The 53893-nt window shown below is 63.5% G+C and carries 62 protein-coding genes, 1 tRNA gene and 1 pseudogene (2 of these 64 only partly in view); 29 read left to right on the top strand and 35 right to left on the bottom strand.

Translation table 11 applies throughout. From position 1 onward, the window contains the following. The 3 genes in view from EPJ54_RS19385 to EPJ54_RS19375 are tightly spaced (each overlapping or abutting the next) and all read left to right on the top strand, a layout consistent with a single transcriptional unit that may run on beyond the window. A protein-coding gene (locus EPJ54_RS19385; RefSeq protein WP_135213417.1) for a hypothetical protein crosses the window boundary here: on the top strand, positions 1-146 show its 3' end. Its footprint begins 412 nt before the window's first position; only the last 146 of its 558 coding nucleotides appear in the window; its start codon lies off the left edge, out of view; its stop codon occupies positions 144-146. Next, a complete protein-coding gene (locus EPJ54_RS19380) occupies positions 143-667 on the top strand; it encodes a hypothetical protein (RefSeq protein WP_135213416.1) in 525 nt (174 codons plus the stop codon). The genes EPJ54_RS19385 and EPJ54_RS19380 overlap by 4 nt, the downstream gene beginning before the upstream one ends. Beyond that, positions 664-1248: a hypothetical protein gene (locus EPJ54_RS19375; RefSeq protein ID WP_135213415.1), complete on the top strand. Its 585-nt coding sequence runs from the start codon at positions 664-666 to the stop codon at positions 1246-1248. The genes EPJ54_RS19380 and EPJ54_RS19375 overlap by 4 nt, the downstream gene beginning before the upstream one ends. Here the strand turns inward: EPJ54_RS19375 and EPJ54_RS19370 are convergent. From EPJ54_RS19370 to EPJ54_RS19355, 4 genes and pseudogenes are all read right to left on the bottom strand, one after another. After that, positions 1245-1706 carry a lysozyme inhibitor LprI family protein gene (locus EPJ54_RS19370; RefSeq protein ID WP_167755857.1) on the bottom strand — a complete coding sequence of 154 codons (462 nt, stop codon included), beginning with the start codon at positions 1704-1706 and terminating at the stop codon, positions 1245-1247. The two genes, EPJ54_RS19375 and EPJ54_RS19370, sit on opposite strands and share 4 nt — an antisense overlap. A 439-nt stretch (positions 1707-2145) precedes the next feature. Beyond that, positions 2146-2322 (bottom strand): annotated as a pseudogene (locus tag EPJ54_RS20490) (DUF3008 family protein); the annotation flags it as partial. Between the two features lie 116 nt (positions 2323-2438). After that, a complete protein-coding gene (locus EPJ54_RS19360) occupies positions 2439-3593 on the bottom strand; it encodes a lysozyme (protein WP_167755856.1) in 1155 nt (384 codons plus the stop codon). Between the two features lie 144 nt (positions 3594-3737). Further along, complete coding sequence (locus tag EPJ54_RS19355; RefSeq protein ID WP_135213411.1) at positions 3738-4079, bottom strand: hypothetical protein; 342 nt, start codon at positions 4077-4079, stop codon at positions 3738-3740. A gap of 112 nt (positions 4080-4191) precedes the next feature. On the opposite strand from EPJ54_RS19355, the gene EPJ54_RS19350 reads away from it, so the two are divergent. After that, positions 4192-5037 carry a hypothetical protein gene (locus tag EPJ54_RS19350; protein WP_135213410.1) on the top strand — a complete coding sequence of 282 codons (846 nt, stop codon included), beginning with the start codon at positions 4192-4194 and terminating at the stop codon, positions 5035-5037. On the opposite strand, the gene mgtE is transcribed toward EPJ54_RS19350, so the two are convergent. Continuing rightward, entirely contained in the window at positions 5038-6432 is a 1395-nt protein-coding gene (mgtE, locus tag EPJ54_RS19345; protein WP_167755855.1) for a magnesium transporter, read from the bottom strand. Positions 6433-6585: 153 nt separating this feature from the next. Here mgtE and EPJ54_RS19340 point away from each other — a divergent pair, with 153 nt between their 5' ends. Beyond that, entirely contained in the window at positions 6586-6978 is a 393-nt protein-coding gene (locus EPJ54_RS19340) for a DoxX family protein (RefSeq protein WP_135213408.1), read from the top strand. Between the two features lie 32 nt (positions 6979-7010). Further along, positions 7011-8096: an alpha/beta fold hydrolase gene (locus EPJ54_RS19335; RefSeq protein ID WP_239591039.1), complete on the top strand. Its 1086-nt coding sequence runs from the start codon at positions 7011-7013 to the stop codon at positions 8094-8096. Positions 8097-8158: 62 nt separating this feature from the next. On the opposite strand, the gene EPJ54_RS19330 is transcribed toward EPJ54_RS19335, so the two are convergent. The 4 genes from EPJ54_RS19330 to EPJ54_RS19315 all read right to left on the bottom strand — a co-directional run bounded on the left by EPJ54_RS19330 (position 8159) and on the right by EPJ54_RS19315 (position 9767). Then, positions 8159-8243, bottom strand: a tRNA-Leu gene (locus EPJ54_RS19330). A gap of 125 nt (positions 8244-8368) precedes the next feature. Next, the gene (locus tag EPJ54_RS19325) at positions 8369-8842 is read right to left on the bottom strand and encodes a peptidase S1 (protein WP_239591038.1); all 474 of its coding nucleotides are present in this window, start codon (positions 8840-8842) and stop codon (positions 8369-8371) included. A 135-nt stretch (positions 8843-8977) separates the two neighbouring features. Beyond that, the gene (locus EPJ54_RS19320) at positions 8978-9442 is read right to left on the bottom strand and encodes a peptidase S1 (RefSeq protein ID WP_239591037.1); all 465 of its coding nucleotides are present in this window, start codon (positions 9440-9442) and stop codon (positions 8978-8980) included. A 67-nt stretch (positions 9443-9509) separates the two neighbouring features. Further along, positions 9510-9767 carry a FliM/FliN family flagellar motor switch protein gene (locus EPJ54_RS19315; RefSeq protein ID WP_135213407.1) on the bottom strand — a complete coding sequence of 86 codons (258 nt, stop codon included), beginning with the start codon at positions 9765-9767 and terminating at the stop codon, positions 9510-9512. Positions 9768-9814: 47 nt separating this feature from the next. Between EPJ54_RS19315 and lipB the strand changes: the two genes are divergently transcribed. The 3 genes from lipB to EPJ54_RS19305 all read left to right on the top strand — a co-directional run bounded on the left by lipB (position 9815) and on the right by EPJ54_RS19305 (position 11404). Next, positions 9815-10507: a lipoyl(octanoyl) transferase LipB gene (lipB, locus tag EPJ54_RS19310; RefSeq protein ID WP_167755854.1), complete on the top strand. Its 693-nt coding sequence runs from the start codon at positions 9815-9817 to the stop codon at positions 10505-10507. Positions 10508-10575: 68 nt separating this feature from the next. Beyond that, positions 10576-10725 (top strand): hypothetical protein, encoded by a 150-nt coding sequence (locus EPJ54_RS19980; RefSeq protein WP_167755853.1) that lies wholly within the window; start codon positions 10576-10578, stop codon positions 10723-10725. Between the two features lie 280 nt (positions 10726-11005). Further along, a complete protein-coding gene (locus EPJ54_RS19305; protein WP_135213405.1) occupies positions 11006-11404 on the top strand; it encodes a hypothetical protein in 399 nt (132 codons plus the stop codon). A gap of 64 nt (positions 11405-11468) precedes the next feature. On the opposite strand, the gene EPJ54_RS19300 is transcribed toward EPJ54_RS19305, so the two are convergent. From EPJ54_RS19300 to purL, 8 genes are all read right to left on the bottom strand, one after another. Further along, positions 11469-11831: a DUF805 domain-containing protein gene (locus EPJ54_RS19300; protein ID WP_239591040.1), complete on the bottom strand. Its 363-nt coding sequence runs from the start codon at positions 11829-11831 to the stop codon at positions 11469-11471. A 110-nt stretch (positions 11832-11941) separates the two neighbouring features. Then, positions 11942-13870: an acetyl-CoA carboxylase biotin carboxylase subunit gene (locus EPJ54_RS19295; RefSeq protein WP_135213403.1), complete on the bottom strand. Its 1929-nt coding sequence runs from the start codon at positions 13868-13870 to the stop codon at positions 11942-11944. A gap of 240 nt (positions 13871-14110) precedes the next feature. Next, complete coding sequence (locus EPJ54_RS19290) at positions 14111-14626, bottom strand: hypothetical protein (protein WP_135213402.1); 516 nt, start codon at positions 14624-14626, stop codon at positions 14111-14113. Next, entirely contained in the window at positions 14623-15495 is an 873-nt protein-coding gene (locus EPJ54_RS19285) for a ParA family protein (RefSeq protein ID WP_135213401.1), read from the bottom strand. The genes EPJ54_RS19290 and EPJ54_RS19285 overlap by 4 nt, the downstream gene beginning before the upstream one ends. Continuing rightward, positions 15419-15928, bottom strand: a complete 510-nt coding sequence (locus tag EPJ54_RS19280; protein WP_135213400.1) for a hypothetical protein — start codon at positions 15926-15928, stop codon at positions 15419-15421. Before EPJ54_RS19280 ends, EPJ54_RS19285 begins: the two co-directional genes overlap by 77 nt. Positions 15929-16094: 166 nt before the next feature. Beyond that, a complete protein-coding gene (gene gor / locus EPJ54_RS19275) occupies positions 16095-17480 on the bottom strand; it encodes a glutathione-disulfide reductase (RefSeq protein ID WP_135213399.1) in 1386 nt (461 codons plus the stop codon). A 59-nt stretch (positions 17481-17539) separates the two neighbouring features. Continuing rightward, on the bottom strand, positions 17540-17896 hold the full coding sequence (locus tag EPJ54_RS19270; RefSeq protein WP_135213398.1) for a hypothetical protein: 357 nt from the start codon (positions 17894-17896) through the stop codon (positions 17540-17542). A gap of 42 nt (positions 17897-17938) precedes the next feature. Continuing rightward, positions 17939-20170, bottom strand: a complete 2232-nt coding sequence (purL, locus tag EPJ54_RS19265; protein ID WP_135213397.1) for a phosphoribosylformylglycinamidine synthase subunit PurL — start codon at positions 20168-20170, stop codon at positions 17939-17941. Between the two features lie 168 nt (positions 20171-20338). Between purL and EPJ54_RS19260 the strand changes: the two genes are divergently transcribed. From EPJ54_RS19260 to EPJ54_RS19250, 3 genes are read left to right on the top strand one after another with little or no spacing between them, the layout of a single operon-like run. Next, positions 20339-20788 (top strand): MaoC family dehydratase, encoded by a 450-nt coding sequence (locus tag EPJ54_RS19260; RefSeq protein ID WP_135213396.1) that lies wholly within the window; start codon positions 20339-20341, stop codon positions 20786-20788. Further along, a complete protein-coding gene (locus EPJ54_RS19255; RefSeq protein WP_135213395.1) occupies positions 20788-21618 on the top strand; it encodes a protein phosphatase 2C domain-containing protein in 831 nt (276 codons plus the stop codon). The genes EPJ54_RS19260 and EPJ54_RS19255 overlap by 1 nt, the downstream gene beginning before the upstream one ends. A 41-nt stretch (positions 21619-21659) precedes the next feature. Next, on the top strand, positions 21660-23861 hold the full coding sequence (locus EPJ54_RS19250; protein WP_135213394.1) for a S9 family peptidase: 2202 nt from the start codon (positions 21660-21662) through the stop codon (positions 23859-23861). A 37-nt stretch (positions 23862-23898) separates the two neighbouring features. On the opposite strand, the gene EPJ54_RS19245 is transcribed toward EPJ54_RS19250, so the two are convergent. Genes EPJ54_RS19245 through EPJ54_RS19235 form a run of 3 tightly spaced genes read right to left on the bottom strand, consistent with a single transcriptional unit; the run spans position 23899 to position 27363 of the window. Further along, positions 23899-25533: an ABC transporter substrate-binding protein gene (locus EPJ54_RS19245; RefSeq protein WP_135213393.1), complete on the bottom strand. Its 1635-nt coding sequence runs from the start codon at positions 25531-25533 to the stop codon at positions 23899-23901. A 1-nt stretch (position 25534) separates the two neighbouring features. After that, positions 25535-26440, bottom strand: a complete 906-nt coding sequence (locus EPJ54_RS19240; protein WP_135213392.1) for an ABC transporter permease — start codon at positions 26438-26440, stop codon at positions 25535-25537. Next, positions 26437-27363 carry an ABC transporter permease gene (locus tag EPJ54_RS19235; RefSeq protein WP_135213391.1) on the bottom strand — a complete coding sequence of 309 codons (927 nt, stop codon included), beginning with the start codon at positions 27361-27363 and terminating at the stop codon, positions 26437-26439. The genes EPJ54_RS19240 and EPJ54_RS19235 overlap by 4 nt, the downstream gene beginning before the upstream one ends. A gap of 88 nt (positions 27364-27451) precedes the next feature. Between EPJ54_RS19235 and EPJ54_RS19230 the strand changes: the two genes are divergently transcribed. Continuing rightward, complete coding sequence (locus EPJ54_RS19230) at positions 27452-27886, top strand: protein tyrosine phosphatase family protein (RefSeq protein ID WP_135213390.1); 435 nt, start codon at positions 27452-27454, stop codon at positions 27884-27886. Here the strand turns inward: EPJ54_RS19230 and EPJ54_RS20300 are convergent. Next, positions 27883-28005, bottom strand: a complete 123-nt coding sequence (locus EPJ54_RS20300) for a hypothetical protein (protein WP_275574770.1) — start codon at positions 28003-28005, stop codon at positions 27883-27885. The genes EPJ54_RS19230 and EPJ54_RS20300 overlap by 4 nt on opposite strands. A gap of 33 nt (positions 28006-28038) precedes the next feature. Here EPJ54_RS20300 and EPJ54_RS19225 point away from each other — a divergent pair, with 33 nt between their 5' ends. Together EPJ54_RS19225 and EPJ54_RS19220 are read left to right on the top strand one after the other, a co-directional pair. Next, on the top strand, positions 28039-28998 hold the full coding sequence (locus EPJ54_RS19225; RefSeq protein WP_135213389.1) for a hypothetical protein: 960 nt from the start codon (positions 28039-28041) through the stop codon (positions 28996-28998). Positions 28999-29010: 12 nt separating this feature from the next. Continuing rightward, entirely contained in the window at positions 29011-29919 is a 909-nt protein-coding gene (locus EPJ54_RS19220; protein WP_135213388.1) for an MBL fold metallo-hydrolase, read from the top strand. On the opposite strand, the gene EPJ54_RS19215 is transcribed toward EPJ54_RS19220, so the two are convergent. From EPJ54_RS19215 to pdxH, 4 genes are all read right to left on the bottom strand, one after another. Continuing rightward, a complete protein-coding gene (locus tag EPJ54_RS19215; protein WP_135213387.1) occupies positions 29916-30146 on the bottom strand; it encodes a hypothetical protein in 231 nt (76 codons plus the stop codon). The two genes, EPJ54_RS19220 and EPJ54_RS19215, sit on opposite strands and share 4 nt — an antisense overlap. Positions 30147-30536: 390 nt before the next feature. Further along, on the bottom strand, positions 30537-32192 hold the full coding sequence (locus tag EPJ54_RS19210) for a long-chain-fatty-acid--CoA ligase (protein WP_135213386.1): 1656 nt from the start codon (positions 32190-32192) through the stop codon (positions 30537-30539). A 72-nt stretch (positions 32193-32264) separates the two neighbouring features. After that, positions 32265-32633 carry a hypothetical protein gene (locus tag EPJ54_RS19205; protein ID WP_135213385.1) on the bottom strand — a complete coding sequence of 123 codons (369 nt, stop codon included), beginning with the start codon at positions 32631-32633 and terminating at the stop codon, positions 32265-32267. A gap of 60 nt (positions 32634-32693) precedes the next feature. Further along, entirely contained in the window at positions 32694-33356 is a 663-nt protein-coding gene (gene pdxH, locus EPJ54_RS19200; RefSeq protein ID WP_135213384.1) for a pyridoxamine 5'-phosphate oxidase, read from the bottom strand. An 87-nt stretch (positions 33357-33443) separates the two neighbouring features. On the opposite strand from pdxH, the gene EPJ54_RS19195 reads away from it, so the two are divergent. From EPJ54_RS19195 to EPJ54_RS19165, 7 genes are all read left to right on the top strand, one after another. Beyond that, positions 33444-34379, top strand: coding sequence for a DUF2268 domain-containing putative Zn-dependent protease (locus tag EPJ54_RS19195; protein ID WP_135213383.1), 936 nt, complete (start codon positions 33444-33446; stop codon positions 34377-34379). Continuing rightward, the gene (locus EPJ54_RS19190; protein WP_135213382.1) at positions 34376-34741 is read left to right on the top strand and encodes a DUF4180 domain-containing protein; all 366 of its coding nucleotides are present in this window, start codon (positions 34376-34378) and stop codon (positions 34739-34741) included. The genes EPJ54_RS19195 and EPJ54_RS19190 overlap by 4 nt, the downstream gene beginning before the upstream one ends. A gap of 44 nt (positions 34742-34785) precedes the next feature. Then, positions 34786-35880, top strand: coding sequence for a chorismate synthase (gene aroC, locus EPJ54_RS19185; protein ID WP_135213381.1), 1095 nt, complete (start codon positions 34786-34788; stop codon positions 35878-35880). 13 nt (positions 35881-35893) lie between these two features. After that, positions 35894-37504 carry an amidase gene (locus EPJ54_RS19180; RefSeq protein WP_135213380.1) on the top strand — a complete coding sequence of 537 codons (1611 nt, stop codon included), beginning with the start codon at positions 35894-35896 and terminating at the stop codon, positions 37502-37504. A 90-nt stretch (positions 37505-37594) separates the two neighbouring features. Further along, a complete protein-coding gene (locus EPJ54_RS19175) occupies positions 37595-39178 on the top strand; it encodes an AbgT family transporter (RefSeq protein WP_135213379.1) in 1584 nt (527 codons plus the stop codon). Between the two features lie 152 nt (positions 39179-39330). Then, positions 39331-39816: a hypothetical protein gene (locus tag EPJ54_RS19170; protein WP_135213378.1), complete on the top strand. Its 486-nt coding sequence runs from the start codon at positions 39331-39333 to the stop codon at positions 39814-39816. A gap of 60 nt (positions 39817-39876) precedes the next feature. Beyond that, a complete protein-coding gene (locus EPJ54_RS19165) occupies positions 39877-40392 on the top strand; it encodes a hypothetical protein (RefSeq protein WP_135213377.1) in 516 nt (171 codons plus the stop codon). Here the strand turns inward: EPJ54_RS19165 and EPJ54_RS19160 are convergent. From EPJ54_RS19160 to EPJ54_RS19150, 3 genes are read right to left on the bottom strand one after another with little or no spacing between them, the layout of a single operon-like run. Next, positions 40361-41416: a class I SAM-dependent methyltransferase gene (locus tag EPJ54_RS19160; protein ID WP_135213376.1), complete on the bottom strand. Its 1056-nt coding sequence runs from the start codon at positions 41414-41416 to the stop codon at positions 40361-40363. The two genes, EPJ54_RS19165 and EPJ54_RS19160, sit on opposite strands and share 32 nt — an antisense overlap. Positions 41417-41426: 10 nt before the next feature. Then, complete coding sequence (locus EPJ54_RS19155; RefSeq protein ID WP_135213375.1) at positions 41427-41990, bottom strand: YcgN family cysteine cluster protein; 564 nt, start codon at positions 41988-41990, stop codon at positions 41427-41429. Continuing rightward, complete coding sequence (locus tag EPJ54_RS19150) at positions 41987-43279, bottom strand: class I SAM-dependent RNA methyltransferase (protein ID WP_167755852.1); 1293 nt, start codon at positions 43277-43279, stop codon at positions 41987-41989. The genes EPJ54_RS19155 and EPJ54_RS19150 overlap by 4 nt, the downstream gene beginning before the upstream one ends. Positions 43280-43350: 71 nt before the next feature. Here EPJ54_RS19150 and EPJ54_RS19145 point away from each other — a divergent pair, with 71 nt between their 5' ends. Next, the gene (locus EPJ54_RS19145) at positions 43351-43896 is read left to right on the top strand and encodes a YMGG-like glycine zipper-containing protein (protein WP_167755851.1); all 546 of its coding nucleotides are present in this window, start codon (positions 43351-43353) and stop codon (positions 43894-43896) included. A 206-nt stretch (positions 43897-44102) separates the two neighbouring features. Here EPJ54_RS19145 and EPJ54_RS19140 read toward each other — a convergent pair whose 3' ends face one another. Further along, on the bottom strand, positions 44103-44822 hold the full coding sequence (locus EPJ54_RS19140; protein WP_135213373.1) for a TlyA family RNA methyltransferase: 720 nt from the start codon (positions 44820-44822) through the stop codon (positions 44103-44105). A 114-nt stretch (positions 44823-44936) separates the two neighbouring features. Between EPJ54_RS19140 and EPJ54_RS19135 the strand changes: the two genes are divergently transcribed. Genes EPJ54_RS19135 through EPJ54_RS19125 form a run of 3 tightly spaced genes read left to right on the top strand, consistent with a single transcriptional unit; the run spans position 44937 to position 47111 of the window. After that, a complete protein-coding gene (locus EPJ54_RS19135; protein ID WP_135213372.1) occupies positions 44937-46433 on the top strand; it encodes an amidase in 1497 nt (498 codons plus the stop codon). A 46-nt stretch (positions 46434-46479) separates the two neighbouring features. Next, on the top strand, positions 46480-46884 hold the full coding sequence (locus EPJ54_RS19130) for a TIGR02301 family protein (RefSeq protein ID WP_135213371.1): 405 nt from the start codon (positions 46480-46482) through the stop codon (positions 46882-46884). Beyond that, positions 46884-47111 carry a hypothetical protein gene (locus tag EPJ54_RS19125; RefSeq protein WP_135213370.1) on the top strand — a complete coding sequence of 76 codons (228 nt, stop codon included), beginning with the start codon at positions 46884-46886 and terminating at the stop codon, positions 47109-47111. Before EPJ54_RS19130 ends, EPJ54_RS19125 begins: the two co-directional genes overlap by 1 nt. Here EPJ54_RS19125 and EPJ54_RS19120 read toward each other — a convergent pair. Both EPJ54_RS19120 and EPJ54_RS19115 read right to left on the bottom strand, forming a co-directional pair. Beyond that, complete coding sequence (locus EPJ54_RS19120; protein ID WP_135213369.1) at positions 47092-47556, bottom strand: vgr related protein; 465 nt, start codon at positions 47554-47556, stop codon at positions 47092-47094. The two genes, EPJ54_RS19125 and EPJ54_RS19120, sit on opposite strands and share 20 nt — an antisense overlap. A gap of 120 nt (positions 47557-47676) precedes the next feature. Next, entirely contained in the window at positions 47677-48516 is an 840-nt protein-coding gene (locus EPJ54_RS19115) for a hypothetical protein (RefSeq protein WP_135213368.1), read from the bottom strand. A gap of 100 nt (positions 48517-48616) precedes the next feature. Here EPJ54_RS19115 and EPJ54_RS19110 point away from each other — a divergent pair, with 100 nt between their 5' ends. Further along, the gene (locus EPJ54_RS19110; protein ID WP_135213367.1) at positions 48617-49132 is read left to right on the top strand and encodes a macro domain-containing protein; all 516 of its coding nucleotides are present in this window, start codon (positions 48617-48619) and stop codon (positions 49130-49132) included. Here the strand turns inward: EPJ54_RS19110 and pyrC are convergent. Further along, on the bottom strand, positions 49108-50157 hold the full coding sequence (gene pyrC / locus EPJ54_RS19105; protein WP_135213366.1) for a dihydroorotase: 1050 nt from the start codon (positions 50155-50157) through the stop codon (positions 49108-49110). The two genes, EPJ54_RS19110 and pyrC, sit on opposite strands and share 25 nt — an antisense overlap. Continuing rightward, entirely contained in the window at positions 50154-51077 is a 924-nt protein-coding gene (locus EPJ54_RS19100) for a glycosyltransferase family 9 protein (protein ID WP_167755850.1), read from the bottom strand. Before EPJ54_RS19100 ends, pyrC begins: the two co-directional genes overlap by 4 nt. A gap of 91 nt (positions 51078-51168) precedes the next feature. Here EPJ54_RS19100 and ygfZ point away from each other — a divergent pair, with 91 nt between their 5' ends. Then, positions 51169-51990, top strand: a complete 822-nt coding sequence (ygfZ, locus tag EPJ54_RS19095; RefSeq protein ID WP_167755849.1) for a CAF17-like 4Fe-4S cluster assembly/insertion protein YgfZ — start codon at positions 51169-51171, stop codon at positions 51988-51990. Between the two features lie 71 nt (positions 51991-52061). Then, the gene (locus EPJ54_RS19090; protein WP_135213363.1) at positions 52062-53180 is read left to right on the top strand and encodes a beta-ketoacyl-ACP synthase III; all 1119 of its coding nucleotides are present in this window, start codon (positions 52062-52064) and stop codon (positions 53178-53180) included. Here EPJ54_RS19090 and EPJ54_RS19085 read toward each other — a convergent pair. Both EPJ54_RS19085 and EPJ54_RS19080 read right to left on the bottom strand, forming a co-directional pair. Next, the gene (locus EPJ54_RS19085; RefSeq protein WP_135213362.1) at positions 53177-53551 is read right to left on the bottom strand and encodes a hypothetical protein; all 375 of its coding nucleotides are present in this window, start codon (positions 53549-53551) and stop codon (positions 53177-53179) included. The genes EPJ54_RS19090 and EPJ54_RS19085 overlap by 4 nt on opposite strands. Before the next feature lie 50 nt (positions 53552-53601). Then, on the bottom strand, positions 53602-53893 hold the end of the coding sequence (locus tag EPJ54_RS19080) for a M2 family metallopeptidase (protein WP_135213361.1). The gene runs 1547 nt beyond the window's last position; 292 of the gene's 1839 nt are visible here — the last part of the coding sequence; the start codon falls outside the window, past its right edge; its stop codon occupies positions 53602-53604.

Raw genomic sequence — 53893 nt, 5'->3', positions numbered from 1 at the left:
CGCCGTTTGATCGCGAGACTTATGAAATGCTGCGTGCGCGGAACTTGGCTATGATTTGCTACGCGGCGTCGGTTGAAGCGTCGCAATGCTTGATCATCGATCCGGCATCGCATGCGCCGACGATGATTGTGGCGTACGGACCGTGATGCGTTTTCTCGTTGTTGCGTGCGCCTTGTTTGCGGCCGCGTGCGTGCCGCGCGGCGATGCTGCGCGCTGCGATCTCTTGGCCACGCACGAGGTCGCGTTCACGGCGCCGGATGCGACGGACACGATCACAGCGCAAACCATCGGCCCCTCCTGCGACAGAGCGATCGGGCTCTATGTCATTCGCGATAGCCAAGGCTTTCCGATCTGGTCCTGGAGCGCACCGCTGACGCATCGCTTCGGAGAAGTGTTCGGGGCGGAAGACACTGAGCACGTGCAGAATTTCGTGGATCGCTGGGCGCAAGCAAGCCTCTCCACAACGCAAGCGGCGCCCGCGTTCGACGCCTTGGCGCAAGGCGCCAGCACGCTAGATCAACTCACATACGGGGACATACGCGCGCGCGACTTGCCGATGTTGTGCCATTATTCGGGCACAGGAACCGAGGTTTGCATTTTCTGGGAACCTGCGGCCGGCGGCGCCGGACTTCTGTTGGAACGAGACGTGGTCGAGGAGGCTCAATGATCAAGCGTGCTGGCTTTGCGGTATTGGCTTTGGCGCTCGCGGCGTGCTCGCCGCCACAAGCGCCCGCTGAAACGGCCGAGGCGCCAGCCGCAACATTGCCGCCGCCGGTTACGGGCTGCAACGCCAACACCTCGCGCGATTGGTCGGCGGTCGGCAGTCAATATTATATCATTGAAGCCGAGCTCGTGGGCGATGCCTGCCAGGATGCTGTGGCGACGATCCGCATCAAGGCGCGCGAAGGCGATGCTGTGTTGCTGGAGCAAAGCTATCCGATCGCGCAGGTGCCGCTGGCGTTCAATCCGAACGGCGATCGCGTGAGTTTGAGCAGCGATCTCGAAGCGTGGATCCAAAACACAGCGGAAGTGCAGACTGCGGATTGGCTGCCGGCTTGGCCGTCGGGCGCGCAACGCCCGCCGGGTTTTCAGCCGGCGGCTGGGATTACGCGTCAGCGCTATGAGGGCGTGCGCGGCGCGCAAGGGCCGCTCTTCTGCTATCCGGATGGCGGCGAGAGCAATTCGTGCATTGCGATGGCCGGCGACACGGCGACGTTGCTCGGTTCGCTGACGCCAGAACGCCCCTAACGAGGCGCGAGCATAAGCTCGATCGTGCGCTGCGCGCGGAGGCGTGCGGCGCACATGACGCGTTCGACTTGCTCGCCTGAGCCGCCGCCCTCTTCCCAGGCCCAGTACTCACATTCGGCGTCAGCCCATGCCGCCCATGTCGTGTTGGCGCGCTTCAGGCGGCTGGGATCGCGATAGGGTGCGCGCTCGGTGAGCGCTGTGGTCGCTTCATTGATCAGCGCGTCCCAGGTCTCCGCTTCGGCGTTCCAGCACAGCGCTTCGGACATCGTGCCGGGGCCTTCGGCAATGATGCAGGGCCGCGCTTCAGCGCCGATGCATTGCGCTAACGCTTCGCGTGTCGCGTCTGGCGCAGCAACGCAGGCGCGCAACACTTCCGGATGCGTTTCCATTGTGTCCGCCGCCACTGGTGTGGTGCTCGCTGCGATGATCAGCGCAAGCGCACCAAGCCATTGCCGCATTTTCGCCTCCCCGCGTTGTTGCGCACGCACATTACGCCAGATGCAGCGCGTTTGAGCCATGACGCTTTTCACGGGCCGTTGCGGCGCCTATCTTACTGGCTCCGGCGCTTCGCCGGGGTGTTTAGGAAAGGAGGTGATCCATGTCTCATTGTCACTCTGTAGGGGCATTGTCGCAGGCTTGGACCACCTCGAGCGCAGGCTCGATTGGGGGACGCGCCTAATCTTTGCCCCGCTCTAGGGACAGACAATGGACGGGCCGCATCGGGAACCGATGCGGCCCGTTTTGCGTCTAGCGCGCCTTTGATTTCCTGGCGGCTCGCGTCTTGGCCGCCTTCTTGGCGGCGGTCTTGCGCTTGGCGGTGTTCTTGGCGCGGCTCGCAGCGGCCTTCTTCGCAGCCTTCTTGCGCGCGGCTTTCTTGGCCGGGATCGGGCTGCCTTCGACGTAGTTCGGTTTGCCTTTCCGCTTGGCGGACGCGAATTCGTCGAGCTGCTTTTCGCTCATGGACTCGTACATCTGCTTTGACGCGCCTTTGAGGTCGCTCTTCTTGGCGTCGCCGCGTTTGGCCGCGAGGGCGGCGCCGGCGGCTTTCTGTTGAGCTTTCGACTTGGCGGGCATGGGACTTCCTCTCTCGCCCCTTCTCCACAATGCGAAAGCCGCGCGGCGCGTTCCACACAAAGAAAAGGGCGGGATTGCTCCCGCCCTTTGAGTGTCACCAGCGTAAACAAAAATGATCAGACTTCGACGGCCTGCGGCTTCGGCGAACGCCAGATGGCGTAGGCGGCGAGAAGCGTTGCGGCGAGGCCGGGCGTCGCAAGCGCGATGGCGCCAGCAACGTCAACGAAATCGGCAGGGCCGTTGAAGAGCATCGTGCTCGAAATGGCGATGAGGCCCAGACCAACCAGCAACAACGCGGCGAGCGCGAAGCTGTCGGCTGTGCGCGTGAGATCCGGCCACGCGAATTTGAAGCTGCGGGCAAACCCGATCTGACGCGCGACCGGCTTGGCGTGCGCGGTGACGATCTCGGCTTCGTCGTCGGCGAAATCTTCGACGACAACTTGCGTCAGCAACAAAACATCGGCGGTGGCGGGTTCGGACATAAGGATCCTCGTGATGACTTGGCCGTCATTGGGTTTCTGCTGCAGCGCCAATTGGGCGTCGGCAAAGGCGATGGCGCGCGCTTGTGCCTCCGCTTCAGCGCGGGCCGCGGCTTCGGCGCGTTCTTGCGCATCGATGAGCGCTTGGGCTTCGGCCGCGCGCGCCGCTTCAGCAGCGGCGACTTCGGCGGCGACCTTGGCTTCGATGGCTTCCAGATCAATCACAGGCGTGACAATCGCACTCTCAAGCTTCGGCGCTTCGGTGTATTCGAGCGGGGCGCCGAGGACGGCGGCGGCGTAATCGAGTTGCGGGCGCAGCAAGGCTGACGGCGCCGCCTCGACAGGCAATTCCTTCAAGAAGAGCGCCTTCTCGGCGGCGCGGCGGCGCACCAGAGCTTGGCTGACGACGATGTCGCCATTCACTTCAGATTTGCGCCAAGCTTCCATCGCGGACGCCGCCGCGAGGAACGCGCCTTGATTGACGCGGCGCAGCACTTGGCTTTTCGCGAACGCTTCGGCGCCAATCGAGAAAGCGAAAGAAACCAGCGCATCGAATTGGGATTGCGTGATCGGCGTGGTGACTTCCTTGTTCACCATCTGAATGAGCGGCACGAGATCGCGCGCCAGAAGATCAACGGCGTCGCCTTGGCTCACTTTGGCGCCCGGATGGCGCTCGCGCACATGATTATAGCCAACGACCCACTTGCCATCCGGCAAAGCGGCGGGATCGGCGCGGAAGCCTTCAAATTCCTGGATCAGCGCCAGGCCGGCGAGAGAAATGGACGTGGTCACGGGGCTGGTCTTTCGCGTTTTTCTTGGCCGCGCGTGCCGTTCTGATGCGAACGGACGCGAGCTTTCGCCAAAAGACGCAAACACGGCGCCACGCGCGCACGTACTGGGTGAATTTTCGTTAGGTATGTCGGGTGGCGCGCGCGCTCAGAGTCGCAGCACCAGGCCTTTCCAGTCCTGCGGCTCGGGCGTCGCGCGCAGCGCGATGCTAACGCCTTCCTTCGTGTGCTCGATGTGAGCGACATCCGCCAAGGCGTGAGAAGGCGAAAGCCAGCCGGTGTGCAACCTGCCGCGCCAAACTCCGCGCCCTGGAACCACGATGGCAAACACAACGAGCGCGACGGTGAACGCCATTATTGCGGCGAGCACTTTTGCGAATGCGTTCGACGCCACGACAGCGCCAAGCGCCAGCGGACCAATCGCGAGCATCCCGGCGAGCACGGCGCCGAGAATGGTCGCCAGCGGCGCAAACATCATCCAGGCCTTCATGCACTCACCCTGCCGGCCCCTAATACGACGGGCGGAGGGGCAAATCAAAATTCGAGCGCTCCGCCGCTCACGCGCCCATGACGAGCTGCTGCTTCTCTGCTCTACTCCGGGGATGGATTTCACGTATATCCCAGCAGCTGCGCTGGCGCTTTGTTTTGGCGCGCCGCACTCGGTGCAGGTCGAGGACTACCGCGGACACGCGATGGAGCCGTTCATTTCGCGCGACGGCGAGACGCTCTTCTTCAACAATCGCAACGGCCCGAATGATCAGACCGATATGTTCTGGGCGAGCCGCGTGGACGCGACGCACTTTCGCTTTCGTGGGCCGATCGAAGGCGCCAATTCCGCCGAGCTCGATGGCGTGCCTTCGCTCGCGCGCGACGGGACGTTCGCTTACATCTCGCCACGTGTCGCAGATGGCCGTGCGGCGACGATTTGGACCGGGCATTGGACCGGAAGCTCTGTCGCGGCCCCTATGCTTAATCCCGCTCTGACGCCGGGGCGCTGGCCGTTGTTCAATATGGATGCCGAAATCAGCGCCGATGGCGCACGGCTCTATATAGCTGACACGCGCTGGGCCGCCCCTATTCCGCGCGCGTCAGATTTACGCTTGGCTGTGCTGACCGCGAATGGCTGGCGGCGCGCACCGCGCTTCGACCACTGGTTCGCGAACGTCAACACGCAACGATCCCTGGAATACGCGCCAGCGACGTCCGAGAATGAGTTGGAGCTTTATTTCACGCGACTGACGACGCATTTCTTCGCGCCGCCGACGCTTGAGATTTTGGTAGCGACCCGGCGAAGCCCAACGGAGGCCTTCAGCGCGCCCGCGCGCATCGCCGCGATCAATGGCTTCGTGGAAGGGCCGACCGTCGCGCCCGATGGCGCGCTCTACTATCACCAAAAGATCAATGAGATGCATGTGCTCATGCGCACACCGCGCACGTGCGGGACGTGATCAGCCACCCAACAGCACGATCGTCGCCAAGCCCAGGAACGCCATAAAACCGATGATATCGGTGACGAAGGTGACGAACACGCTGGAGGACACAGCCGGGTCGGCGCCGATGCGGCGGAGCGTCAGCGGCACGAGAATGCCGGCAAGGCCCGCGCAGAGGAAATTGATCAGCACGGCTGCGCCGATAACGAGCGCAAGCTGGGTATTGTGGAACCAGATGCCGACGACGAGCGCCAGCACCACGGCGAAGATGAGGCCGTTGGAGAGCGCCGTCATTGCTTCGCGCAAGATGTAGCGCGGCGCGCTGCTTTCGGTGAGATCGCGTGAGGCGATGGCGCGCACGGCGACCGCCAGCGCTTGCGTGCCGGCGTTGCCGCCCATCGAGGCGACGATTGGCATCAGCACGGCGAGCGCGACGAGTTGCGTGATCGATCCTTGGAATTGGCTAATGACGTTGGAAGCGACCACAGCCGTGGCAAGGTTCACCAGCAGCCAAGGCGCACGCGCGCGCACGGTTTTGGAGACGGAGTCGGTTTGCGCCGCTTCGCTCACGCCGGCGAGCTTGAGCAAGTCTTCCTCACCCTCTTCGCTGATGACGTCGATGATGTCGTCAACGGTCATCGTGCCGGTGAGACGGCCGGCGTCGTCCACGACAGGCGCGGAGGCCAAGTGATACTTCTGGAAGGTGTGCGCGACCTCTTCCTGGTCCATCTCGGTGCGGATGATGGCTTTGATCGGCGCCATGATCGAGGCGATCGGCGTCTCGCGCGTTTCGCGCATCAGCTTTGAGACGTGCACGGCGCCGACCGGGCGCATGGCCGGATCGACGACGTAAATCTCGAAGAACACGTCCGGCAGTTCGGCGGATTCCACGCGCATGCGATCGATGACGTCGCCCACCATCGCCCCTTCAGGTGCGGCGACGTATTCGCGCTGCATGAGACGGCCGGCGGTCTCTTCATCGAACGAGAGCGCTTCTTCGACCGCAAGACGCGTGTCTTCGTCGGCGGCGGCGAGCACGCGGCCGAGTTGCTTCTCGTCAATGTCGGCGGCGACGGCGGCGGCGTCGTCGGTGTCGAGCTGGCCGAGCGCTTGGCCGACATAATCGGCCGGCAGTTCGGGCAGGATTTCCTCGCGCCGCTCCCAGGAGAGTTCGGGCAGGAATTCGGGCGGCAAATGCCGGCCGATCATTTTCGCGATGGTGCGCGCTGTCTCGAGCGGCACGTGCTCGATCACGTCGGCGATGTCGGCCGGGTCCAGCGCGCTCAGCTGGCGACGCAGCGCCGGCCAATCGTGATCGCCAGCGGCGGCGATGACGCCGACGATGAATTGGGCGTCCTCGGAAGGTGGCTGGCGCACCCGCTCGGCGGCCGCCGTGTCGTTTTCGGTGCTCATCGGCCGTCGCTTCGCGTTGGGAGGTGGGCGTGTCGCCTCCCCCAAACGCCGCGTCGCGCCGAAGGTCAACCCATGAAGCCAAGATTTCTGTGTTTCGATGTCGGCGCCGGCCATAAGGCTTCGTCCTTGGAGCGGAACCAGGGAGCCGCCCCGATGAAAGCAAGTGCGAGTGTTTGGGTGGGCCGCGTGCTGAGCGGCTTGTTCGTGCTGTTCATGCTGGGCGCGTCGGTGACGCCGAAGCTGATGGGCATGCCGATCGCCGGCGATATTCTCGAAGGATTGGGCTGGCGACGCGAGTATGTGTTGCCCATCGGCATCCTCGAATTGGTCCTGACGCTGCTTTACGCGTACCGGCCGACGAGCGTGTTGGGCGCCGTTCTGTTCATGGGCTTGCTGGGCGGCGCGATGGCGACGAATTTGCGCGCGGACCAGCCGCTCTTCAGCCACACGCTGTTCAGCATCTATCTGGCGCTCTTCATGTGGGGCGGCCTGTGGCTGCGCGACGAGAGGCTGTGCGCGCTTTTTCCGTGGCGGCGGGCGAGCTAGACGCGGTTTCGCGCGGCGCCTAGGCTTGGCGCATGATGAAGCACCTCTTCCTTGCGTTGGTCTTGTTACTTGGCGCGCCCGCCCTCGCACACGCGCAGAGTGCGCCGCGTTGGCAGCCTGCTGAGCACGATTTTGTTGCGCACAATGTGACGTTCCGCTCGGGCGAGCGGATGGACGCGGTGCGCATTCATTATGCGACGCTGGGCACGCCGCATCGCAATCGGCGTGGGCAGATCGACAATGCGGTGCTGCTGTTGCACGGCACCGGCGGTTCGGGGCGGCAATTTCTGGCGCCGCAATTCGCAGATGAGCTTTTTGGTCCGGGCCAGCCGCTCGATATCAATCGCTATTGGATCATCATGCCCGACAATATCGGGCATGGGCGATCGTCAAAGCCGTCCGACGGCTTGCGCATGCGCTTTCCGAATTATGATTACGACGACATGGTCGCGTTGCAGCACCGTTTGCTGACGGAAGGCCTGCGCGTGCGCTACGCGCGGCTGATCCTCGGCACCTCGATGGGTTGCATGCATGGCTTCGTGTGGGCCGAGACCTATCCCGATTTTGCGCAGGCTCTGATGCCGCTGGCGTGCGAGCCGATCGAGATCGCGGGCCTGAACCGGATGTGGCGCCAGGCGATCATTGACGGCATCCGCAGCGATCCGGCGTGGGCGAACGGCGAGTACCAAACGCAACCGACGCAAGGTTTGCGCACGGCGGCGTCAATCCTGACGATTGCGGGCGCCGCGCCGCTCTATTTCCAAGAGCAATGGCCGACGCGCGATGCGGCCACGACCGAGATTCGCGCGCGCATCGAGCGCAGCATGGCCAGCGCCGACGCCAACGACATGCTCTACCAGTTCGAAAGCTCGCGGACCTACAATCCGTGGCCCAATCTGGAGCGCATCATTGCGCACATGATGTGGGTGAATTCGGCGGACGATTTCATCAATCCGCGCAATTTCGATTACCCGCAGCAAGCGCTCGCGCGCATGGGCCCGAACGTGCGGTTTCGGATGATCGAGGAGACCAGCGAGACGCGCGGACACGGCACTCACACCTGGGCGGTGCATTGGAAGCGCGATCTGGAGGAGCTGCTGGCGCGCAGCGGCGGTTAAGTCGGTCCGCCTTCGCCCTGCGGGCTTCGGCCAGACATTTTTGATCGCTTGGCGATCAAAAATGGTGCGCTCGAGAGGACTCGAACCTCCACGATGTTACTCGCTGCCACCTCAAGGCAGTGCGTCTACCAATTCCGCCACGAGCGCATCTTTAGGCGTCGCCCCGAGGGGCTATCGCCGTGAGGGCGTGGCCGTAGCAGACCCATCGCCAACGAACAAGGGCCGGAGCGTGGCTCCGGCCCTTGGCTTTCACACCCCTTTGGGGAGGTGGATTATTGGGTGTAGAGCTCAGAGATGTGGAGCTGGGCCGCGTTGTTGCCGCCGCCGTAATCACCCACCCAGATGTCGTACTGGCCGGATTGCGGCGAACCGAAGCGGAGCGACGGGTTCAAGCCCACGTTGCCGCTGTCATCGTCGCAATACCAGGAGCCATCCGGGCCGTTCACGACCAGGGTCGTATCGGCGCTGGAATTGACCGAGATGATGAGCGGGAATGAACCCGCTTGATAGTTCAGCCGGAAATCTGGCGCCTCGGCGATTGAACCGCGGCAGGAGGGGCTGATATTGGCGGCGTTGCGCTGGCCGCCCGAGGTCACGTTGACCACGTACGGATCGGGCGTGAAGCCGGCCGTCAGGTTTACCGTACCGTAGAGTGGGTTCAGGCTGTAGTTCTGAGCGAAGGCGGCGCCGCTGGCGACGGCGACCAGAGCCGCACCTGCGGCGAACATACGAGCGATTGGCGACATGATGGATTTCCCCGGAAGATGAGCGTGTCAGGCTCTGACGCGCCCTAGAACAATTGGACTATGGCGTCCCGCGCCTGAAGCGTACATGAACACGTTCGTAAGAATTCGAACACCCCCGAATGTTGGGGCGCGCGACTAATTGGGGCTGTTTTCGCTGACCTCCAGCCGCGTGGGCCAACCGACCCCAGTCGCCTTGGCGCCCACCCAGATGTCATATTGCCCAGATAGCGGCTGCACGAACTCAAGCGCGGGGTTGTGGCCGCCGGCGCCGTCCGCGCTGCAATGCCAGCTGCCATCCGGAGCATTCACCACCAGGATTGTATCGGCGTCGGAGGTTGCGCGTAGCGCGAGCGTCAGGTCCGAGGCCGAATAAAGGATGCGCAGGTCTGGCGCCTCGGAGATCAAATCGCGGCAATTTGGGCCCAGACCCGCCGCGTCCACCGCACCGCCGGCGATGATTTCGACGACATAGGGATAAGGCGCCGATCCGCCTGGCACACGGATCGTGCCGTAGTTCGGCGAAGCCGCGAAATCTTGGGCCCCCGCCAGACCCGCCGCCAAAATTGCGATGATGAACGTCGCAACGCCAATTCTGTTCATACGGCTGCCGCTCCGAATACCACCCCGATAGCTATGCCCAAGAGGCGGCGATCGAGCTAGCCTCAGATCAAGCCGCCGCGTTGAACTCGTGCACGTCGGCGGGTTCGGTCACAGTGATGCAGAGACGCTCGCCCTGGATGGTGATTTCGCCCCGGGCGATCGGATGTCCATTGGCCAGGATCCACAGCTGGTCCGATTCCTTGGTGTCGAGCGGGATCACGGCGCCCCGGCCCATCTTCAGGAGATGGTGCATCGGCATCTTGGAGCGGCCGAGCACGACCGACAGCTCGACTTCGACTCGATGGACCTGGGTTCTATCTGACACGCGCGCTTCCCATTTGATTCTGCTCTAGTCGAACCTGAAAGGGTTGCTTGGACGTGAACGACACGGCAGCGAAACGCATTGGCTGGGCGGTATCGCCGGGGCTCGTGGACTACGAGGCCGCGGTCGCGGCTATGGAAGCGCGCGCGGCGGCGATCGCGGCCGGCGAAGCGGGTGAGTTGGTGTGGCTGCTGGAACACCCCCCACTCTATACTGCTGGCGTGAGCGCCAAGGCCGATGATCTCTTGGCGCCGGATCGTTTCCCGGTGTTCAAGACGGGACGTGGCGGGCAATTCACTTATCACGGACCCGGTCAGCGTGTTGGGTACGTGATGCTCGACCTGCGCGAGCGTGGGCGCGACGTGACCCGATTCGTCGCTGACCTTGAGCGCTGGATCATCGGCGCACTCGATCGCTTTAATGTCAAAGGCGAGATTCGCGAGGGCCGCGTCGGTGTGTGGGTGGAGCGCAAAGGTCCGGGTTGGCAGCGCGAGGACAAGATTGCTGCAATCGGCGTGCGCCTGCGCAAATGGATCAGTTTTCACGGCATCGCGTTGAACGTGGAACCCAACCTCGAACATTTCTCCGGCATCACGCCGTGTGGAATCAGCGCACCGCAATTTGGTGTGACAAGTTTGGTTGATCTTGGTTTGCCCATTTCAATGCACGATGCGGACGCGGCGTTGCGCGCATCATTCGAGAATGTGTTCGGGCAAACAGAACACACTCCTCCTCCGATCTAGTGCGCGAGTGCTAATTGCGCGTGCGTGCGATGTGAGAGAGCGTTACGCATCACATCGGAGACAACGCGATGACGAAGCAGCCCGCAGACAAAACCGCCAAGCGCTTGAGCGCGGACGAATGGTTTGCGCGCTACGACGGCGTCGTGGTGCCGATGCCCAAGCGCGCGCCGGCGCCGAAGCAGCGCCCGCCAGGCGATCGCGTGGCGATCCGCGCATAGGTTTTCTTACCCCTGTAAAGCTCACTCCAGGCGCGCTCTCGGGCGCGCCTTTTTGTTTGCGCGCGGCGTAAGTGCTCACCCGTTTACGGGGGAGCTGTCAGCGCGAAGCGCGATGACTGAGGGGGTGTTGGCGGCACGTCCCCCTCCCCTCGCTACGCTGGGACCTCCCCCGCTCGCGGGGGAGGAGTTGGTATTTTTCCAGCGCCCTGCGTCCAAAGCCGGAGACGCCCGCATCTATGTCAGCAATGGGGCGGCAGTCCCCGCTTATGGAGATGCGACGATGGATGCGGATATCTTTGTGCCGTTTGTGTTTTTCGGGTTCTTGGCGGCGATCATTCTGGTGCCGACTTTGGCCAAGGAGCGCACCAAACGCTCGGCCCACGAACTTGTTTCACGCGCGATGGAGCGCGGCCAATCCCTCGACCCGGCGCTTGTATCGCAGCTCACGCAGAACATGCTCGAAGAAGGCAATCGCGCCCGCAAGAGCCTGGGCAACGCGGTCGTCCTGCTGGCGCTCGCCGGCGGCTTCCTCGGCGCAGGCTTTGTGATCGAAGGCTACGAGCATGACGGCGACGTGGTGCGCGGCATGGCCGTGCCGGCGATCATCCTCGCCTCTGTCGGCCTCGCTTATCTGGCGCTCGCCATCATCGACTATTCGACAAAAAAGAAGACGGCCTAACGCCGCTCACCCTCAACACCTAGAAGGCCGCGCTGCAAAGCGCGGCCTTTGTATTTAGTGCTACTCACAGCCCAGGCGACGGCTGCTCTCCATAGCGATTTGTCTCTTTCTGGCCGGGTGTGGCGGCCAGCGTGAACAAGGCAACCCAAAAGTAAATCGCACGTTGAACGTCGAGCAGCATAAGCTCCGCAAAGGCGCGCAGTCTCCCGCCCGAAATGCCGAACCGTTCATCCATCTGAATAAGAAGCGTTGGGAACGGCGACATATAGAGCGCCACAAATGGCCAACCGGGCCAGCCAAGATCGTGCGCTCTGCCAGCCAACAGCGCCCACACCAAAGGGATGAAGAGCGCGAACAGCGCAAAGGTCCACTGCGGGTTGTTGAACACAACTTCAATGCCGCCCACCAAGCTGGCGAGTCCAAACATAATCAATTAACAACGCGCCTCCACCGCACAGGGCGGCGAAGCCAACGCCGAATTGCGTGCGGTTGAGTCGCATGCGCCAGGTGATGAAGCGCGCGAACGCTGTGCGGAGCCTAGCCCAACTCAATCATCACCTCGTCCGCAGCGACGGACGCGCCGGCGGCGACGTTGACTTTGGCGATCACGCCGTCGCGTTCGGCGCGGATGATGTTTTGCATCTTCATGGCTTCGACGATGGCCACGCCCTCGCCCGCCTTCACCTCTTGGCCGGGCTTCACGTCGATCGAGATGACGAGGCCGGGCATGGGCGAGACGATGAGCTTTGAGGTGTCGGCCTTCTGCTTTTCCGGGATCTTCTTGTAGAGCTCGGCGGCGCGGGGGCTGGCGACAATGGCGCGCGCGGTGATGCCGCGGTGGCGCAATTGATAGCCCTGCGGCTCCGACTTGATCTTCACGGCGAAGGGCTTGCCGTCGAGTGTGATGGTCGCGCCCTTCTCGTCGAGCGCGACGTCGGCGGCGTGGTGTTGCTTGTCGAGGATCACGACCCAATCGCGACGACCGTGCGCGCCATTGGCTTGGCCGCTGATTTGGGCGGCGCGCTTGGCGGTGAAGGCGCGCGCGTAGGCGGCGACGCTGAGCAGGAGCTTTTCCTGATCCTTCGTCGGCGGCACGCCTTCGAAGCCTTCGGGGAAATGCTTCTTGATGTAGGCGGTGGTGATGTCGCCGGAGCGGAATTCCGCCTCCTCCATCACAGCGCCTAGGAATGGGATGTTGTCGGCGATGCCTTCGATCAGGAATTGATCGAGCGCGCGGGCTTGGGCGTCGATCGCGGCGATGCGTGTGGGGCCGTGCGTGACGAGCTTGGCGATCATCGGATCGTAGAACATCGAAATCTCGTCGCCCTCGCGGACGCCAGTTTCGTTGCGGAGCGTAAGATCGCCCTCTTTGCCTTCCGCGGGTGTGCGATAGGTGCGCAGGCGCCCGATCGACGGCAGGAAGTTGCGATAGGGATCTTCGGCGTAAATGCGGCTTTCGATCGCCCAGCCTTTGATCTTCAGATCCTTCTGCTTGATCTTGAGCGGTTCGCCGGCGGCGACGCGGATCATTTGCTCGACCAGATCAAGCCCGGTGATCATTTCCGAGACCGGATGCTCCACTTGGAGACGCGTGTTCATCTCGAGAAAATAGAAGCTCTTGTCGGCGCCTGAGGCTACGAACTCGACCGTGCCGGCGCTGTCGTAATTCACGGCTTTCGCGAGTGCGACCGCCTGCTCGCCCATCGCGTTGCGGGTCTTTTCATCGAGCAGCGGCGACGGCGCTTCTTCGATGACCTTCTGATTGCGGCGCTGGATCGAGCATTCGCGCTCGAACAGATGGATGACGTTGCCGTGCTTGTCGCCCATCACTTGGATCTCGATGTGGCGCGGCGCGGTCACGAATTTTTCGATGAAGATACGGTCGTCGCCAAAGGCGCCTTTCGCTTCGGCGCGCACGGCCGGAAAGCCCTCTTCGACCTCTTTGCGATTGTAAGCGACGCGGATGCCTTTGCCGCCGCCGCCGGCGCTCGCCTTGATCATCACCGGATAGCCGATCTCTTCGGAGATCTGCACGGCGTGATCGACGCCTTCGATTTCGCCGATGAAGCCGGGCACGCAACTGACGCCCGCGGCCTGTGCGCTCTTCTTCGATTCAATCTTGTCGCCCATCGCGCGGATGGCGTTCGCGTTCGGACCGATGAAAGTGATCTTCTCCGCCAGCAGACGATCGGCGAATTCGGCTTTCTCGGAGAGGAAGCCGAAGCCTGGGTGGATCGCTTGCGCGCCGGTTTGTTTGGCGGCGTCGACGATCTTGTCGATGACCAGATAGGATTGCGCAGCGGGCGCGGGGCCGATGAACACGGTCTCGTCAGCCATATCGACGGCGAGGCTGTCGCGGTCGGCCTCGGAATAGACCACGACCGTTTTGATGCCCATGCGGCGGGCGGTGCGGATGATGCGGACGGCGACTTCGCCGCGATTGGCGATCAGGATTTTATCGAACATGGCGGGGGTTGTTACCGAGGATTTACGCGCGCGTCACCCTGTCCCCATGCGGCAGGATGGACAAGACACTTGGCCGCGGCGGGCTGACCGAGCAGTCGGCTTAGCTTGCTCAACTGCTCACCCGTTTACGGGGGAGCTGTCAGCGCGCGACGCGCGATGACTGAGGGGGTGTTGGCGGACTTACCCCCTCCGGCTCGCGTTGCTCGCCTCCTCCCCCGCACGCGGGGAAGGAGTTCGCACTCAGTAGTCGAACATTTTCTCGTCGCGTTCGGCGCGGCGTTTGGCTTGGGCGAGGATGTGGGTGGCGAGCTCGTCGCGGGTGAGCGAGGGCGTGACGCCGCTGGGGTCGAGATTGTGCTCGGCGACGAGGGCGCGGAGCGCGGTGAGTTCTTGGCCGTCGAGCGCTTTGCGGAGCGCGTCTTCGCCTTCGCGTTTGTAGAGGCCGGCCGGGTTGATGGCCGGGGCTGGCTTCTTGGCGGCTGGCGCGGGCGCTGCGGGTTTGGCTGTGGGCGCTGGCTTCTTTGCGGGGGCTGGAGCTGGCGGCATTTCCCCCTCCCCTCGCTTCGCTCGGACCTCCCCCGCTTGCGGGGGAGGAGCTTCGTCGCGCGCTACGTCTTCGAGCACCTCGTCGGGCACGTCGCGGCGCGAGTCGTGGCGTTGGAGGACCGCGTCTAGGCGGTTGGCGAAATCGGGATTGCGCTTCGCCTCGCGGCGAATTTCATCGAAGAAGCGATCGAGCGTCCTGTTCAGACTCATAGGGCCTGCGCGACTTCCACTTTAGAGACGAATTCCTCGCCGAGCTTGGCGACGATCGGCGCCATCGCGCCGTACTTTTGTTCGAACGTACGCGGCGTTTCCGACCATTCGGCCGCCTTGGCGATATCGACGTGCTGCGGGATGCGCACATCAAACATCGCTTCGCCGAGATTGTCCTTCAGCAGCGATGCTTCCGAGCGGTGCAGCGAGAAGGTCTCGTCGTATTTGGTGGCGAGCACCATGAGCTGCGACGGGCCGCCGCGACGCTCGTTGATCAAGCGCAGCGCGCGCTTGCGGAAGGTGATCAAGCCCAAACGCGATACGTAATCGGGGATCGACGGCACCAGGATCGCATCGGCCGCGATCAGCGCCGCTTCGGCGAACAGCGAAATGCCGGGCGGACAATCGATCAGGATGTAATCGTATTCGTTGACGACGTTCTTGATGCCGTTGGCGAAGCGCTCGCAAATCCACTTTTGGATTTGATCGATCTGGAAGCCGCGCTTGACGAAGCTTTCGATCATGTCGCGTTCGACGATGCGGAATTCCGGCGCCGAGGCGCAGAGCGACACGTCCGGCTTGCCTTTGAGGTCGCTGACCTTGAGCTCGATCAATTGCTTGAACGGCTTTGGGCGCTGCTGGACGATGTAGGATTCAAAATAGAAATCGAGCGTCCGCTCGGCCTCGCGCATCGCGTTCCACTTTTCGGGGCCGGCGACCATGATCGAGGCGTTGGTTTGCGGATCGAGATCGATCACCAGCACGCGGCGGCGCTGATGCAGAGCAAGCGTTTCAGCGAGCGAGACCGTCGTCGTGGATTTGCCCACGCCGCCCTTCATGTTGATCACTGAAACCAAACGCGCGGGCATATTCTGGCCCCTCTTCACTTAATCCGTTTCCGAACGCCGGACGGTCGGCGGGGATGGTTAGTTTTCGGTAAATTTGGATCAAGTGAACGATGCACAAACCGGCGATGCGTGTGTGGAGAAGCTTGGTTTTATTGGATTGTTGCGGGGGCGGGCTGACTAAACGCGCTTGTAAAAGTCGAAGAGACGCGTCGCGGTGCAACTTCCGGCGCGCGTACACGCCTATCAGGCCGTGCCCCATGTCAGCGTTGGCGGCCATCTCAAACTTCTCGCCAGCAAATACCAGGTCGCCGATACGACGTTCGATCTCTACTTGTCGGCTGCGAAACTCTTCCTGACTAACGTACACAGCTACGGCTTTGTTAAAGCCGACCAAGTAGCCTGCGTCCTTCATGGGAACGACGTGAAAGCTGAGGATGCGGCGCGCTTCGTCCATAAGGAGCCGCGCCTCATCTATGGCGTCCCCATTGGGAATACGAACAACAGAGTTCCCCCTCTGAATATCGTGACGCCGCCACGACCAGAGGGGTAGATTCGGACGCGCTCTTCCAGCTCCTCAGGAACTAGACTCTCGGGCTCCCAACGGAGGCTATTGTCTTCGTTCAAGCTGGCGCTTCGTTGTCGTGGCTGACGGGTTCGCCCATGAGGACGAGTTCTTCGGCGGCGGTAGGATGGACGGCGCAGGTCATATCCCATTGCGCTTTGGTGAGGCCGGCTTTGACGGCGATGGCGGCGAGCTGAATCATCTCCGGCGCATCGACGCCCGCGATATGCACACCCAGCACGCAATCGGTTTTCGCGTCGACCACCAGCTTCATCATCACGCGCTGCTCATTGCCGGCGAGGATGTTTTTCATCGGCCGAAACACAGTGCGGAAAATCTTGAGCTTGTGGCCTTTCATGCGCGCGTCTTGCTCGCTTAAGCCCACGGCGCCGACGGGCGGGCTTGAGAACACGGCGCTCGCCACATCCTTGTGCTCGAACTTGGTCGGGCGTTGGTGAAACTCGGTTTCCACGAACGCCACCGCCTCGCGGATGGCGACGGGCGTGAGATTGATGCGGTCGGTCACGTCGCCCACCGCCCAGATCGAAGGCGTGCTGGAGCGCGAATATTCATCGACGATCACCGCGCCGCGTTCGCTGAGTTTCACGCCAGCGGCTTCAAGGCCGAGCCCATGCGTGTTCGGCGTGCGTCCCACCGCCCACATCACTTGATCGGCTTCCAGCCGCATCGTGTTCGAGAGCGTGACGAGCTTGCGATTGCCGCTGAGGGCGGCGATTTCGCTGATTGTGGAGCCGCAGATCACTTTGACGCCGGAGCGTTCGTAATCGGCTTGCACGTGCATGCGCACGTCATGATCGAAGCCACGCAGCAAACGCTCGCCGCGATAGACAATGGTGGTTTCGACGCCGAGGTTTGCGAAGATGTTGGCGAACTCAAGCGCGATGAACCCGCCGCCGGCGATGACGATGCTTGCGGGCAATTCGTCGAGCAGGAAAGCGTCGGTGGAGGTGATGCCGAGTTCTTGGCCGGGCGTTTCCTCGGGGCGATAGGTGTGGCCGCCGGTTGCGACGAGAATGCGTTCGGCGCTGAGGTAGCGGCCTTCGCGCGTGAGGCGGATCGTGTGCGCGTCGGTGAGCACGGCGCGATCTTCGATGATGCGCACGCCGGCGGCGTCGAGATTTTTGATGTAGATGCCGGAGAGCCGGTTCACTTCCGTTTGCACGGTGTCGCGGAGCGTCGGCCAATCGAAGCGCGCCCAATCGACGGTCCAGCCGAAGCCTTTGGCGTCGCGGAAGGCCTGGCTATATTCCGACGCATAGACGAGGAATTTTTTCGGCACGCAGCCGCGCAACACGCACGTGCCGCCCACCTGCACCTGCTCGATGATGGCGACCTTTGCGCCGCTCTTGGAAGCAAGCCGCGCCGCCCGCACGCCCCCTGAGCCCGCGCCGATGACGATGAGATCGTAGTCGTATTGGGGCATGCGTCTCTCGACTAAAAAAGCGGCCAGCGGCGAAGCAAGGCGACAAGCAATATCACCGCCTAGATCGATGCATAGATGATGGCCCAGCGATTGCGTTGCAACCAGAGTGAGCGCGGCGACTGCGCTTTGGTCGAATTACGCTCGACGAGCGCGCCATTCACAACGCTGCAAACCTCGCCCTCGTCGCCGATAACGTCCGCGTCCAGACGTTCGGCAATCTGCACCAATGCGACGACCTGGGGTTCGCTCAGGCGCTCGGCGAACCATTCGTCCGCTTCGTGAATATCAAAGCCCGCCGCCGTGCGTGCCGCTGGCCGGCCATCGTGCTCAACAATCTCCAATCCAAGCGCGGCGAAATCGGCGAGGGCCAATCTCCGCCCGAGCCCTCGTGATTGCAGGCGATGGTGATAGGCCAACGCACACCTCCTCCCCGCATGCGGGGAGGATGAGGATAGAGCTTAGTGCGCCTTCTTCATATAGGTGGGCAGCCAGCTTTCGTGGGCGTGGCGGAGTTCGGCGATGTTGACGTGTTCGCGTTGGCCGCTTGAACCGAGATAGGAAATCTCGCGCCCGCCAGCTTCGCCGACGATGAGATATTCGACGCCCGCCGCACGCGCGCGGCGGTCGAGATCGTCGATCTTCTGCGAGGGCAGCGCGATCAGATAGCGCGCTTGATCCTCGGCGAAGAGGAATTGCGCGTCGGTGAGATCGCCCTGGTAGCCGAGCTGCACGCCGACGTCGGCGCCGAGCGCCATTTCAGCGGCCGCGAGTGCGACGCCGCCGTCGGAGAGATCGTGCGCGGCGCGGACTGTGCCATCCGCGATCAAGCCGCGAACGAAATCGCCGTTCTTCTTTTCCAGCGCGAGATCGACGCGTGGCGCGGCCCCGCCGAGCTTGAAGAGATCGCGTGCGTAGATCGATTGGCCGAGATGGCCGTGCGTTTCGCCGATCAGAACGAGCGTGTCGCCAGCTTTCAGCGCATCGGCGGTGGCGCGGCGTTCGAGATTGTCGATGATGCCGACGCCGCCGATCGCGGGCGTCGGCAAAATGGCTTGGCCGTTGGTCTCGTTATAAAGCGAGACGTTGCCGCTGATCACCGGGAACGAAAGCTCGCGGCAGGCTTCGGCCATGCCTTCGATCGCGTGCACGATCTGGCCCATGATTTCGGGGCGCTGCGGATTGCCGAAATTGAGATTGTCGGTGACGGCGAGCGGGCGCGCGCCGACGGCGCTGAGATTGCGCCAGGCCTCGGCGACGGCTTGCTTGCCGCCTTCGTACGCGTCGGCTTCCACGTAGCGGGGCGTGACATCGCACGTCATGGCGAGCGCGCGGCGCGAGCCGTAGAGGCGCACGATGGCGGCGTCGCTACCGCTATCGGCCAATGTGTCGCCTTGGACGTGGCGGTCGTATTGCTCCCAAATCCAGCGCTTCGAGGCTTGATCCGGTTGCGAGAGCAGCGATGACAACGACGACGCGAAGCCCGGATAATCTTCCGAGAGGCGCTTCTGTTCGCCTTCAGTAAGCGGGATGGCCTTAAGCGGCTGCACATACGGGCGCTCATATTTCGGCGCTTCGTCGGCGAGTGGCCCGAGCGGAATATCGCAGACGATCTGGCCGTGCCAACGGAGCGTGAGATTGCCGGTGTCGGTGGTGTGGCCGATGACGGCCGCGTCCAAGCCCCATTTCTCGAAGATCGCTTTGGCTTCGGCTTCGCGGCCGGGCTTCAACGTCATCAACATGCGCTCTTGGCTTTCCGAGAGCATGAATTCGTACGGCGTCATGCCCTCTTCGCGCGCTGGCACTTGGTCGAGATCGAGCAAGATGCCGGCTTCGCCTTTGGAGGCCATTTCAACGGATGACGACGTGAGGCCGGCGGCGCCCATGTCTTGGATGCCGATGATGGCGTCCGTCGCCATCAATTCGAGGCACGCTTCAATGAGCAGCTTTTCGAGGAAGGGATCGCCGACTTGCACGGTGGGGCGCAGGCCGTCCTCGCCTTCAACGAATTCAGCGCTCGCCATCGTCGCGCCGTGAATGCCATCGCGGCCGGTCTTGGCGCCGACATAGACGACAGGATTGTTCGCGCCCTTGGCGGCGCTGGTGAAAATCTTGTTCTTATCGGCGATACCGAGGCAGAACACGTTGACCAGAATGTTGCCGTTGTAGCGGGCGTCGAAATTGGTCTCGCCGCCAACAGTCGGCACGCCGACGCAATTGCCGTAAAAGCTGATGCCGCTGACGACGCCGTCGACGAGCTTGCGCGTCTTCGGATGATCCGGCTCGCCGAAGCGCAATGCGTTCATGATAGCAACCGGGCGCGCGCCCATCGTGAACACGTCGCGCAGGATACCGCCAACGCCGGTGGCCGCGCCCTGGAACGGTTCAATGAAGCTTGGGTGGTTGTGGCTCTCCATCTTGAAGATGGCGGCCAGCCCCTCGCCGATGTCGATGGCGCCCGCGTTCTCGCCGGGCCCGTAAATTACGTGCGGCGCCTTGGTCGGGAATTTCGCCAAATGCACGCGCGTGGATTTGTAGGAGCAATGCTCGCTCCACATCACCGAGAAGATGCCGAGTTCGGTGACGTTCGGGATGCGGCCGAGCTTTTCCAGGACGAGGTCATATTCGTCGCGGGAGAGACCGAATTCTTCGGCGAGGGCCAGTGTTCCTGGCGCGAGCGGGTCTAGGGACATGGGAAGCAGCGGATAACCTGTGTCGCGATGGGGGGCAATTGGGGCGCTTGGCCTATGGGGCAAAGGCGGCTGCGACAGAAGCTGCACACCGCGTCCAGGAGAACGTGACGGCAACTCGACAAGCCCGCCCCCCGGCTTTACCCATCGCGGCGACGAGGAGACGAACTCATGCGCGAAGTGGCGTTGTCGGAATTGCCGAGCCTGGTGGGCCAGGAATTGGGCGTGTCGGAATGGCTGGAGATCACCCAGGACCGGGTCAATCGTTTCGCGGACGCGACGGGCGACCACCAATGGATCCACGTGGACGTCGAGCGGGCGACCAAGGAATTGGGCTCGCCGATCGCGCACGGCTATCTGGTGCTGTCGCTGGTGCCGCTCTTGGCCAAGAACATCGTGACCTACACGGGCGTCAGCCGCGGCATCAATTACGGGTGCAACAAGGTGCGCTTTACCAACATGGTGCCGGTGGGCGCGCGGGTGCGCATGCGCGTGAAGCTTGAGGCTTGCGAGATGCGCGCGGGCGCTTATCAGCTGATCAATCAATGCACGATCGAGGTTGAAGGCCAGGAGCGCCCGGCCTGCGTCGCGGAAACGGTCTCGCTGCTCTATCCCGGCTGATGCTGACCTTCGTCGAAAGCATCTCGCTCGCGGGCGATCGTGCGAAGCAGAACGATGATGCGTGCGGCTTCCTGGGTGCTCGCGCTTGGGTGCTGGACGGCGCGACGGATTTGCACGGCGAACCGCTGACGGGTTGGAAGTCGGACGCGAGTTGGATCGCGCATTTCGCGAACGCGCGATTGTATGCGGCTGACGCAGGCGACATGCGTGACGCCGTGCGTGGAGCGAGCGTGGCGGCCAAGACTGCGTTCACGGCATTGCTCACTGGGCGCGCGTTTGAGCGGTGGCAATCGCCGATTTCGTCGCTGTTGATGGTTGAAGAAGCCGCCGATGGCGTCGCCGGCATCGATCTTGGCGATAGTCGGGTCTTTGCGTTGGACGCCGATGGCGGTGTGCAAAGTGCGGGCGGGCCAACGGCGGGCCGCGAGGCTGAGACGCGTGCGGCGGCGCAGCAGACGGACGCGGACAAGCCGTTGCTGGAGCGCACGGCGACGATTGAGATGCTGCGACGTGGTCGCGCGGCGCTCAACCAAGATGGCGCGCATTGGACCTTCGGGATCGATCCAAAGTGCGCCGATCATGCGCGGGCGTGGTCGTTCAAGCTCGCACGGCCAGCGCATGTGCTGTTGATGACGGACGGGTTTGCGGCGCTGACGGATCAATATGGCGCTTATGACGCCGCCGGCCTGGTGCGTGCCGCATTGGACAAGGGCCTGCAGGAACTTGGGCGTGAGTTGCGCGAGATCGAAGCTCAAGATTCGGGCGGGACGCTGCATCCGCGCTTCAAGAAAAGCGATGATGCGACAGCGTTGCTGTTGCGTCTGTCGTAATATTCTTGACGCCGCCGCCGGGCTTCCCCGAACTGGCGGACATGAATAGACGTGAACTCCTCCAAGCCAGCGCCGCTCTACCGGCCCTCGCCCTCCTCCCCGCTTGCGCAACCACGGATGCCGCAATGAGCCTCACACCACCGATCGCCCGTCGCGACCCCAAGCGCATCGAACAATTGGGGCGCGTGCGCACCGATGATTACGCCTGGATGAAGGACGACAATTGGCAGGAGGTGATGCGCGATCCTTCTCTGCTGCGCGCCGACATTCGCGAGCATCTCGATGCCGAGAACGCGTATCGCGAGCAGGTGATGGCGCCGACGGCGGCGCTGCAGGAGCGGCTCTATCAAGAGATGCGCGGGCGCGTGAAGGAAGACGATTCCACCGTGCCGGCCGCGGATGGTCCGTGGGAATATTATCGCCGCTTCGAGACGGGCGCGCAGCACCCGATCCATGCGCGTAAGCCACGCGGCCAAGAAGGCCCGGAGCAGGTGCTGATCAACGTCGAGGAGCAAGCGCGCGGCAAGACGTTCTACAAAGTGATCGCCGGCGCGCACTCACCGGATCACGCGCTCTATGCGTACGCGGTCGATGAGCAAGGCTCAGAAATCTACACGATCTTCGTAAAGGACCTAGCCACGGGCGACACGCTCGCCAATCCGATCGCCAATTGCACCGGCGATTTCAGCTGGTCGCCGGATTCGCAATTTATCTTCTGGACCTTCCGCGATGATAACGGGCGCCCCGCGCGCATCTTCCGCCGCCCTGCGCGCGGCGGCGAAGATACGCTTGTGTATGACGAGCCGGATGACGGCTTTTTCCTGAGCGTCGGCAACACCGAGAGCCACGAATTCATCGTGCTCTATGCCGGCAATGGCAGCCAATCGGAAATCTACACGATCCCGGCCTCGGACCCGACAGCGGCGCCGACTTTGTTCGCCGCGCGCGAAGAGGACCTGCTCTATACGCCGACGCATTGGAATGGCCGCTGGTACGTACTGACCAACGCCGATGGCGCAGTCGATTTCAAAGTGATGATCGCCGAGCCCGGCCGCACGGCGCGCGCGCAATGGCGTGACTTCATCGCGCATCAGGAAGGCCGCTACATTCTGGGCCTAGGCGCGACGAAGGATTATCTCGTCCGCGCCGAACGTATCAACGCGCTACCGCGTATCGTTGTGCGCCATCGCGCCGGTGAAGAACACACGATCGCGATGGAGGAAGAGGCTTACAATCTCGAACTCGTCGGCGGCTATGAGTTCGACACCACCAACCAGCGCTTCGTCTATGATTCACCGACGACGCCGCTGCAAACGTACGATTACGATCTGGCAGCACGCACGCGCGTGCTGCGCAAGACGCAGGAAATTCCGAGCGGCCACGATCCGGCTGCGTACGAAGCACGCCGCTTCTTCGCCACGGCCAGCGACGGCAAACGCGTGCCGATCACGGTGCTGATGAAGCGCGGCACGCCGCTCGACGGCTCGGCCCCGCTTTATCTCTACGGCTATGGCTCGTACGGCATTTCGATGGACGCGGATTTCTCGATCCGACGCTTCAGCTTGGTCGATCGTGGTTGGGTCTATGCGATCGCGCACGTGCGGGGCGGTTCGGAAATGGGCTTCGGCTGGTTCCAGGATGGTCGTCGCTTCACCAAGCGCAACACGTTCACGGATTTCGTATCGTGCGCGGAAGAGCTGATTTCGCGCGGCTATGGACGCGCGGGCAACATTGTGTGCGAGGGCCGCTCGGCCGGCGGCCTGCTGATGGGCGCCATCAACAATCTACGGCCTGATCTGTGGGCGGGCGTGATTGGCGGCGTGCCGTTCGTGGATGTCGTCAACACGATGAGCGACACTTCGCTGCCGCTGACGCCGCCGGAATGGCCCGAATGGGGCAATCCGCTGGAGAGCGTGGAGGCGTATGATTACATCGCCTCGTATTGCCCTTACACGAACGTGACGCAGAAGCCCTACCCGGCCGTGCTGGCGACGGGCGGTCTGACCGATCCGCGCGTCACTTATTGGGAGCCGATGAAGTGGGTGGCGAAGCTACGCCCGCACACGACGAGCGGCCGGCCTGTTTTGCTGAAGATGAACATGGGCGCAGGCCACGCAGGCTCGGCGGGCCGCTTCGAGTTCCTGCGTGAGCTCGCACACGATTACGCTTTCGCGATCAAGGCGATTGGCGCGGAAGAAGCTGGCGGGCCGTTTCCACCGCCGGTGATGGAACAGCCAGCTTGATGCGTCGGCCCGTCGGCGAGGCGCCGACGGGCCGAAATCAAGTGCGAATCCCAAACCAGCGGGCGCGGTGGTAGTCGCCGAGATTGTCTTCGTAGCCGGTGAGATCGGGGTGCACGAGATTGGTCGAATTGATGAAGACGCTCATGCAGATGGGCGCTTCATCGAGAGCGAGCTGCTCAGCTTGCGACATGATCTCGCCACGGCGCGCCGCATCCATCTCGAAATCGGATGAGTGCACGAGGCGGTCATATTCCGGGTTCGAATAGCCGGGGTAGTTCTGATAGCCGGTGCGGGTCTCGAGCAAATAGAGATAGATTTTCGCGTCGTTGTAATCGGCGATCCAGCCGCCGTCGCCGACGTCGAAATTCTTGGCGCGCAGATTGGCGTAATGCACCTGCGTTTCCGTGCCGCGCAGCTCCACCGTCACCCAAGGCGCGATCTCGCGCCAATTGCTTTGCACGATGACGGCGACGCGCGGGTTGTCGCTGGTGTTACGGTGCGAGAATTCGAAGCGCAGCGGATTGTTGGGACCGTAACCGGCGGCAGTGAGTAAGCGACGCGCTTCTTCGCGGCGTTGCTCGATCGGCTGATCGGCCCAACGATAGCGCGCCGTGCCGGGATAATTGGCGATACCGGGCGGGACGAATTTGTAAGCCGCCTGCTCGCCCGTGCGATAGATATTGTTCGCGACCCAATCGCGATCGTAGGCCATCGATAGGGCTTGGCGCACGCGCATGTCGTTGAAGGGCGGCTTCGTCATGTTGAACGAGAAATAATTGCACGTGAGGTATGGCGCGACGCGCACGAAACCTGGCAGCGCACGCCGCAATTCTTCAACCTGGTTGGACGGGAAACGCGTCGACCAGCCCGCCTCGCCGCTCATCACTTTGCGTGCGGAGGCGCTGACATCGTTGCCCGGGTAGAAATAGAGATTTTCCATCGCGACATTTTCGGCGTCGAAGAAGGCCGGGTTGCGCTCAAGGTGGACGATATAGTTCGACCACCATTTGACGAGCTTGAAGGCGCCGTTGACGGCGATGTGGTTGGGCTGCACCCAATCGTCGCCGTAGCGCTCCACGATATGCTTGGGCACCGGGTACGACGTGTAGTGCATCAGCATTTCCGGCAGATACGGCGCCGGATGTTCGAGCTGAATTTCGAGCGTGAGGTCGTCGAGCGCGCGTACGCCGACTTGATCGGGCGGCAATTCGCCTGAGTTCACCTTTTCCGCGTTCTTGATCGGATACAGGATCGAGGCGTACTCGGCCAAATTGTTGGGATCGAGAATGCGGCGATAGGCGAACTCAAAATCGTGCGCGTCGCACGGTTCGCCATCGGACCAGGTCGCTTGGCGCAAGAAGAAGGTCCAGGTGCGGCCGTCTTCGCTGACTTCCCAGCGCTCGGCCATGCCGGGAATCGGTTCGGCCTTTTCGTTCTCGGTGGTGAGACCGACGAACATATTGCCGATGATGTTGTTCTCCCACTGGCCGGAGGCCTTGTGAGGATCGAGCGACAGCGGCTCGCCTTGATTGCAGATGTCGAGCGTGCGCGTGGTTTTGTCGAAGCCGATGATGCGGGTGTTGCCGCAGGCGCCGAGCGAGGCGGCGGCGGTCAGGCCGCCTGCGCCGACGAGAAGGGAACGGCGGTTGGTCCAGAAGGGTTTGGAGGTCATGTCACCGCTCCTTCGGGTCGAGGGCGTCGCGTAGGCCGTCGCCCAGGAAGTTGAGCGCCAGCAGCGTGATCAGCATCGTCACCGATGGCGCGATCAGCATCCACGGCGCCTGCATCTGGCCGGTGCCGCGCGCGAGCAAGCTGCCCAGCGAACTCAGCGGCTCCTGTACGCCGAGGCCGATGAACGAGAGGAAGCTCTCGGCGAGGATGATCACGGGAATGTTCAACGTCGCGAACACGACTACGGGCCCAAGCACGTTCGGCACGATGTGGCGCAACACGATCTGCAAGGGCTTGGCGCCCGATGCGCGTGCGGCTTCCACGAATTCCTTGCGCCGCAGCGCAATGGTTTGGCCGCGCACAATCCGCGACATGGTCAACCATTCCACTGCCCCGATGGCGCAGAAAACGAGCACAAGGTTCAGCACCGGGCTATCGAGCTGGACCACGGTCATCAACACGATGACGAAGAACACGAACGGAATGGAGTACATCACGTCGACAAAGCGCATCATCAGATCGTCAATGATGCCGCCGGCGAAGCCGGCGATCGCGCCGTAGAGCACGCCGATCGTGAGCGCCACAGCGGTCGCGGCGAAGCCCACAAGTAGTGAAATACGCAAGCCGAACATCACGCGCGCGACCATGTCGCGGCCTTCGGTGTCGGTGCCCAAGAGATGCATATTCTCAAATGTCGGGGCGATGCCGACGCTCTCGCGGAAGATCGTGTCGTACTTGTGCACCCACAGGAACGGACCGAAAATCGCGATCAGCACCAGCAGCGCGACCACGTAAAGGCTCGCTACCGCGGCAGGATTGCGCATGAGACGACGGCGCGCGTCTTCCCAGAGCGAGCGGCCTTTCAGCGCACGCGGCGGAGCGGCGTCATCGATGAGAAAATCGGTCATGTGCGGGACCTCGGATCGAGCACGCGGTAGAGCAGATCAGCGACCAAATTCAGCACGATGATGAGGAAGGAATAGATGAGCACCACGCCCATCACCATCGTGTAATCGCGCTGCTGGGCGGCGATGACGAATTGCTTGCCGATGCCCGGCAACTGGAAAACGGTTTCGACCACGAACGAGCCGGCCATGACGCCAGCGAGCGCCGGGCCAGCGTACGAAACGATAGGCAAAAGCGCGATCGGCAGCGCGTGTTTTAAGATCACCTGCATTTCCGGCAGGCCCTTGGCGCGAGCGGTGCGGATGGCGTTGGAGCGCAGCGCCTCGATCATGGAGGCGCGCATCAGGCGCGAGATCACCGCGATCAGCGGCAGCGAGAGTGTGAGCACCGGCAAGAAGAGGTATGGAAGCGCGTATTGGTCGCGATAGAGGCCGGCCGTGGGCAGCCATTGCAGCTGCACGCCCAGCACCAATTGCAGCACCGGTCCTACCACAAGCGGCGGCAAACAGACCCCGGCTATGGCGATCGCCATGACGGCGTAATCCTGCACCTTGTTTTGTCGAAGCGCGGCCAGCACGCCCAAAGAGCCGCCGACGAACAACGCCAAGAACATGGCGCTGAAGCCGAGTATCGCGCTCGTCGGCGCGCCTTCGGCGATGATGTCGATGACGTCCTTATCCTTGTAGGCCATCGAGGGCCCGAGATCGCCCTGGGCAAGCCCGGCGATGTAGAGGCCCAATTGTTCGTGGATCGGCTTATCGAGATTGTATTCCGCCAGCAGACGCCGCTCGATCTCGGGCGGCATCTGCCGTTCTTTCGTGAACGGCCCGCCCGGCGCCATGTGCATCAAGGTGAAAGCCGCCGCGATAATGACGAGGAGCGTCGGGATCGCAAAAAGAAGGCGCCTGACGGCTTGAACCAGCATCCCAACGTCCTGACAGCGCCGAAGCAGCGGCTACGTGAAGTGCGCGAAACCTTGCTTCCCAGGCAAGCCGTGTCAACGTGTGTGCGACATGACTGAGTTCCATCGCGTTACACCGCACTTCGCCGTCGCCGGACAGGTGACTTTGGATGATATTTCGCGCGCAGCGGCCGACGGGTTCAAAGTGCTCGTTATCAATCGACCCGAAGGCGAGGACCCCGATCAACCTAAGCTGGCGGAGATTCAGGCGGCGGCCGAGGCCGCGGGCCTCAAATTCCACGCCCTACCCTTTACCGGCCCGCCCCCGCCCGCGGCCGTGGGGGAAACCGCCGAAATCATCGAAGCCGCCCCTGGGCCTGTTCTGGCCTATTGCCGAACCGGCCGCCGCTCAATAATGGCGTGGGCGATGGCGGAGGCTCTGGCCGGGAACAAGACCCCGGACGAGGTTATCGCCTTGGCGGCAAAGGCAGGATACGACTTGGCTGGGGCGCGGGGGGCGCTTGATGCACTAGCGCCGAAACCTTAGGCCGGCGGCGGCGTAATCATTACCCAGGCAAGTTTCATCAAAACGATCAGGGACAGGGCGAGCAGCACAGTGCGCACGCGATCCAATGCGAACAGGCAGAGGGCGATTGCTGCTTCCATGCAGCCCTCCCAAGCAAAGCACGGGCCGCGCTCGTGACGGATGCTACGCCACGCGTCTTCCAGACCTCCGGCAAGGTTTGGCTGAAGGACTTCGAGTTCGGGTTAACCGGCTTGAAGGTGCGCAAGACCGGCGCGCACGTGCCCTATTCACCATCGGTGATCGCGCAGGTCACGGCGTGGTTTCGCTATTTCTTTGCAGCGCAACGCATCGAACCGATGCAGCCGCACTTCAAGATTACGTTCGCACCTGAGCGGGCGCGGCCTTGGTATTTGATCTGGGCTGTCTCACGCGCCGCGGGCGCCAAGTACGTTAAGGACGCCGCCGACGCCGACGTCGTGATGCACTTTGAGGACGCGACCTACAGCCCGAACGATCCGCCGACGAAGCTGAAGGCGAATGCGAAACTGGTGAACTTCACGTGCCGCGATGTCTCGAAAACGAACGTCGCGCGAGCGTGCGCCGCGGCCTTCGGCAACACGCTCGCGGTCGATCCGGTGACCTTCACCGGCCTGGCGGTGGAGAAGTCCGAGATCAACGCGGCGCACGATGGCCGTATCGTACAATGCCCGACGAAGCCTGTGCCTGGCCGCGTTTACCAGCGCGTTGTCGATAACCGCATGCCGTCCGATCTCAATCTGGTCGAGGATTTGCGCACCTCTACAGTGGGCGGCAAGCCGGTCGTTGTGTTCATTAAGCGCCGCGAAGTAACCAAGCGCTTCCTCAATACGAATGTGGATGTGCAGCTGCGCACCCCGGAGGAAATGTTCACAGCCGAAGAGATCGAACAGATTTCCGCGTTCACGCGCGAGATCGGTTTGGAATGGGGCGGCGTGGACGTGCTCCGCGACCGTACCGACGGCAAACTCTATATCGTCGATGCAAACAAGACGGATATGGGCCCGCCGATCGGCTTGAACTTGCCTGACAAGATCGTAGCTACACGTAGGCTTTCGAAAGCGTTCCGCGATTTCGTGCGGGGCGCTGGCAATTGAGGTGATGACTACATGGCGGCCAATATCCCTTTTGTCCGCGAGATGGAATTCACCTACGAGGAAGCGCAGCAAGTCAGTCCGCTGATCCGGCGCTTGGTAGCGAATAATCCGGGCCCCTTCACGTATTTCGGCACCGGCGTTTACATCATCGGCCGCGGCGACGTGGCGATCATTGACCCCGGCCCCGATCATCCCGGACACATCGAAGCGTTGTTGCGCGCCGTCGAAGGCGAGCGCGTCACGCACATCTTCGTCACGCATCGCCACATGGATCATAGCCCCGCGGCTCACCCGCTGGCGCGCGCGACGGGCGCCAAAGTGTATGCGAGCAGCGAATTGCCGAAGCCTAGCGACTGCGACGAGCTGCGCTTGGAAGCGGGCGATGATCACATCTTCATGCCTGATCTCGACGTGAAAGATGGCGAACGCTTCAGCGGTCCGGGTTGGACCATCGAAGCGGTTTCGACGCCCGGCCACACCTCAAACCACATGGCGTACGCTTTGATCGAAGAAAACGCCCTCTTCCCCGGCGACCACATCATGGGCTGGTCCACCACTGTGATCGGCCCGCCCGATGGCGACATGAGCGCGTATTTCGCAAGCATCGAGAAAGTGCGCGACCGCAATTACGACACGCTTTGGCCCACGCACGGCCCGCCCGTGCGCGAAGTGCGGCCGTTCGTGGATGCCTATCTCGCGCACCGCATGGCGCGCGAGGCGCAGATCGTGGCGCAGCTCGAAAGCGGCAAGCGGCTGATCAAGGACATGGTCACAGAAATGTACGCCGACGTGGACAAGCGCCTGCATCCTGCCGCGTGTCATTCGGTACTGGCGCACATCATTCGCTTGGTGGACTTGGGCCGCGTCGGTTGCGACGGGCCGCCGTGCGTGGACAATGAATATTGGCTGAAGCGGGTTTAGTGGACGCGCTGCGTTGCGCCGTCGAAGAGTTCGACGCTGACGATGCGGCCGTTCTTGTCGAGGTCACGGATTTGCCAGGCGCGCGCCCCGTGCGCGGCTTGGGCTTGCGCTGACCAGGCTTGGGCTTGGAACTCGGCAATGCGCAGATCGCGGGCGTCGGGCTCGCGCGTGAGGCACACGGAATCCTCGTCGCTGGGCCGGCGGAGAAATTCGATCTGGTAACGCATTACAGCCTCCGTGCTGCAAAATATGCGCCGCACCGCGAACGCCGAACATCGCCAAGGCGCGCTAGACGAAAGGGCGTAGGAACTTTCACTTTTTGTGGGAACGAAAGCGCCGCTCGCCCGTTCACTCCGGACCTAAGCAGACAGCAGCAATGCCAGATGCAAGGGTAAGAAGCGGCTCCGAGAAATCGGAGCCGTTTTTGCTAGCGCGGCATCAGATCGAAGCGTGTGACAAACACGCCGATCGCGGCGGCCAAGCTGATCAGCGCGCTCACGCCAACCACACCGCCCAATCCACGCCAAAGCAGATAACGGATACTCATACGACCCTATATGGGGTCGCTTTGGTGCAGGATGCGCTTACGCCGGGAACAAAACGCAGTTAGCGGCGGGTTACTCCGCCGCCTGCGCGCTGGGCAGTTTGTAATCCTTGAATGTCTCACGCAGCGCCAGCTTGTTGATCTTGCCGGTGGCGCCGAGCGGAATTTTTTCCACGAACACGACGTCGTCCGGCGTCCACCATTTGGCGATCTTGCCGTCGAGGAAGGCCAGCAATTGTTCGCGCGTCGGCTGCGCGCCGGGCTTGGGCTCGATGATGAGCAGCGGGCGCTCGTCCCATTTGGGATGCAGCACGCCGATCACGGCGGCGTTCGCAACGCCTTCGGCGCCGACAGCGATGTTCTCGATGTCGATCGAGCTGATCCATTCGCCGCCGGACTTGATGACGTCCTTGGCGCGATCGGTGATCTGCATGATGCCGAGCTCATCGATAGTGGCGACGTCGCCCGTATCGAAGAAGCCGCATGGCTCCAGGCATTCGCCCTTCTCGTTCTTGGCGCCGGCGTTCTTGAAATAGGCGCGCGCGACGGACGGCCCGCGCACCAACAAGCGGCCGAAGGTTTTGCCGTCGTGCGGTTTCTCGACACCCGCATCGTCGACGATCTTCATCTCGACGGTAAACGGCGTGCGGCCTTGCTTCAGCTTGGTTTTGATCTGCGCTTCATGATCCAACGCGGCGTGATCGGGCAGCAATTTGCCGACCGTGCCCATTGGGCTCATCTCGGTCATGCCCCAGCCATGCAGAACCTCGATTCCGTAATCCTCTTCGAAGGCGCGCAGCACCGCTTCCGGCACGGCCGAGCCGCCGATGACGACGCGCTTCAACGTCGTCGGCTTCAGCTTGTTTTCACGCAGGAAGGCGAGCAGCCCGAGCCACACGGTGGGCACCGCGGCGGTGAAGGTGACCCCTTCAGTCTCCAACAATTCATAGACGCTCGGGCCATCGAGCTTGGCGCCCGGCATAACGAGCTTGGCGCCGCACATCGGGCCAACAAACGAGATCGCCCATGCGTTGGCGTGGAACATCGGCACGATCGGCATGACGACGTCGCTGGCGCCGCAACCAAACACGTCGGTGGAATTCGCGGCCATTGCGTGCAGCACGTTCGAGCGGTGGGAATAGAGCACGCCCTTGGGATCGCCCGTGGTGCCGGAAGTGTAGCAAAGGCCAGCCGCGGTGTTTTCGTCGAAGCCGCCCCATATCGCCTCTTGCGCATGGCCGTGGATGAAATCCTCGTACGCCACGAAATGCGTCACGGCAGATTTTGGTGTGTGCTCGCGATCGGTGAAGGCGACATAGGTCTGCACCGTCTTTAGCAGCGGCGCGATCTTTTCAACGAGCGGCGCGAACGTGGTGTCGAAGAAGAGGATTTTGTCTTCGGCGTGATTGATGATCCACGCGATCTGTTCAGGGAAAAGACGCGGGTTCACAGTGTGCAGCACAGCGCCCATGCCCATCGCGCCGTACCAGGCTTCGATGTGGCGCTCCGTGTTCCAGGCGAGCGTGGCGACGCGATCGCCCATCTGCACGCTGCGCTCTTGCAGCGCGTTGGTGACCTGCTTGGCCCGGCGCCAGATATTGCCGTACGTGGTGCGTGAGATTGGGCCTTCGACGCTGCGCGTGACGACCTCGCGGCGCGGGAAATTAGCCTTCGCGTGGTCGAGGACCTTGTCGACCGTCAGCGGCCAATTCTGCATGAGCCCGAGCATTGTCTTCACGCCTCCCTACACTTCTGTTTGGAGGCACTAAAGCAATCCAGCGCGGACAAGGCAAACGCTGCGTCAGGCCGCTTTGGCGGTTTCCGGCACGACTTTGGGGGCGATGGGCGCTTTCGCCGCGCCATAAACGGCGTTCAGGCGCGCTTGCAGCGCCCGTGCGTCGACACGGGATGGCGCGCCGAAGTGAAACACGAGACCAAAGATCGCCGGTGCGGAGAATTGCACAAAAACCGGGCGCGCTACGCATTGGCGCGTGGGCTCGGGCCAAAGCGAAGCGACGAGGGCCGCGCGCTGATGTGCGATGGTGTTGCGGTCGAGCTGGGCGCGATTGGCGTCGTCGATGGCGGGCACGAGGCGCTTCTCATGCGTGGGCGGCATGGTCGGCATCGCCCGCAGCATCAGCGCCGCCACCGCCCTGTCAAAACCGCGCACCGCCCGCGCCTCCATGAGTCTGGAATGCCCCAAACTCGGCCTTGGCGATTGAAAGAAGCGTTAAGGGTAGAGGCGAGATTTGGACCAAGAGCTATTGGCGCCGTCGCGCGTGAAGACGAGCCGGTCGTGCAAACGGAACGGCCGGTCGCGCCAGAATTCGATCGCGAGCGGAACGAGCCGGTAGCCGCCCCAATATTCCGGACGCGGCACATCGCCCAAGCCGTATTTAGCGGCAAACTCAGCGATGCGCTTTTCGAGCGCGAGACGATCTTTGAGCGGGCGCGATTGTTGGCTCGCCCACGCGCCCAGTCGCGCGCCGCGATCGCGGCTTTGGAAATACGCGTCGGATTCTTCCGCTGACACGCGCTCGATCAGACCGCGCACGCGCACCTGGCGGCGCAGGCTCTTCCAGTGAAACACCACGGCCGCGCGTGGATTGACTTCAAGCTGGCGGCCCTTGGCGCTTTCGGCGTTCGAGTAGAAGGCGAAACCGCGATTGTCGAAATCCTTCAGGAGCACCATGCGCACGTCGGGAAAGCCAGAAGCATCCGCGGTGGCGAGCGCCATGCCGTTCGGATCGTTGGGCTCCTTGTCCTTGGCCTCCTTGAACCACCGCGCAAACAGTTCAAACGGCTCGCTCTCCGCAAACAAGGTCGCGTCGTCCGGCGGCGGCTGGGCGGCGGGATCGTATTTCGGCGACGGCGGGATCAGATCGTTGGACAAGGGCGGCTCCTGCACCTCTCCTAGCACGCCCACGCGCGCATCCGAATGCGCCTAGCGCCGCATCCCAAAGATAAGGGAGGGATTTCCATGAATTGGTTCTTATCGGCGCTAAGCGCCATAGTCGCTCTTGCTGGTGCGACGGCCGCCGCGCAGCCTTACCGATTGACCGATCTCACCGACGAATTTGTCGCCGCCTATGATCGTACCGAGGGCATGCCGGTTGAAGTGCGCGTCAAAGCGTTCAAGACCGACGTGGCCCCATTGTTTCCAGATTTTTACGGGCGTGCGCGCTTCAGCACGATCACGCAGGGCCAATACGATGCGCGTATCGGGCGCGCGATCGAGCGCTTTCCAGCCGAACGCGAGGCCTATCTCAGCCGCTCGGCGTCTTTCGTCGCGCTGCTCGATCCGGCCTATGCGAGTTTCACGCGCGCCTTCCCCGACATCGGCGAATTCGGCGACGTCTATCTGCTGCATTCGCTCGGTGAAATGGATGGCGGCACGCGCAGCTTCAGCAACGGAGTGGTTCTGATATTCGGCGCTGACGTGATGGGCCGCGTGCACCCCAATGACGACGTAGAGGCATTCTTTCACCACGAGCTCTTCCATGTGTACCACCAGCGGGCGTTCCAGGAATGCGCGGAAGTGTGGTGCTCGCTCTGGAGCGAAGGTCTTGCCGTGCATGTTGCGCGGGAACTCAATCCGGACGCCACGGACGCGCAATTGCTGTTGACGACGCCGGAAGACATCCCGGCCGCCGTGAACGCCGATCTGACTGAAGCGGTCTGCACCGTGCGCGCGCGCCTCGACTCCAGCGCTAGCGCCGACCTTGCCGCACTTTTTAGCTTCAGCCGCTTGAATGAGCGCTTGCCGCCCCGATTTGGCTATTATGTCGGCTACCTGGTCGCGCGCGAAGCGGGACGCAGGCATTCGATTCAAGAATTAGCGCATCTCGACATGGAGGCTGCCCGCCCCGTGGTTGAGGCTGCGCTTGCGCAATTGGCGCAATGTGAGGGTATATGATCGTCTATTCTCTGCACGGCGAACGGGTCGCCGAGATCAGCCATCGTGGCGCAGCGCTTGAAAGCGAGCGCGACGCGACGGATCTGATCACCGAAGCTTTGAGTTCGGATGCGCGCCTGGTCGCCATTCCGGCGGAGCGGTTGAGTTCAGATTTCTTCCAGCTCAGCACGCGCAAGGCCGGCCACTTCATCCAGAAGTTCGTTAACTATCGGCTGCGCGTCGCGATCCTTGGCGACATTTCGGGGCACGTGGAAGCATCGCAGCCGCTGGCTGATTTCGTGCGCGAATCTAATCGCGGGCGAGATGTCTGGTTTGTGCGCGACAGCGCCGAATTGGGCACGCGGCTGGCGCCGGCGAAGTGAGCGGCGTTGCCCGCGCTGGCAGCTTGTGTCACTGACGGGACGCGATGTCCCACAACACGTTCGGCCACCTTTTCCGCGTCACCACCTGGGGCGAAAGCCATGGGCCGGCGTTGGGCTGCGTGGTCGATGGCTGCCCGCCCGGTCTGCCTTTGTCGGTCGCCGATATTCAGTATTGGCTGAACCGGCGTAAGCCCGGTACGAGCCGCTTCGTCACGCAGCGGCGTGAAGCGGACGAAGTGAAGATCCTCTCCGGCGTGTTTGAGGATGATCGCACCGAAGGCCCGGTGACGACCGGCGCGCCGATTTCGCTACTGATCGAAAACACCGATCAACGCAGCAAGGATTACGGCGATATCCGCGACACGTATCGGCCCGGCCACGCGGACTATGTGTACGACGCGAAGTACGGCGTGCGCGATTATCGCGGCGGCGGGCGATCGTCCGCGCGTGAGACGGCGGCGCGTGTTGCTGCTGGCGCAGTGGCGCGGCGGATACTGGGCGACGAGATCACCATCCGCGCAGCCCTCGTGCAGATCGGCAAAGTGAAGATTGATCGCGCGCGCTGGGATTGGAATGAGATTGAAAACAACCCGTTCTGGTCGCCCGATGCAGCGGCTGCGAAAGAATGGGAAGCCCTGCTCGACGAGACGCGCAAGGACGGCAATTCCGTTGGCGCCGTTCTCGAGGTCGAAGCGACAGGCGTGCCGGCCGGTTGGGGTGCGCCGATCTACGGCAAGATCGACGCCGAGATCGCGGGCGCAATGATGAGCATCAACGCCGTCAAAGGCGTTGAGATCGGCGCGGGGTTCGAAGCGGCTGAACTGACCGGCGTCGAGAACGCCGACGAGATGCGCGCCGGCAATGACGGCAAGCCGCTGTTCTTGTCGAACCACGCCGGCGGCGTGCTGGGCGGCATCTCGACGGGCCAGCCGATCGTGGCGCGGATCGCGATCAAGCCCACCTCCTCCATCCTCACGCCGCGGCGTTCGATCACGAAGGATGGCGCGAACACCGAGGTGATGACCAAGGGCCGTCACGATCCGTGCGTGGGCATTCGTGCAGCGCCCGTGGCGGAGGCGATGCTCGCCTGCGTGCTGGCAGACGCAAAGTTGCGCCATCGCGGGCAGACTGGGCGATAATCGGGAGAAGATTATGCGTAAGCTGCTGGCGGTCTGCGTCGCCTTGGTTCTGACAGCGTGTACGCCGCCCGCGCCCAGCTACAATGTCGAAGAGCGCTCTATCTCGGAATTGCGCGCTGATTTGGACTCCGGCGCCGTCACGAGCGAGCAACTCGTGCAAGCCTATCTCGACCGCATGGCCGCGATTGATGATGCAGGCCCCACACTCAACAGCGTGATCACGCTCAACCCGCAGGCGCTTGAGCAAGCCCGCGCGCTCGATGCAGAGCGCGCCGCCGGCCGTGTCCGCGGGCCCCTGCACGGCATCCCGATCCTGCTGAAGGACAACATCGAAAGCGCCGATCCGATGCCGACAACGGCTGGCTCCTTGGCGCTGGCGAACAACATCACCAACCGCGACGCGCCGCTCGTGGCGCGGTTGCGCGCGGCTGGCGCAATTATTCTCGGCAAAACCAATTTGTCGGAATGGGCGAACATTCGCTCCTCCGCATCCGTCAGCGGCTGGAGCGCCGTCGGCGGCCTGACGCGCAATCCCTACGCGCTCGATCGCAACACCTGCGGTTCATCTTCAGGCTCTGGCGCGGCAATCGCGGCGAGCCTCGCCGCCATCGCCGTCGGCACCGAGACGGACGGTTCGATCGTTTGCCCCTCGTCCGTGAACGGACTTGTCGGCATCAAGCCGACCGTGGGCCTGGTTTCGCGCACCCATATCGTCCCGATCAGCCACACGCAGGACACAGCGGGCCCGATGGGCCGTTCCGTCGCCGACGTCGCGATCCTCCTCACCGCCATGGCGGGCACGGATCCGAATGACGCTGCGACCGCCGCGGCCGACAATCTACGCCAAGATTACAGCGCCGCACTCGACGCCAACGCACTCCGCGGACGGCGTCTGGGTGTGATGCGCTTTGCCGCTGGCTTCCACGCCGGCGTGGATCGCCGCTTTGAAGCAGCACTTAGCGAACTTCGCGCAGCTGGCGCCGAGATCGTCGAGATCGAAGCCGCGCCAGAGGGCTGGGACAGCATCGGCCAAGATGAGTTCACAGTACTTTTGGCCGAGCTTCGCTCAGACTTGGACGCTTATCTGGCGACAACGCCGGACAGCGTCGTTACCCGCACACTCGCCGATGTGATTGCGTTCAACGCCAACACGCCGGCGGAAACGGTGTTCTTCGGCCAGGACTTGTTCGAAGCGGCGCAGGCAAGCGGCGGGTTGGCCAATGCCGATTATCAGGCGGCGCGACGGCGCGCGGTCGCAGCGGCTTCCTCCGCTATCGATGCGATGCTGGGGAGCAATCGCGTCGATGCGCTAATCGCGCCAACAACCGGGCCCGCCTGGACCAACGATGTCGTCAATGGCGACCATTATGTCGGCGGCGGCGCAAGCATGCTTCCCGCTGTAGCCGGCTATCCGCACGTTACCGTACCGATGGGCCTGGTCGATGGCTTGCCCGTCGGGCTCTCCTTTGTCGGCGCCGCCTGGACGGAAGCGCAATTACTTTCCTACGCCTACGCCTACGAGCAGAGCGCTCAGCCACGCATGCCACCGCGCTATTTGCCGACGCTCAACCAAGACGAACGCGTGGCGCCCGCTCTGGCGGGACACGGAACTAGCCCGCCTTAAGCGCTTGCCTTGCCTGGCTTTTGCCGCCAATTCCTACCGCCAAGGGACGGCTGGGCGCACGGCGCTCGCTTGTGGGAGAGGTTCAGCGACATGGCGGAAGCGACGCAGGAGCGACAGAAGGGCATTCTTGGCCTGATCGAACGCGCGGGCAACAAACTGCCCGATCCGGTTTTCATCTTCTTCTGGCTGATCGGTATTTTGATCGCCGGCTCGGCGATCGCGGCCGCCTTTGGCTATTCCGCACAACACCCCACGCAATTGGATGAGAGCGGCCAGCCCGTCACCATCACCGCCGCCAGCATGCTTTCGCCGGAGAACATTCGCCGCCTTTGGGTGGAGATGCCGGCGACGTTCACGCACTTCCACCCGCTGGGCTATGTGCTGGTGGTGATGCTGGGCGCAGGCGTTGCCGAACGCTCGGGGCTGTTCGCGAGCGCGATGCGCGCGGGCGTGAAGGATGCGCCCAAATTTTTGCTGACGCCGGCGGTCGCATTTGTCGGGATGATGGGCAACCTCGCCGCGGACGCCGCTTACGTTGTGCTGATCCCGCTGGCGGGGGTGCTCTACGCTGCGGCCGGGCGCCATCCGATCGCCGGCATTGCAGCGGCATTCGCGGGCGTTTCGGGCGGCTTCTCCGCGAACTTGTTGCCCGGCCAGCTCGACGCGCTGCTGTTCGGCATTACGGAAACCGCCGCCGAACAATTGGCGCCCGGTTGGGACGCCAATATCGCTGGCAATTGGTTCTTCATTGCCGCGATGCTGTTCGTGTTCTTGCCGGTGATCTGGTTCGTAACGGACGTGATCATCGAGCCGCGCCTGAAGCGCTACGCAACGCCGGACGGCGAAGCGATGCAGAATCTGGGCGACGCAAATGCGCCGCTGAATGCTGACGAAAAGAAGGGCCTTGGTCGCGCTGGTCTTGCGGCGTTGCTCGTGGTGGCGCTCTGGGCCGCGTTCGTATTCATGCCGGGCACGCCGCTGATCGATGAAGAAGCGGCAATCCCCGAAGCGCGGCTAACGCCCTTCTACCAATCACTCGTGGCGGGCTTCTTCGTGCTCTTCCTGGCGGCGGGCTGGGCTTATGGCGCCGCCGTCGGGACGGTGAAAAACCATCGCGACGCGGTGAAGATGATGGCGGGCGCCATGGGCGACCTTTCCTATTATCTCGTACTCGCGTTCGCGGCCGCGCACTTCGTGGCCATGTTCAATTGGTCCAACCTCGGCCTCATCTTTGCGGTGCAAGGTGCGGCGGCGATTGAGCATTCAGGCTTGCCGTTGCCGGCGTTGCTGGTGCTGATCGTGGCGTTCACGGCGCTGATCAATTTGTTCGTCGGTTCGGCCAGCGCGAAATGGGCGCTGATGGCGCCGGTGCTGGTGCCGATGATGATGCTGCTGGGCGTCAGCCCAGAAATGACCACCGCCGCCTATCGCGTCGGCGACGGGGCCACCAACATCATCACCCCGCTCATGGTCTATTTCCCGCTCGTGCTGACGTTCTGCCAGCGTTGGCGGACCGATTTCGGCCTCGGCAGCCTGACGGCGACCATGCTGCCGTATTCGATGTGGATACTGATCGTCGGCGTGGGCCTCACCTTCGCTTGGGTATATGTTGACCTGCCGCTGGGGCCAGGCGCCGTCGTCGACTATACGCTCCCGCCCGCACCGGCGCAGTAAGCTCCCGACGGTGCGTTCGCAGCAAGGCGAACGCACCGTTACAGGGACATAATCCGGCGCTTCTTGGCTTCGCGCGCGAATGCGCGTAGAAAAATCACGCGTTGCGCGAAATTCGTGCGACGCCGAAACGGTTTGAGCCGCCGGAGCCGTCCATGTTTGAGCGCATCAGCCTCCCGCGCAAACCGCTTGTGCGCGCACGCGCGGCCGCGCGGCACGTGCAGCGCCAAGTGCGTGCGTTCTGGGCCGTGCCGGCCAATCGCGAACGCAGCAAAGCATCGGCTGTGTTCGCCGCGATCTTCGCGTTTACCGCCGTCGGCGTCGATTATGTGATCACGGGCGGCCCGGACTGGAATCCAGGCGGCGTGGCTTACGCGATGGAATTAAGCCAAACGCAAACGCGCGGCGAACTGGTTGTTCGCGCCGGCCCTTTGGCGCCCACGCAGAACGCAGAGGACGAGGCCTGGATCGAGATCGCGCCGATTGATTACAGCTTCACCACGGAAACACTGCTCGGCGGCCCGGACACGGTATTGGCGGCGTATGAGCCATTCGCTGACGGGATCACGCGCGATGCGGACAAGCCGGATGCGCTGGCCGCGACGCTGGAAACCCAGTCCGGCAAGGCTCAGCCGCTCTGATTTCAGTTCAGCGCGGAACTGCTGGCGCTCTGCTCTGTTTTTCGGGCGGAGACCACGGTCATGCTCGAACACCGCCCTGTCTTGAAAGAACGCCTGCTCGCCTGCGCCGTGTTCGGCGCGATCGCTATCGGCGTGGTCGCCGCATCGGATGTGCTCGTCACGGGCGGCTTCGACTTGCCCTCCACCGAGCGCGGCGCGCACGCGGACACGCCGAACTTCTTCAAAGTCGCCGCGCGTGATCTGAGCGATAGCCTCGCGCCACAAGCGCACCCGCGCACATGGGACGAGGAATTCGCGACCGACGCCGAATACACCAGTTACGCGGCTGACGAATTGGCCGGCGCAGCGGACTCCACGAACACGCAATTCAGCGCCTATCGCCGGCCGACCGAAGAGGAATTGCGGCGCGAGATTGCGGAAATGTACTCGGCGTTGCCGAGCGCTTCAGATGATGCGGCGTACGCCGACGATGCCTACGCGCAAGAGCCTTACGACGCTGAGCCGGTTTATGCCGAGGCCGTGCCCGTGTCGGATGGCAAGGATTCTAGCGCTTACGGAAGCGCGTCACCTTGGTGAGAAATGCGGTTTCCTTCTGCTCCACTTCGAAGCCGTGCTCGGCGAACATCGCAGTGAAATCCTCATTCAAATACGTCCCGTAATACGGCTCGTGGAAGCCGATCGGGAAATATTCGAGCATCTGATCAAGATCGGCGGTGTCGCCGGTCTGGATTGAATCCGCCAGCACGAAGACGCCGCCTGGTTTCACGATGCGGCCGATCTCGCGCGCCGCATCCCGACGCACGCGCGGCGGCAATTCGTGGAAGAGATAGACGCAGGTTGCCGCATCCACACTCGCATTCTCGAACGGCGCCTGCTCCACTGCGCCATTGATGATCTCGACCTGGCTCCAGTCGCTCAATCGCTTGCGTGCCTCTTCGCAATAGGCCGGCGAGAGATCGAGACCGCTGGCGTTGATGCGCGGGTACGCGGAGAGCACCTGGCGCAAGAAACGACCATTGCCGCAGGCGAGATCGACAAGCTTCACGCGACGCTGATCTGTGCCGCGGATGCCGCGCGCAAGTGAACCGATCGCGATGCGCCGCATCGCATCGGCCGCGCCGCCGAACAGAATTTCGACCTGCGTGTCGTAGAGCTTGGCGCTATCGGCGCTGAGCCAGCCATCGGTTTGGTAGTGGAAGTTCTGCAAATAATACGTCGGATAGCGGCCGTCGCCTTTGGCCTGGGCACGCACTTCTGTGCCGTGGCGCTCAAGCCGGCGCTGATCGACCTTCGGCAAATCGCGAAAGAAATTCACTGAATTGCGCATCGCGCTGATGGCGCGCTCAAGCCGTACATCTTGCGGCGCGGGATAGAGCCCCGCTTCGATATTGGCGCGATCCTTGGCGAAGAGATCGAGGAAGGCGGCGCGAATGCGCGTTGGATCACCGCTCTCGGCTTGCGGTTTGAATTTCGCCTCGCCCGGTCGGTCGAACGGCCCGGATATGCGGCGCGCCAGCAGATACTGGCTGAGATACCAGGCCACGCGCGCGCCTTGAGCGGCGGCGTAACGCGCGCGGCCAATGTCGCGCATCAAGCTCATGGGGGAGATATTAGTCGTCCGCGCCGTCGCGTCGAGGCGACGTTTTGGCCTTGCGCCAACCTTTCGGCGGCTTTTCCAGAGGTTCGGGCCATTTCATGATGCGCTTCATTAGGCCCGGCGTTTTGAGCCGGCCTTCGGGGCGGGTTTTGTTTTTGGCCGAGGCGTTGGCGATGTGCACGCTCTCGAACGTGCCTGAGATCAGCGGGTGCCACCAATAGAGATCGCGGCCATCGGCGACGAGCCGATAAGCGCAGGTATGCGGCAACCAATCGAGCTTGGGCACGCTCTTGGGCGTGAGCTTCACGCAATCGGGCACATACTTTTTGCGATTCGCGTAATCGCTGCACTGGCAGGCGGCGGTATCGAACAATTTGCATGACACATCGGTGCGATAGAGTTCGCCGCTGTCAGCATCTTCAAGGCTGATGACGCAGCATTTGGAGCAGCGGTCGCAGAGCGCTTCCCACTCGGCTTCGTTCATCTGCGCCAGCGTCTTGGTGCGCCAAAATTCCGGCGCGATGACGTCCGGCTCTTTTGGCTTTTTGCGGCGGTCGAGCAGCGTGATCTTTTTCATCGCTCGAAGGCCCCTACCACTTCCGTGTGCGGGCTCCAGCGGAATTGATCGACGGGCGTCACATGCGTCAGCGTGAAGCCGTGCTCGATCAGCACTTTGATGTCGCGGGCAAACGACGCTGGATCGCAGGAGACGTAGGCCAGCTTGCGGATCGGCGCGCGCGCGATTTGCTCGGCTTGCAGACGCGCGCCTGAGCGCGGGGGATCGATGACGGCGCCGTCGAACTTTTTCATTTCGAGCGCGGAGATCGGCGTGCGCAGCAGATCGCGGCGTAGCGTGTTCACCTCTTTCAACGCGCCGCCTGCGCCGTCCGACGCCTTCTTCAGCGCGATCAGCATTTCATTGTCGGTTTCGGCGGCGACGACTTCCGCATGCTCGGCGATGCGCAGCGCGAAGGTGCCGATGCCGGAGAAGAGATCGATGACGCGGTTCGAGCCTTTGACGGCGTCGAGCGCGAGGCGAGCGAGTGTTTCCTCGCCAGCGGCGGTGGGTTGTAGGAATGCGCCCGGCGGCGGCGCGACCATCGCCTTACCCATGCGCAGCAGCGGCTTCTTGCGCTCGACGATGGGTTCGCCGTCGATGGAGAGGCGTGCAAGGTCGAGTTCGTTGGCAATGGCGCTCAACGCTTCGAGTGCAGCGCGATGGAGAAGCTCCGCGCGGCCTGCGCCTTTCACGGCGACATCGATGCCGGTGTCGGTGAGCAAACAATGGATCGTGATCTCGCCGCGCTGCGGCAGCGTCATTTCCGCGAGCGGACCCAGTTTGAGCGCCAGCGCTTCGAGGGGCGCCGCCAGCACTGGACATTGGCTGATCGGCGTGAGCTTGGCGCCGCCGCGTTCGATAAAGCCGATGCGGACTTGCCCGCCCAAGCGCGCGGCGTGAAACGCAGCGCGACGGCGGCCTGCGCCCCAAGCCGCGATGGTGGGCTCGACTTGCACGGCGCCAAAGCCGCGCTTGTGGAGCGCGTCCTGCACTTGCGCGCGTTTCCAATCGAGATAGGGCGCGTCCTGCCAATGTTGCAGCTGGCAGCCGCCGCATCGCCCGAAATGCCGGCACGCGGGCGCCTGGCGTTCGGCGCTGGGCTCAAGCACCTCCAATACCTCGGCGCGGTCGCCGACGACGCGCGCGCGGACCTTCTCCCCCGGCAGCGCGAACGGCGCATAGATCAGCCCCGCGCCGCCTTCGGCGGTGGCGTCGCCGCGCGAACCGACAGCCGTCAGCTCCAGGATTCTCTCCTCAGGCGCAGGCGGCGCACGGCCCCCGGCCTGGTTCGGCCGGCTCCTCGACATGCGGTGGACTCGCTTCATGCGCCGTTCAGGTAGCCTCTGCTTAGTTCCGGGCCGACAGACAGGAGCGCATCATGCGAGGTCAAGCTTTCTTCGCCGCAACGGCCATGGCGGTCGCCCTTATGGGCGCGGTTCAGCCCGCCGCCGCGCAGCAATACCCCACCTATCACGATGCGCACGTCGCCAACCAGCAACAGTGCCAGCAATCCCGCAACAACCGCACCGTCACCGGGGCGCTGATCGGCGGTATCGCCGGCGCCCTGCTCGGCCGTGAGGTCGCAGATCGCGGCGTGCGTGGCGAAGGCGCGCTTTTGGGCGCGGTGGTCGGCGCGACGGCCGGCGGCGCGATTGGCCGCACCTCGGCGCAATGCGGCCAGGTCCCGCAAGGCGATTACGACCCGTATTACGGCCAGTCGAACCAGTACAACGAGTACGACCCCTATCGCTCGGGCGACGACAGCGGCCTCTATGGCGGCCCGTATCGTCAGTCGGACTATCGCCGTGACAATCGCGACTGCCGCATGGGCGAGCAAATTGTGCGCGACCCGTACGGCCGCGAGTATCGCGAGGACGTCATGATGTGCCGCGGCTCGGACGGCGTCTGGCGCCCGGATTATTGATCTCCATAGTACGAACCCTCGTACACATGCCTGACCCCGGCGTGAGAACGCCGGGGTCATTTTTTTGTGGCGCGTCCAAACAGCTCCCCCGTTTACGGGGGAGCTGTTGCGTAAGCGACTGAGGGGGCGAGATGGCGCGGGCGTTTGCCGGACTTGCCCACTCCGTCTCGCTTGGCTCGCCACCTCCCCCGTAAACGGGGGAGGTGTTAGCGTTGCGCGTGCGCGAGGAGTTCGAGATTGCCGTCGCCGCCGCGGATTGGGGAGTCGATGGCGCGCACGATGCGGAAGCCGTGCAGGCCATCGAGCGCAACGATCGCTTCTTGTGCGGCGGCGCGGGCGATGTCTTCGCTGGGCAGACCGCCGTGACCGGGACCCGTTTCGAATTGCGGTTTGATGAGCGTGACCAGATCGGCGCGCTCGGCGGCGAGCGAGAGCGGCGTGGCGAGCACTTTGGCGGCGCCGATGAAGCTGGCGTCGCAGACGATGAGCGTAGACGTCTCAGGTATGAGTTCGCGCGTCAGCGTGCGCGCGTCGGTGCGTTCGAGATTGGTTACGCGCGGATCGTCGCGCAGGCTTGCGTGCAATTGGCCTTGGCCGACATCGACTGCGTAAACGCGTGCCGCGCCACGCGACAGCAGCACGTGCGTGAAGCCGCCGGTTGAAGCGCCGACATCGAGACAGATGCGTCCTGCCGGATCAATGCCGAACGCATCCAAAGCCGCCGCCAATTTTACACCGCCACGCGACACCCAGGGGTGCGGCAGGATGAGTTCGAGTGCGGCATCCTCGGCGATCAGATCGGCGGGCTTTTCCACAGGCGCGCCATTGGCGGTGACGCCGCCTGCTTCGATCGCGGCGCGCGCTTTGGCGCGGCTCTCGGCGAGGCCGCGCGCGACAAGCAGGAGATCGGCGCGCATCCGGGTCATCGCGCTCTCGTGACGCGCGCTTGCCGTTGAGGCAAGCCTTGATCGGCGGCGCCGTACGGGCAAGTCTGCCGCCCAAGCCGCGCCGGGACGAGCGCGGCGCGAGGGGAGACCATTATGAAATTTTCACGCCGCGCCTTGATGGCGAACGCCGCCGCTATGAGCGCGATGGTTGCGGGATGCGCCGGCGAAGGCGCGCCGCAGCCCTCCTCCGTGTCGAATGACGCGCTGGGCGATAGCGACGCGACCGGTGTGGCCGCGCGCATTCGCGCCGGTGAGATCACGCCGCAAGAAGCGCTCGAAGCCGCAATCGCGCGCAGCGAGCGTGTGAACGGGCAATTGAATTTTGTTGCAACGCCGATGCTTGAATACGGCCGCACACGCGCGGCTGAGCGCTTAGCCGGGCCGTTCGCCGGCGTACCGACTTTGATCAAAGATCTGATGCCGATGACCGGCCAGCCGACCAAGTACGGCAGCCGCGCCTTCGCCAGCAATGTCGCCGCCGAGCAGCCACCTTACATGGATGCGTTGCTGGCGGCGGGCCTGGTGCCATTCGGCAAATCGACCACGCCGGAATTCGGCTTAACCGCCACCACCGAAACGCTGAGCAATGGCGACACGCTCAATCCGTGGGATGTGACGCGCTCATCGGGCGGTTCTTCGGGCGGCGCGGCCGTGGCGGTGGCGGCGCGCGTTGTGCCGATCGCACATGCAAGCGACGGCGGCGGTTCAATCCGGATTCCCGCATCGTGCAACGGCTTGTTTGGCTTGAAGGCGTCTCGCGGACGGAGCGTGTTGGGCGGACGCCCCGATAGCGGCATCGATATTTCGGTGAATGGCTGCGAGGCGATCAGCGTGCGTGATAGCGCGGCCTGGCTTGCAGCGACCGAGCAAACCGGCGCAGGCGCTACGTTCTCTCCGGTCGGCGTGGTTGCAGGGCCGAGCACGCAACGTCTGCGCATCATCGTCGATATCCCGAACGCGCTCGGCAACGAGCCCGATCCGGAAGTGCGCGCCGCGATCGAGGACGTGGCGGAGCTCTGCCGCTCGCTTGGCCACCACGTGCGCGAACAGCGCGCCGGCGTGAACGGGCGCCAGTTCAGTGACGACTTCACGTTGCTTTGGGCGGCGGGCGCGGCGGAAGTTGTGGGGCTGGTGCAAAGCCAGGCGCCGGACGCGCCGCTCGATCAATTGCTTGAGCCGCTGACGATCGATCTGGCCAATCATTTCCGCCAGCAAGGCCCCGCGGCTTTGGAAGCGGCGATCGTGCGTCTGCGGGCGGTCGAAGCGCAGTACGAAGCCATGTTCGCGGATGTGGACGTGATGCTGACGCCGGTGCTGGGCAAGCCGCCCGTGCCGCTCGGCCAGATCGGCGGTCCGCGTGGGATCGCCGTGTTCGAGACGCTGCCGGATTATGTCGGCTACACGCCGCTTCAGAACGTGGCAGGCGCGCCGGCGATGAGTGTGCCGCTTTCGTGGTCGGCGTCCGGGTTGCCGATCGGCTCGCATTTCTCGGCCGCCAAGGGCCAGGAACGGCGCCTTTTGGAACTGGCGTATGAGCTGGAACAGGCTAGACCTTGGGCCAGCCGGCGCCCTGGGGTGAACGCGGGCTGAGTTTGAATTCCATACTCCCGCCCCGTTTGGATTTTACCGGGAAGCCATGACGATCCGCGCTCTTGCCTGTGCCTTCGTGCTTGCCGCCGCGTTGGCTGCGCCTGCGTTCGCGCAGCAGCAGCCCGCCCAGCCGCGCCCAGGTGAACCTGTTCGCGGCGAGGAATGGTATCGCGCTCAGCTCGTTGAGCTCTCCGAGGTGCTGGGCGGCTCGCACTATTTGCGCATCTTGTGCGATGGGCGCGGCGACCAACGCTGGCGCGATTATATGCGCGGCGTGATCGAGCGTGAGCCGAGCTACAACGCCCTGCTCGTCGAAGGCTTCAATCGCGGCTATCGCAACGAGGAAGCGCGTTTCCCCGTCTGCGATCAGACCACGCGGCAGATGGAAGCTGAATTGCGCGCCCGCGGCGTTCGCGTCGCGCAAGGCCTGCGCGCGCGGCACTCCAACTGATGGCGGACGTCGACACCGACAAGAAAAGCCGCGCCTTGGCGCTGATCCTCGATGCGTGGGAAGCAGCACTCGCGGAAGGCGCCGAGCCTGAAGTGATCGCATCGGTCGCGATCTATGCGGCGCTAGCGGATATGGTGGATCGGCACGGCGCGGAAGCCGTCGCTGGCTTCTGTGAGACGTTGCCGGCGCGGGCGCGCGCTGGCGAGTTCACGCTGAAGAGCGAATAGGCCACGTCGCTTCTAACCAATCCGCGTCCGGCATGCCCTGCTCGCGATAGTTGTTGCGGGCGAGGAAGAGATGCCGCGCGATTTCGGCTTGGCGTTCGATGTTGTACTTGCCTAGCTTCTGCGGCAGCGGCTTGTAGCGATAGGCGCCCTTGCCGAGCGCGCGCAATTTAGCGCCGGCGAGCACCACGCCTTTCGCGGCCTGCCAGACGTGCGTGAGTTCGTGCACGAACCAGCCCTGCTCATCGATCGAGGCCGACGCGAAATCGCGACGCGCGCGCCAGCGCGAAAACACGATCGTATGGCCACGCGGCACCATCGCGCCGAAGCCCAAAGCGCGCGGCGCCTGCAGCACGCGCACCCGCGGCCAATCGATCTCGTCGCCGAACATGGTGCGGCCGAGCTTGATTTCGCCAGGCGTCAGCGCGCGCCGGCCCCAGGTGGGCATGAAATCCGCCATCGCCCGCGATTGTGCGCGCAAGCGTGGCGAAAAAGAAGCGGCCCGGCTGGTGGGGCCGGGCCGCTGATGGGCGCGCATTTGGGAGCGGGAGGGCGCGCCGGAGCTAAATCAAGGCTCGCGGCTCACCTGGTATTCGCCAGTCTGCGTACGGGTTTCGCCGTCGCGGCCGGTGATGGTGCGCGAGACCACGCCCGTGCCGTCGCCATTGCCGACGCGCTCTTGATCGACCGAGCGGGTCGTACCGTCGGCGTAGGTCACATCGCGCGAGCGCGTGGCGCCGGTTTCGGTCCGGGTGCGGGTCTGATCCCAGCTGGTTTGGCCGCCGTCGCGATTGGTGATCACGCCAGAGGATGAGCATGAACCAGCGGCGCATGATGCGTTCGAGGCGCGATTTATCGATGTGCCGTCTTCGAACGTGGCGGACGAATTCACGCTGCGCACGCCGTCTTGGCGCGAGACGTCGCGTTGATAATCGATCTGGCCCGCGTGCGTGGTGTTGATATCACCGCTGATGGTGCGGCCGGTTTCGGTTTGCGTGGCGGTGAAGTCGCCCGTTTGGATACGGGTTTCGCCGTTACGGCCGGTGACTTCGCGCGACGCGGAATACGTGCCCTCGCCCGTGCGCAACACGTCCGTATCGACGCTGCGCTGCGTGCCGTTGGCGTAGGTCATTGTGCGATCGTGCGTATATGTGCCGTTCTCGCGGCTCCAGGCGCGATCATCTTGCGTGGAGCGTGTGCGGCCATTGGGGCCGGTGACGCTGCTGTCGCGCGAGCGTGAGCCACGTTCGCGCACGGTTTCGGCCGCGCCCGTAAACGTGCCGCGTTGAGTGGCGATTTGGCCTTGCGCGCGGCGGGTGCGGGCGTCGGCGTCATCGTACGCCGCTGAAATGGTAAGCGCCGTCATGGCGATGGCGGCGACGGCCGCGAAATTCTTGTTCAGGAGCATCTGTCCCTCTCCGATAAGCAATGTCCTCGCTGTTTTTCAAACGGGCGACATCGCCAAACCCGTCGCGACTTTTTGGGTTAAAGCGGCTAACCTTGTGGGCATGACCGCACCGTTTGAAATCTTGGTGGGCCGTATCGAAACCTTGGCGGTGGACGCCGTGGTAAACGCCGCCAATCGCCAACTCATGCCGGGCAGCGGCGTCGATGGCGCCTTGCGCCAAGCGGCAGGGCCAGAACTCACGCGCCATACGGCGACGCTGCCGCCGCTCGATGTGGGCGACGCTGTGCTGACGCCCGGCTTCAATTTGCCGGCGCAATACGTGATCCACACGGCGGCGCCGGTTTGGACCAATCCGGGGCCTGAGGGTGAGAAGGTCGCGGGGCTGGCGCGCTGCTACATGCAATCGATCGAACTCGCCGCGCAGCGCTCGTTCACATCAATAGCGTTTCCCTGCCTCGGCACCGGCAATTACGGCTGGCCCCGCGGCTTTGCCTGCGGCATCGCGATCGCCGCTTGCGAGCAAGCTCTGCCGCAAGCGCCCTCGCTCACGCGCGTGATCTTCTGCTGCTTTACCGAAAGCGACGCGTCGCTCTATCGCGCAGCGTTTGAAGGCTGAAGGCGCCACGCGAGCGTAGCGCCTGCGTGGAAGGGCACGATCTCCGTGCCGCCCGCGCTGATGCGGTCTGGCACGGATTGGGCGTCGCGCGTGAGCGTTATGCGCTCTTCGTTGAGCGGCAGCCCGTAAAAACGTGGGCCGTTCTCCGATGCGAACGCCTCGAAGCGATCCATCGCGCCTTCTTCGTCAAACACCTTCGCGTAAGCTTCGAGCGCGTGCGGCGCGCAGAAAACACCCGCGCAGCCACACGCCGTTTCCTTGGCGCCGACGGCGTGCGGCGCTGAATCGGTGCCGAGGAAAAACTTCGCCGACCCGGACGTCGCCGCTTTGCGCAGCGCCAAGCGGTGATGTTCGCGCTTCGCAACCGGCAAGCAGTAAAAGTGCGGACGGATGCCGCCGTCGAACATGGCGTTGCGATTATAATCCAAATGATGCGGCGTGATCGTCGCCGCGAGTGTGGCCGGGCCTTCCGCCACAAAATTCGCCGCCTCTTCCGTCGTGATGTGCTCCAGCACGATCTTCAGCGCGGGGAAATCGCGCACGAGCTTAGACAGGATGCGATCGATGAACACGGCTTCGCGATCGAAGATGTCGACGTGCTTGTCCGTGACCTCGCCATGCAACAGCAGCGGCATGCCGATGCGCTGCATCGTGTCCAGCGCACCGTGGATGTTTTTGATGTCCGTCACGCCGTGGCTTGAATTGGTGGTCGCGTGCGCGGGATAGAGTTTGCACGCGGTAAAGACGCCAGCCGCGAAGCCGCGCTCGATCTCGGCGGCGTCAATGCCGTCCGTCAGATAGCAAGTCATCAGCGGCTTGAAGGAAAGCCCCGGCTCAAGCGCCGCCAGAATGCGCGATCTGTAAGCCTCCGCATCCGCGACTGTCGTAACCGGCGGATTGAGGTTGGGCATGACAATGGCGCGCGCGAATTGCCGCGCGGTGAAATTGACCACGCCCGCGAGCATCGCGCCATCTCTGAGATGGACGTGCCAGTCGTCGGGCCGGCGCATCACGAATGTGCTCATCTTAAGCCCCCGGCATGCAGCAGATCGAGCGCGGCTGCTTCCACCGCGTCGATGCTGACATCCTCCATTGCGCCGCGCCCGTCTAGCTCCGGCTGCGCGGCGATTTGCTCCAAAGTGCGGCCGCGCAGTGTGCGCGTGCGCGGGCCATACGGCGCGCGCACCCGCTCGTCCGTGGGGCCGAAGAGCGTGAGCGTCGGCGCACCGACGGCGGCGGCGATTTGGGTGAGCGCGTTGTCGTTGCCCAGGCAAAGCGTGGCGCGCTCCATGAGCGCGGCGGCGGCGAGCAGATCCACGCCCGCGCCCAGATCAGCGGCGGGCACGCCGTCCGCATCCAGGCTCGACGTGATCGAGCGCGTGATCTCCGCATCGCGGGGCGCGGCGCCAATCGAGAGCACGCGCGCGTTGGCGATGGCGCCCGTGGCCAAGCGGCGCGCGACGGCGGCGAAGCGTTCGGGCGGCCAGCGTTTGGCGCTCGATGCGCCGCCGGGCGCGAGAATGATGAGCGGCGTCGCGTCCGGCGCAATCTCTGCAGCGCGCTGACGCGCTGTGTCGTCAAGCCAGAGCTTTGGCTCAAGCGCGCGCTCGACGCCGAGCGCGTCCGCCCAATCCTCTGCGCGATGGCGCACACGCTCGGGCGGCTTCAACGCGATGCGCCGCGTCGCGGGCAGCGCGCGGCCAAGCAAACCGCCACGTGCGTCGATCAAGACGTCGAAGCGCGTGCGCATGAGGCTGAGCCAGAGCGCAAAGCCTTCCGTCTGGTGCAACGCGACAAGGCCCGGTGCGGCGCGAAAAAGCGGCGCGGCGTCCGGCGCGCAAACGACGGTAAGCTGATCGCCCTCGCGCACTTCATGCGCCAGCGCGCCGGTGGCGAGCACGGTTTCGCCGAGGTCGGCGGGGGCGAGGAAGAGCATATTGGCCATGGGTATGCGGGGGTTAGAGACGGCCCCGGTAAAAGCCAAGTCAACACGCCGAAGACTTGCAGCGGCTGAGGCGAAAGGCCAAGTGGTCGCCATGACCGGCCCCACCCGCCTCGACCGCACCCTGATCCGCGTTTCGGGGCCGGACGCGCACAAGTTTTTAAACAACGTGCTGACGCAGGAACTCGACCGGCTGGACAACGAGCCGGTGGTTTATGCCGCCTTGCTCGCCCCGCAAGGCAAGGTGCTGGCCGATATGTTCGTGTGGGCGGAGGCCGACGGCGTCCTGCTCGACGTCGATCCGGCGCGCAGCGACGACCTCTTCCGCCGGCTCTCGATGTATAAGCTGCGTGCTGACGCGAAGCTGGAAGATGCAAGCGCGCAGCTGGATGTGCTGATGGGCGATGCGGCTTTTGCGGGCGCTGTCGCCGATCCGCGCTTGCCCGCGCTTGGCTGGCGCAAATTTGCACCGAAAAATACGACAATTACCGATGGCGCAGCAGCATTTGAAGCGCGGCGCATCGCGCTCGGCGTACCCGATCTGGCGCGAGACGCCGGGCCGGACGAGGTGTTTGCGCTGGAGGCGCTGCTCGATGAGCTGAACGGCGTCGCCTTCAACAAGGGCTGCTTCGTCGGCCAGGAAAACGTGAGCCGGATGAAGCGGCGGGCGACCACGCGCAAGAAATTCTGCCCCATCGTGTTTGAAGGCGAGGCGCCGGCTTATGGCGCGCCGGTGCTGGCGGGTGCGGCGGAGCTGGGCAGCGTGCGGACGGGCGCGAACGGCCGGGCGCTGGCCCTGCTCCGCCTCGACCGGGCGCTCGCGGCCGAGGCGCCGCTGACCGCCGGCGGCAAGGAAATCAGGCTCGATCCCCCGGAATGGCTGCTTCTACCCCCCGCCGCTGGGGCGGGTGATTGACGGAACTTGCCCCCAGGGTCTAACCGCGTGGGCCGTAGGCGGCTGGGGGCCGCGCCAGGGGACAGAGCGCTTTGACCGTCGTCATCTCCGCAACCGGCCTCTACACGCCGCCCTACACGATCTCGAACGCCGAATTGGTGGCCTCGTTCAACGCTTATGTTGAGCGCTTCAATGCCGAACATGCCGCCGCGATCGCCGCTGGCGAAAAGCAGGCGTTGCTGCCGTCGAGCGTGGAATTCATCGAGAAAGCCTCCGGCATCAAGCACCGCTTCGTGCTCGAGAAAGACGGCATGCTCGACGTCGAGCGGATGGTGCCGATCATTCCGGAGCGGCCGAACGAAGCGCTCTCCTTGCAGGCGGAAGTCTCAGTCGCGGCGGCCAAGCAAGCCCTGGAGCGCGCGGGACGCGATCCGATGGATGTGGACGCGGTGATCTGCTCGTGCTCGTCGCTGCAACGGCCGTATCCGGCGTTGGCGATTGAAGTGCAGAACGCATTGGGTGCGGGCGGCTTTGGCTACGACATGAATGTCGCCTGCTCCTCGGCGACGTTTGCGATCCAGAACGCGAGCGACATTATCCGCGCGGGCCATGCGCGTTCGGTGTTGGTGGTGAACCCAGAGCTCTGCACCGGCCACCTCAATCTGCGCGACCGCGACACGCATTTCATTTTCGGCGACGCGGCGGTGGCGATCCTCGTGGAGCGCGCGGATATGGCGCCGCCGGGCGCGTGGGCGATCCTCGGTACGAAGCTGCAGACGCGCTTCTCCAACAATATCCGCAACAATTTCGGCTTCCTCAATCGCGGCGACGAAGCGCATCGCGACGATCCCGACAAACTGATCACGCAACAGGGCCGCAAAGTGTTCAAGGAAGTCGTGCCGATGGTTTCGGAGATGATCCTCCAACACATGGCCGAGCTTGATCTGAAGCCGAGCGATCTGAAGCGCTTGTGGCTGCACCAGGCCAATTCCAACATGAACCGGCTGATCGCCGAGCGCGTGCTAGGTCACGAAGCCAGCCAAGAAGAGGCTCCAACCGTGCTCGACACTTATGGCAACACGGCCGGCGCAGGCTCGATCATCGCATTCCATCTGCATTCCAACGATTTCAAAGCCGGCGATCGCGGCCTGATCTGTTCGTTCGGCGCAGGCTATAGCGCCGGCTCGATCTTCGTGCAAAAAAGCGCCTAGCAGCGCTGCGAGATCCCGACGGAGCCATCAGGGTTGCCGATCAGCACTTGGTTCTGGTTCAGCACCTGCGCGCGCACTTGGAATGTGCCGCCCGCGCCTTGCATGGTGATGACATCGCCTTCGAGCATCCACGTGCCGGGCGCGCCACCGATCTCGTAGGTGCCGTCAGCGTTGAACTTGCTGACGGCGTTGCAATCCCCGTTATCGCCCCAGGCGCCGACGAGGAATTCACGCGTCAGCGGAATTTCGCTGGCTTGCGCGGCGGGCGCCGCGGTTTCGATAACGCTTGTGTCTGCAGCTGGCGCCTGCGCCGCGGGCGGCGAACACGCAGCGAGCATCAAGGCCACCGCAACAACACTTCCATGCTTCATGGCTTCCCCCCATGCAAAACGGGCGCTCCGGAGAGCGCCCGCGTCTTAAATCAATCCCAACCGCAATCTTGGCCGCGGTTTTGTTCTTCCATGTACGTCATCAAGGGCTGGAAGTAGCGGACCATTGAGCCGCCATCCATCTGGCGCGTGCCGGTGAAAGCTTCGAGCGCGTCCGGCCATGGTTGCGACGAGCCCATTTCCAGCATGCGGTTAAAGCGCTCGCCAACTTCGCGATTGCCATACACGGTGCAGCGATGCAGCGGACCTTCCCAGCCTGCTTGTTGGCAAGCCGCTTCGTAGAACTGGAATTGCAGCACGTAAGAGAGGAAATAGCGCAGGTAC

This window comes from Vitreimonas flagellata (genome assembly GCF_004634425.1).
Classification (GTDB): domain Bacteria; phylum Pseudomonadota; class Alphaproteobacteria; order Caulobacterales; family Aquidulcibacteraceae; genus Vitreimonas; species Vitreimonas flagellata.
Note: the sequence above shows the minus strand (reverse complement) of the source record. Positions and strands in the feature narration are given on the sequence as shown.

Excerpts from the sequence above, each read along its gene's own strand:
- EPJ54_RS19375 (WP_135213415.1), top strand. The coding sequence starts at position 664 with ATGATCAAGCGTGCTGGCTTTGCGGTATTGGCTTTGGCGCTCGCGGCG.
- EPJ54_RS19370 (WP_167755857.1), bottom strand. The coding sequence starts at position 1,706 with ATGCGGCAATGGCTTGGTGCGCTTGCGCTGATCATCGCAGCGAGCACC.
- EPJ54_RS19355 (WP_135213411.1), bottom strand. The coding sequence starts at position 4,079 with ATGAAGGCCTGGATGATGTTTGCGCCGCTGGCGACCATTCTCGGCGCC.
- EPJ54_RS19350 (WP_135213410.1), top strand. The coding sequence starts at position 4,192 with ATGGATTTCACGTATATCCCAGCAGCTGCGCTGGCGCTTTGTTTTGGC.
- mgtE (WP_167755855.1), bottom strand. The coding sequence starts at position 6,432 with ATGAGCACCGAAAACGACACGGCGGCCGCCGAGCGGGTGCGCCAGCCA.
- EPJ54_RS19340 (WP_135213408.1), top strand. The coding sequence starts at position 6,586 with ATGAAAGCAAGTGCGAGTGTTTGGGTGGGCCGCGTGCTGAGCGGCTTG.
- EPJ54_RS19335 (WP_239591039.1), top strand. The coding sequence starts at position 7,011 with ATGATGAAGCACCTCTTCCTTGCGTTGGTCTTGTTACTTGGCGCGCCC.
- EPJ54_RS19325 (WP_239591038.1), bottom strand. The coding sequence starts at position 8,842 with ATGTCGCCAATCGCTCGTATGTTCGCCGCAGGTGCGGCTCTGGTCGCC.
- EPJ54_RS19320 (WP_239591037.1), bottom strand. The coding sequence starts at position 9,442 with ATGAACAGAATTGGCGTTGCGACGTTCATCATCGCAATTTTGGCGGCG.
- EPJ54_RS19980 (WP_167755853.1), top strand. The coding sequence starts at position 10,576 with ATGACGAAGCAGCCCGCAGACAAAACCGCCAAGCGCTTGAGCGCGGAC.
- EPJ54_RS19305 (WP_135213405.1), top strand. The coding sequence starts at position 11,006 with ATGGATGCGGATATCTTTGTGCCGTTTGTGTTTTTCGGGTTCTTGGCG.
- EPJ54_RS19300 (WP_239591040.1), bottom strand. The coding sequence starts at position 11,831 with ATGTTTGGACTCGCCAGCTTGGTGGGCGGCATTGAAGTTGTGTTCAAC.
- EPJ54_RS19295 (WP_135213403.1), bottom strand. The coding sequence starts at position 13,870 with ATGTTCGATAAAATCCTGATCGCCAATCGCGGCGAAGTCGCCGTCCGC.
- EPJ54_RS19290 (WP_135213402.1), bottom strand. The coding sequence starts at position 14,626 with ATGAGTCTGAACAGGACGCTCGATCGCTTCTTCGATGAAATTCGCCGC.
- EPJ54_RS19285 (WP_135213401.1), bottom strand. The coding sequence starts at position 15,495 with ATGCCCGCGCGTTTGGTTTCAGTGATCAACATGAAGGGCGGCGTGGGC.
- EPJ54_RS19280 (WP_135213400.1), bottom strand. The coding sequence starts at position 15,928 with ATGGACGAAGCGCGCCGCATCCTCAGCTTTCACGTCGTTCCCATGAAG.
- gor (WP_135213399.1), bottom strand. The coding sequence starts at position 17,480 with ATGCCCCAATACGACTACGATCTCATCGTCATCGGCGCGGGCTCAGGG.
- purL (WP_135213397.1), bottom strand. The coding sequence starts at position 20,170 with ATGTCCCTAGACCCGCTCGCGCCAGGAACACTGGCCCTCGCCGAAGAA.
- EPJ54_RS19260 (WP_135213396.1), top strand. The coding sequence starts at position 20,339 with ATGCGCGAAGTGGCGTTGTCGGAATTGCCGAGCCTGGTGGGCCAGGAA.
- EPJ54_RS19255 (WP_135213395.1), top strand. The coding sequence starts at position 20,788 with ATGCTGACCTTCGTCGAAAGCATCTCGCTCGCGGGCGATCGTGCGAAG.
- EPJ54_RS19250 (WP_135213394.1), top strand. The coding sequence starts at position 21,660 with ATGAATAGACGTGAACTCCTCCAAGCCAGCGCCGCTCTACCGGCCCTC.
- EPJ54_RS19245 (WP_135213393.1), bottom strand. The coding sequence starts at position 25,533 with ATGACCTCCAAACCCTTCTGGACCAACCGCCGTTCCCTTCTCGTCGGC.
- EPJ54_RS19240 (WP_135213392.1), bottom strand. The coding sequence starts at position 26,440 with ATGACCGATTTTCTCATCGATGACGCCGCTCCGCCGCGTGCGCTGAAA.
- EPJ54_RS19235 (WP_135213391.1), bottom strand. The coding sequence starts at position 27,363 with ATGCTGGTTCAAGCCGTCAGGCGCCTTCTTTTTGCGATCCCGACGCTC.
- EPJ54_RS19230 (WP_135213390.1), top strand. The coding sequence starts at position 27,452 with ATGACTGAGTTCCATCGCGTTACACCGCACTTCGCCGTCGCCGGACAG.
- EPJ54_RS20300 (WP_275574770.1), bottom strand. The coding sequence starts at position 28,005 with ATGGAAGCAGCAATCGCCCTCTGCCTGTTCGCATTGGATCGCGTGCGC.
- EPJ54_RS19220 (WP_135213388.1), top strand. The coding sequence starts at position 29,011 with ATGGCGGCCAATATCCCTTTTGTCCGCGAGATGGAATTCACCTACGAG.
- EPJ54_RS19215 (WP_135213387.1), bottom strand. The coding sequence starts at position 30,146 with ATGCGTTACCAGATCGAATTTCTCCGCCGGCCCAGCGACGAGGATTCC.
- EPJ54_RS19210 (WP_135213386.1), bottom strand. The coding sequence starts at position 32,192 with ATGCTCGGGCTCATGCAGAATTGGCCGCTGACGGTCGACAAGGTCCTC.
- EPJ54_RS19195 (WP_135213383.1), top strand. The coding sequence starts at position 33,444 with ATGAATTGGTTCTTATCGGCGCTAAGCGCCATAGTCGCTCTTGCTGGT.
- EPJ54_RS19190 (WP_135213382.1), top strand. The coding sequence starts at position 34,376 with ATGATCGTCTATTCTCTGCACGGCGAACGGGTCGCCGAGATCAGCCAT.
- aroC (WP_135213381.1), top strand. The coding sequence starts at position 34,786 with ATGTCCCACAACACGTTCGGCCACCTTTTCCGCGTCACCACCTGGGGC.
- EPJ54_RS19180 (WP_135213380.1), top strand. The coding sequence starts at position 35,894 with ATGCGTAAGCTGCTGGCGGTCTGCGTCGCCTTGGTTCTGACAGCGTGT.
- EPJ54_RS19175 (WP_135213379.1), top strand. The coding sequence starts at position 37,595 with ATGGCGGAAGCGACGCAGGAGCGACAGAAGGGCATTCTTGGCCTGATC.
- EPJ54_RS19170 (WP_135213378.1), top strand. The coding sequence starts at position 39,331 with ATGTTTGAGCGCATCAGCCTCCCGCGCAAACCGCTTGTGCGCGCACGC.
- EPJ54_RS19165 (WP_135213377.1), top strand. The coding sequence starts at position 39,877 with ATGCTCGAACACCGCCCTGTCTTGAAAGAACGCCTGCTCGCCTGCGCC.
- EPJ54_RS19160 (WP_135213376.1), bottom strand. The coding sequence starts at position 41,416 with ATGAGCTTGATGCGCGACATTGGCCGCGCGCGTTACGCCGCCGCTCAA.
- EPJ54_RS19155 (WP_135213375.1), bottom strand. The coding sequence starts at position 41,990 with ATGAAAAAGATCACGCTGCTCGACCGCCGCAAAAAGCCAAAAGAGCCG.
- EPJ54_RS19150 (WP_167755852.1), bottom strand. The coding sequence starts at position 43,279 with ATGTCGAGGAGCCGGCCGAACCAGGCCGGGGGCCGTGCGCCGCCTGCG.
- EPJ54_RS19145 (WP_167755851.1), top strand. The coding sequence starts at position 43,351 with ATGCGAGGTCAAGCTTTCTTCGCCGCAACGGCCATGGCGGTCGCCCTT.
- EPJ54_RS19140 (WP_135213373.1), bottom strand. The coding sequence starts at position 44,822 with ATGACCCGGATGCGCGCCGATCTCCTGCTTGTCGCGCGCGGCCTCGCC.
- EPJ54_RS19135 (WP_135213372.1), top strand. The coding sequence starts at position 44,937 with ATGAAATTTTCACGCCGCGCCTTGATGGCGAACGCCGCCGCTATGAGC.
- EPJ54_RS19130 (WP_135213371.1), top strand. The coding sequence starts at position 46,480 with ATGACGATCCGCGCTCTTGCCTGTGCCTTCGTGCTTGCCGCCGCGTTG.
- EPJ54_RS19125 (WP_135213370.1), top strand. The coding sequence starts at position 46,884 with ATGGCGGACGTCGACACCGACAAGAAAAGCCGCGCCTTGGCGCTGATC.
- EPJ54_RS19120 (WP_135213369.1), bottom strand. The coding sequence starts at position 47,556 with ATGCCCACCTGGGGCCGGCGCGCGCTGACGCCTGGCGAAATCAAGCTC.
- EPJ54_RS19115 (WP_135213368.1), bottom strand. The coding sequence starts at position 48,516 with ATGCTCCTGAACAAGAATTTCGCGGCCGTCGCCGCCATCGCCATGACG.
- EPJ54_RS19110 (WP_135213367.1), top strand. The coding sequence starts at position 48,617 with ATGACCGCACCGTTTGAAATCTTGGTGGGCCGTATCGAAACCTTGGCG.
- pyrC (WP_135213366.1), bottom strand. The coding sequence starts at position 50,157 with ATGAGCACATTCGTGATGCGCCGGCCCGACGACTGGCACGTCCATCTC.
- EPJ54_RS19100 (WP_167755850.1), bottom strand. The coding sequence starts at position 51,077 with ATGGCCAATATGCTCTTCCTCGCCCCCGCCGACCTCGGCGAAACCGTG.
- ygfZ (WP_167755849.1), top strand. The coding sequence starts at position 51,169 with ATGACCGGCCCCACCCGCCTCGACCGCACCCTGATCCGCGTTTCGGGG.
- EPJ54_RS19085 (WP_135213362.1), bottom strand. The coding sequence starts at position 53,551 with ATGAAGCATGGAAGTGTTGTTGCGGTGGCCTTGATGCTCGCTGCGTGT.